The sequence below is a fragment of the Kitasatospora sp. NPDC022856 genome, from assembly GCF_055561235.1.
Genome location: NZ_JBVHHE010000044.1, coordinates 1 through 44751, shown reverse-complemented (window position 1 = coordinate 44751; position 44751 = coordinate 1). Strand labels below are relative to the sequence as shown.

Below are 44751 nucleotides of genomic sequence, written 5' to 3'. Positions count from 1 at the left end.
CCAGTACCGCCCCGATATCCTCGACGGCTTCCTCACCGGGGCCGGCCTCTCCCTCGACCTCCCACCGCCATCACCCTGAAGCGCCGAAGTCAGTATCTCCTCGTCCTGCGTACCGTGCCGGGCCTGCTCCCTGGCGCCGCGCAGGTCTACGCGAACCTCCTCCCACACGGAGCGGACGCTGGCATAGTCGCGCAGATCGGCGCGGGCGGCCAAGGCCAGGTTGATGCACTCGTCGATGCCGGCCTTCATGGCTCGCCCCCGGGCACAGCCGGCACACAGTGCGGCCTTGGCCTCGTTCGCGCGGCCGCAGTCCCCGCACGCAACAGTTGGCTGCACGGCAGAGGCGTCCGCCGTCCTGGTCCCACGCCCACCCTGGGTCCTGGCTCGGGGTCCGGCTGCCGTACCGCCAGCAGCCGGGCCCGGCAGCTCCCCGACCGGGCTACGTTGGCTACGTTGCTGCGACCTGCTGATCGCGCCCTCGACGAGGTACTGGCAGGGGACACACTCGCGACCCGTCACCACATCGACCGCGCTCTCGCATTCGACGCGCCCGCATTCGCTGGATCGGCGAAGCCCGATTCGGACCAGCCAGCCGTACGGGCTCTCCACCGAGCCCGCGGAGGCGAGCCGGAACCTCAGGCGCCGAACGACCCGGGCGACATCACCGGCGACGTCCCGGATGGCGGCGCCGGCGGCCCGGGCGGCTTCGCGTTGCTCCCAGGTGGTCATCAGCGGGAGCAGGGCTGCCGCCTCCGCGAGCACCTGGTAGGCCGCCCTCGACATGTTGAGCTGAGGCAGCGTTGCCCTGCTCTGCCGTGCTGCCGAAGGCACGGAATCGGGCGTGGAGCGGGTCGGGAAGGTGCCGGGATTCCTCGCGTGCGCACGCGTTCCACCGGCGACGGTGGGTACCCCGGTCTCGGCTTCGCCGGAAAGACCCAACGAGACATCAGCTGGACCAGTGGTGCGGAGGTGACTGGCGTGAGAGGCGTGAAGGGAATCAGCAGTGGCGTTCTCTGCGAACTCGGCGTTGGATGCCTCAGCCGGCCCTGCGACCTGTGTCGCCGTCCCGGCGGCGCGTGGGCGTGGCCGTCCTGCAGCAACTGCGGTGTCGCGCCGGGACGAAGCGGAGCGCCGGCGGGCGGCCTTCAGCGACTCCCAATCCTCTGCGACCGCGGGCACGAGGATGCCGCCGTCCTGGCGCAGCCGGCTTCCGGTCTCCTTCCTGACCAACTGGATCACCCCGGCGGCCTGGAGCCGCTGAAGAATCCCTGCCGCGCCCGCCGGCGTGCAGCCGTTGCCCAGGAGGCGGGCGAGTGTCGCGGCCGCCCGCCCGCGCCTGCCCACGCGGCCGGAGCACAGCCGCACCCTCCCGTCGGGGCGGGCCTCCAGCACGAGGAGGAGCAGGGCGAGCCTGTCGGTGGGCGCCCCGCGTCCCGTGCGGGGTGCGAGCAGCCCCATCGGGGTCATGCTGCCGTCCCGGTGGCGCCAGCCGGGAGCGAAGAGCCTTTCCACCAAGCGCAGGAGTGTGGCGAGCGCGGGCTTGTCGAGCGCGAGCGGGTGCCGGCTGTCGCCTGCCCGCAGCGCCTCGATTTGCTCCGGTATTCCGACGAACAGTCCTTGCACGGTCCCTGACTTCCGGATCCGCTGACGTGTGACGAGCGTGGAGGCTGTTCGCTGGCGACCGAGGGACTGGTGGATGGCGGAGGCGGACACACCGAGCCAGCGGCCGAGCTCCGGTGCGGCGGAGGTGGTCGCGTAAGTCCGTGCTCGCTCGGCCTTGGCGAGGGTGACGATCCGCAGCAGATGGTCGGTGTCGTTCAGATGTGCCGCGGTTGGCGCGTGGAGCGTGGTGTGCACGGCCGCTCTCAGGCGAAGCCTCATCGGCTCGTCCAGCCGCAGCGGCTCCAGACCCACACCGGAATCAAGAGGCTCGGTTCCTTCAGGGGCGGTACCGCGTGTTGACGAGGCATCACAACCGGTAGGTTTGGTAATGGGCGTGGTCGCGCCTGCGTGACAAACGGGAACGTAGTCAGGCATCATCGAGGTGTCTCTGCTGGAGGTGGAGGCAGCACGAACCCCTGGGGCCGGCTATCGCTCCAGGGCTGGCATCGCCTGTTGGACCCGCCCGTGGCCGGGCGGTACGCCGGGCGGCGAGTCCTCACGGAGGGCGGCCGCCCGGGTCGTCGCCGGAGATGACTGAGCGCGAACTCGGTCATGTGCCGGCGGTGATGGGATGGGCGTGCCGCCGACCCCGGTGCTGGTAACACCGGTATTCAGGCGGCAGCCCAGCGGCCCGTACTCCTCTGGAGCGGGCCGTACGGTGCGTCATCTCATGATCGACCTCTCATCTCGGTCCAACTCCTGGCGCGGGCCGTCCGGCCGACGTGTTCGGCAGGACGGGAGGTCAGTGCCCCATGGATACGCCGCCGCCGGCGGCGAGGAGCTGCCCCGTGATGGAGTCCGCCTCGGGTGAGGTGAGGAACGGAGCAGCCCGCGCGATCTCCTCCAGGCGGCCCAGCCGACCCGGCGGTACCTGCGCGGCCGACGTCTCGACCTTCTCGGCACTCAGCGCGCCGACCATCGCCGTGTCCGGCAGACCAGGGGAGAGGACGGCCACCCTGATTCCGCAGGGCGCGAGCTCGCCCGCCAGTGACCGGGCGAAGCCGACCAGGCCCGCCTTGGTCGCGGCATAGTTGGACTGCCCCGCCTGCCCGTAGAGCGCGGACGCGGAGGAGACGAACAGGATCCAGCCCTCACAACGCCGGATCATCCTGCACGCCGCCAAACTGGCGACCCGGCAGGCACCGGCAAGATCGGTGTCCGGCCCCGAGGCGAAGTCGGCCTCGGTCATCGCGACAAGCCGCCAGTCGCGGGTGGCTCCGGCGTTCGACACCAGCGCCTCTACCGGGCTGCGCTGCTCCTTCATCCTGGCGAACGCCGCACCGATGTTGTCGGGTTGCGCGGGGTCGCAGGGTATCGGGAGGAAGCCGGCGGGCGCCGGCGTCGAGCGGTAGGTGACCGCGACGCGATGGCCAGCGGCTTGGTATGCCTGGTCGATGGCAGGACCAGAGTCCCGGCTGGCGCCGGTGGTCAGTGCTGAGCAGCTCATTGACGTGTTCCCCCGAGGACTCCTGCTCAGCAGGCTTGCAGCAGGACCGGCATGATCTGACGCTGGGTACGGGCGTGCTCCAGGAGCCGGGACAGGGCGGCGGCAGTGTCCATCGTGGTGTCGGCGAGGCGCTCGGCGCGCCGCTGCAGGTACGCGTCGGGGGCGAGGAGGCTGACCGAGCCGACCAGGACCGAGCCGCGCCACAGCGGCACGGAGAGCATTCCCCCGACACGGGACTCCACTTTGTAGAGGATTCCCCTGCCGCCCACACGGACCGGCCCCTGGAAGGCGTATACCTGTGGGAACCCGAGCAAGTCCTCCACACCGACCGGACACGCCACCAACTCGTCATCATCGAGGCCGACGACCCGCGCCTGTCGGACTCTCAGCAGCTCACCGACCTCATGGCCCACCTCGCCGTCCGGCAAGCAACCGGGCTGGCCATCGCGGTCCGGGCCGCGAGCGAGATCACCACCGACGTGCGCAGCGCGGCCCACCGCCACGCAGTGCCGCTGCTCACCGTCTCCCCGCAGCCCGCCGCCTGGATGCGCCTGCACCGCGCGGTCACCGAGGACGTCCACCGCAGGATTCTGCGTACCGCTCGCCTGCACTCCCAGCTCATCGAGCAGGTACGCCACCTCGGCCGACCCGACGGCGCCCAGCGACTCATCTCCTGGCTCGCCTCCACCATGGACGCCGAGGCCACCCTGACAACGCCCCAGGGCGCTGTGCTGGCGGCCGCCCCCGAGAGCGCCCCGACCACGATGGCCCCGGCCGGCGCCCAAATCGCCGAACTGGCCGCCGCCGGCCGAGGCCGATCCGCCGCCATCGACCTACCCGACGGCCGCCGCCAGATACGCCTGTTCACCGTCGGCGCCACCCGCCCCGCCCCCGTCCTGGCAGTGGCCTGCGAGGCCTTCTGCCCGGAGAACAGCGCCGCCATGGCGCGCGTCCTGTACCTCCTCGCTGCCCGGCTGGCCATCGAAGAGGCCGACCGGGGACGGAGCCGACTGCAGTGCGGCGAGGAGGTGGTGCGCGGCGCGATCCTCAACCTCCTGATGACCGGCCAGGTCAGCGCCGCCAGGAGCGCCGCGATCACCCTGGACCCCGGAACGCTGGACGACGGAGTCGCCCGGACCCTCATCCTCAAGGTCCCCCGGGCACAACGGCTGGCGATCATCCAGCAGTGCCACCAGGCCATCGGAAACCGAGCGATCGTCAGCGGCTGCCCCACGTACGGCGACCGCATCGTCGTCCTGATCCCGAGCACGGCCGGCGACCTCGAGAGCAAGATGATCAAGGGCCTCGTCACCTTCACCCAGGCGGCGCCAGAGCGCTACCTCGGCGGCAGCTACCTCCACACCCTCGACGAGACCGCCAGCGCCTACCGGGACGCCGCCCGCGCCCTGGCAGTCGCCGAACACGCGACCAGCCGAGTCCACCTCTACGTCTCCGAGGTCCAACTTGCCCACGTCCTCGACCAGCGGCACGCCGGCGCCTGGGCCCGACACCAGCTGCGCCCGTTGCTCGACCTCCCCGAGAACCGCCGCGACCAGCTCCTGACCACGCTCGGCTTGGGACTGCTGTTCACTCCAGCCGCCACCGCCAGATCTCTGGGCACCCACCGCAACACCGTCGCGCGCCGCCTGGCCGACGCCGCTGTCCTGCTGGAAATCGACCTTCAGGACGTGTGGCAGCGTGCCCTGGTCGGCCTGGCCCTTGAGGTCTGGGCCGCGACCGCACACCTTCAGCAAGAGCCGGACGCACCCGTGGTCACGGACATCCTGGACACCGCGCCGGTGCGACAGTGGGCCGACCGGTTCCTCGGCCGCCTGGACAGCGACCGACGCCAGCTGCGCGACACTCTGGCGGCCTGGATTCAGGCCAAGGCCCGCATTGAGGATACCGCCCACCTGGTAGGCCTCAACCCGGCCACGGTGAGGACCCACCTGCGCAGTGCCGAGCAACTGCTGCAACGCCGCCTGCTGACCAACACAACCTCCGACGCGCCGGCCGGCTGCATCGTCCCGGGCGCCCACGACCTTGTGCTGGCATTCTTCGTAGTGGGGGGCGGCACCTCCCTAAGGTCAGCTGCCGGCCAGGCGGTTCCGTCCTGCGCCGGCTGAACCAGGATCCACCGCCAACGGGACAGCCAAGCAGGGTGACGGCCCGGAGACTGCCGTTCCGCCCACGCGCTACCCACTCCTGCAGCGCCCGCCGTCACCGAGACGCGCACCTTGCCACGAGGATGCGAGTAGGTGTGTCAGGCGGTGGTTGGACACGCTCCGTGCGGCCAGGAAGCACTCCCGCGCCGCCGCCGGCTGGCCGTGCTGGCGGGGGATGGCGCCGAGCAGGAGCAGCGGCCGGCCACGGTACCCGTAGGCGCAAGGAGGGCGGCGAGCGGCCGAGCGCCGGTCGGGCGGGCCCCTGCGCCCGTAGATGAGGTCGATCCACCCCAGGCCAGCCAGAGCCAACCAGAGTCATCGCATCACCGCGATCGGCGGTTAGCAGAGCCTTGGGTGAGGAGGGCGGCGAGGTTGCGGCGGAGCGACGAGCGTTGGACATGCAGGGCCCAGCATCTGGCCGCGTCCACGGTCTCCTGCTGTGACGCGGATCCCGGGAGCTGTGGCTGACGGTGGTAGCGGTTAGGGTCCGCTCGTCTGTCTCCTACTCCGTTGAAGGACGGTCTCAATGGCCCGCACTACCCCGGCGCGCCGCGTGGACATCGCTGCGGTCTTCCGGGAACTGGCGCTGCTGGCCCGGCAAACAGTCCGCCTGCACCCTCGGCTGGGCGTGCCGGCCGTTCACGACAGTTCGGTCGGCGGCCCGCTCCTGTGGCCCGCCGACGAGCCGTGGCCGGTCTGTGAGGGCCCGCACCCTGAGGTCGACCTGCCGCTGTCACTGACGGACGTCCGGCGTCGCCGCGAGCTTCACAGGACGGGCTGGGCCGGCGGGAGTCCCACCGCGCAGGAGCGGGCGGCGCTCGATGCGACGTACGTGGGTCATCCGTGGAGCCAGGAGCCGAATGCCCTGCTGCCGGTGGCCCAGCTCTACGCAAGAGACATCCCCGGGCTGCCGTGCCCTGCGGATTCGGACCTGCTGCAGGTGCTGTGGTGTCCGCTGGAGCACCACCCGAACTGGATGCCGGCTGCCCGGGTGGTGTGGCGCGCCTCCGCTGCGGCGGGCGCACTGCTGGTAGAACCGCCGCAGCCCGCGGACGTGTCGGGGCACGGCGACTACCTGCCCGAGCCGTGTGTGCTGCACCCCGAGGTGGTGACCGAGTACCCGGCTCTGCTGGAGCTGGAACCGGACCTCGCGGAGCGTATCGGGGATTGGTGCGAGGAGCAGTTCACCGGCACTGACCTGAGGTACCTGTACGAAGAGGAGTTCCGGGCCTACTACCAGTACGAGCTGTCCGTCGCCCCGGGGTGGAAGGTGGGCGGCTGGGGCCCGTTGAGTTTCAGCGATCCGTCGGTCATGCGGTGCACGACCTACAGGTGCGTTATGAGACCGCTGCTGACGATCAGTTCAGGTGCCCTGGACGGCAGCGGCTGGGATCCGGTCGAGGACCGGTATCCGGCGAGGACATCGGCATCATGATCGGACGGAGCTACGACATGCAGCTCTACTACTGCCCCGACTCCTTCGATCACCCGCACCTGGAGGTCATGCAGTAGACGGCTGACGCGTTCCACGCGGGGTTGTGGCGTTCGTTCGGGTCGGGCAACCCCCCCATGGGGAATCAAGGTGAGCAGGTCTAGCCAGCCCCGTAGCACGGGTGGCCGTTTTCGGGGAGCGTCATCACCCCGGGGATCGCCGCCGGCGGCATGCCGGACCTCGGCCTGGCCGCGGCCGCCGCCTACGGCATCGACCTGCGCCGCCTCCTGGTCGCCGACCACCCCGAAGAACACTTCGCCGAAGTCGTCACCGCGCTCGCCGCCGCCTGCCCCGTCGTCCTCGCCGCCGCCCCCACCGGTCTGCCAGCGCGCGCTGGACCGGCTCGCCGCGCACCTGCGCCGCACCGGCACCATCCTCCTCACCCCCGGCCCATGGCCCGGCGCCCAGCTGCGCCTGCAGATGACCGCAGGCCGCTGGTCCGGGCTCGGGGACAGCTGGGGGCAGCTGACGGGCCGGCGGGCGACGGTGTCGGTCACGGGCTGGGGGTCGGCGGTGCGGGCGCGGTCCGCCGAGCTGTGGCTGCCGGATGCGACCGGCGCCGTGGCACCGGCCGTCGCCGGGGCGGGGAGCGTGGTGAGAGAGGGGCAAGCCGAGGCTGTCGCCGCCATGGCGTAGCCGGGGGTGCGGGCGGGGCTGTGCGCCCGCACGCTGAAGGCGGTCGGTCCCGCGGCCCGAACCCCCGAGCGGGCCGCGGGACGGCCCTGGGACTTCGCGGCGAAGCCGGGCAGGCGGAGCCGCAGGGGCGTGCCCGCCGGGTCCGGTGCGTAGACGCTGCACCCGCCCGGGTGCCGGAAGCCGGCCCCCGAGACGATGGCCACCCAGGGGTAGGGGTCGCTGCTGTCGACCTGGGTCCGCATGTCGTCACCCCCTCTTCTGGGGGGCAACATGCTCAAGGCAGAGATCGCGGACGGCACCGACGACCGCTACGCCATCGGTCACGTCGGCTCGCCGCCTGCTTCCCTACCTCGCGGCCGGTGGCACCCTGGACGGCCCGTCGAAGCGCACCGGCGGCGACGCGGGTCCGGCGTTTCGGTACGTGGCTGCGCGAGCGGGACAAGGCTCGCACCGACGGCATGCTGACCGGTCAGCCAGAACTCCCGGACGCCGGTACGCCGAGGCCTTGGTTGGTGTCCATGGCTGGCCGGGCGTCAAAGGGCTGGGTGACGTCGGTGCAGGTGGTGTCGGGGTCGGGGGCGGTGGTGGTGAGGAGGTAGGTGGTGATGTGCCCGGCGGTGCAGGTGCTCTCGGCCGGGGAGATGGATCCGTGTCCGAAGGCGTCGACGGTGAGCAGCCGGGTGGCGGGGCCGAGTTCACGGGCTGCGTTCTGGGCGTAGGAGTACGGGGTGGCGGGGTCGTGGAGGGCGTTCACCAGGAGGATCGGTGTGGGGCCGGTGTAGGTGTTCCAGGGGCCGTGGTAGACGTCGTCGTCTGGGGCTGGTGTGTAGGGCCAGGTCGAGCACTGGCTGAGGCCGTTGAAGACCTGCGGGCGGCCGAAGGTGGGGGCGTCCTTCTCCCAGCTTTCGGCCAGGCCGGCGAGGCCGTTCACGTCGCGGGGGTAGGGCATGTCGCTGCAGTTGACCGCCGGGTTGGCGTTGTTCCCGGTGAACGGGGTGTCGGCGGTGCGCGGGCGGGCGGATGCTGCGCCGCTTGCCGGGGGCAGGGCGTCGTAGAGAGTCTGCCAGCGTTTGGCCAGTGCGTCGTAGGTGGCGGGGTCGGGGAGGTTGTTGTAGAGGTCGTTGACGAAGGAGTTGAGCGTGACGCTCGTGCCGTCGGCGGTCGTGATGGCGGTGTCGGCGTGGGCGCGCAGGTGGTCACGGATCGCGTCGAACTTGGCCCGCGGGTCCTTGTCCCCGAACGGGCAGGCCGGGGCGCCGGCCTTCTTGCAGCGCTGGAGCACCGCGCCGAGCACGGCCTCGTAGTTGAGCGCGCGGTCGTGCTCGTAGCGGGTCCCGTCGGAGGAACGCAGGGCCGGGTCGGTGTTGCCGGTGTTGACGATCGCGCGGACCTTGTGCGGGAACATGTTCGCGTAGGTGTCGCCGAGGAACGTCCCGTAGGAGACGCCGAAGTAGGTCAGCTCGTCGTCGCCGACCGCCTGCCTCAGTAGGTCCAGGTCCCGGGCCACGACGGCCGTGGACATGTGGGTGAGCAGCGGGCCGGCGTTGTCGCGGCACAGGTCGCCCTGGACGCGCAGGGCGTCGGCCTCGTCGGTGAGCTGCTGTTCGGTGACCGGGTCGCGCATGAGTTTGGCGTCGACCGCGTCGAACTGCTGCTGGGAGGTGTAGCAGCGCAGTGGCATGCTGCGGCCGACCCCGCGCGGGTCGAACGCGACCACGTCGAAGCGTTCCAGGACCGCGGGGGAGAAGAAGAACTCGGAGAAGACGGGCGCGCCCCAGCCCGCGGCGCCGGGGCCGCCGAAGTTCGTCAGGATCGATCCGATCCGCTTGCCCGGGTCCTTGGCGCTGCGCTTCATCAGGGCCAGCGGCACCGTGTCGCCTTCGGGATGTGCGTGATCCAGCGGGACGGCGTAGGTCGCGCAGCGCATCAGGGTCGGGTCGACGTCCTTCGGCAGGCCCGTGAGTGCGCCCTGCGGGCAGTCCTCCCACGCCACCGGCGGGATTTGCCGCCCCTGTGCCGGTGCGGCCGCCGCGCTGCCCGGGCACCCGGCCCACACCACCAGGGCGGTGAGCGCCACGGCGGTGCGCCGTGCCGGATGCCGTACAGCGACGTTGGTGCCCATGTGTATGCCCTCCGACTGGTCTGTCCCGCGTTTCTCGCGCTTGAGCCCTACCCACACTCGGCGGTCGCGCGACGTGCCCGCTGACGGTTCCACTGGACGGAGGTATGCGGACGACCGGCTGGTGGGGGCGGGAGCAGCGGTGGGTGGGCCGTCTCTCCGGTGGGCCGTACGCGGCTCCTACTCGCTGGCGCGCGTTCGAAGCAGTGTGCCCGCCGATGGATCAGCCGGTTCGCAGGAGTAGTCGAGCAGGTGGATGCTGTGGCAAGAGGACCACGATGGGCCCTGCCGGTGGTTGCGCGATCGGGCCCGGGCACACAGTTGGCGGGCGTTCTCGAGGTGCCTGCGGGTCGGCCCGGTCGGTCGGTGCTCGGGATTGATGGCCGAGAAGGCCGGCTGCTGAGCTGGACGGAATCGAGTGAGGATCTTCATGCGAAAGCGCGTCGTCGCTTCTTTCGGAGCGCTCGCCTTGGTCGGCGGTGTCGCGACTGCCCACGCCGCAGGGGTGCATGTGGCGCCCGATGGTGGCACGGTCACGTGCTATGTCAGTCCTGAGCAGTGGAAGGCTCTTGACGACCGGGGGGTGGGCTTTCGCGCCATGGCACCCGGCGTTCAACTCGCTGACCGGGAGCAGCCGGGGACGACCTTGACGGACCCGGGTGGGCGTTTGGATGTCCTCGGTCGTGGTCAGGTCACCTTCCGGGGCGGGTTCCGGCTGGAGAGCGAAGCGACCGGCGACTTCGTCGAGGTGACCGAGCCACGTACCGCGCTGCCCGCGGGCAACCCTGAGTTTCAGGTGCGAAGCAGCGTTGATCCGGTGGGTACGCGCACGGAGATCCTCGAGTACGCCGTCGATCCGACCGCTCTCCATCTGTCCTTGCTCGGTCTGACTCTGGGAATCGACGCTACCGATGTCGCGGTGAATCCCATGTTCGCCGCGGTTCTGACCCGCGCTTTCGGAGACGGCGCGAGTGAGACGGGCATGACGTTCGCGGCCTGCTCCGCTGATCTGACGGTCAGGCTCACCGCATAGGCCGGCCTGCCGCAGCCCTGCCGGCCTGCTCCGCGGATCGCTTCTGGAGCGTGCTGTGTGACGGCCCCTCCACGGACTCACACGTCGTGGCTGAGGCCTGGTCCCCTCCCGAGCACGGGAACGGAGTCGCGGCCGGTGGTTGCCGGCGTGAGCTTGTCCGGGTCGTAGAGGTTGGGCAGGCCGAGGCCGAACCGCTCGCGATCGGCCTCTTTGAGGCGCTCGAACTCCGCAGGCCGGTGGAGGCCCCCGAGGGCGCAGCGTGCCAGGGGGGAGCCGTCGGCGTCCAGGAGGGCGTTGACGGCCTGCCGTGCCGCGGCGTTGGCGCCCTCCATGGTGCTGACGTTGATGTCGGTACGGATCCAGTCACCGGCCAGGAACAGGTTGCGCAGTGCGGTCCTGGATCCGGGGCGGTCTCGCCAGGATCCCGGGTGCTGGACGAACAGCGGGCTGGTGTTGGCCACGGCGGAGGTGCCCGGCGCGGTGATGGACGGGTCGAGGAACCACGAATGGAGCATGGCGTCGGTCAGCACCTCCTTGCCATGGCTGTTGAGGTGGGCCTTGATCTGTTCCCAGGCCTCGCGGGCGATCTCCGCGGGCGTGCACTCGCGTGCGGTCTTCCGATCGAGCATGCCGGGTGCCGACCAGTCGGAGATGATCGTCGACAGGCAGTCCCGGACGGTGCCGTCGTGGTACTCGGTGAACGGGCGCTGCCAGAACTGGGCCTGACTGACCGAGGTGATCGCCCACGGGGAGTCCACGTAGTTGACGTGGCCGTGGATGACGGGCAGCTCTTTCCGGAGGTAGAACATCAGGCCGTTCATCCACTCGGTGCGCAGGCGCGTACAGCCGGCCAGGCCGGGGTCGGCGGCGAGCAGCTGGGGGTTCAGGAGGGCGGCGAATCGCTCGACCGGCAGAGCGGAGAGGACGTGGTCCGCGTCGAACCGGTGGAAGGCACCGGACCGGTCGGACACAACGATCGCGGTGACCGTGTTGTTCTCGACGGCCAGCTCCGTGACGGTCCAGCCCACTCTCAGGTCGACACCCAGCGCGCTCAGACGGGCGGTCCACGGGTCGATGAGCTTCTCACCGGTGCTTCCGTTCAGGACGCGGTCCACGGTCCCCCCTGGCTCGTTTCCCCGACCGAGTGAGCTCCAGATCGTGGATTCGAGGATCAGGCCGACGGAGTGGGCGCTGGCGTCCTTGGACTTCATGGCGGCCAGGTTGCGGACCATACCGTCGGCGAACCAACTCCTGAACGCGGGGGACATCCGTTCGGCCTGCAGGAAGTCGTTCCAGGAGAGCAGGTCCCACTGGCCCAGGCGGCGCTCGTCACAACTGGACCAGTAGGTGAAGTACTTGCGCGCGCCGTAGAAGGCCTCGCGGAACGGCACGTGGGCCAGGGTGCTGGAGGCGAGGGTGATGAGGGCGATCACTTCCGCCGGCCCGAACGCGTGACTGTCCGCCGGCAGCAGAGAGCCGGCCCGGAACGTCACCACCGTGTCGGCCTGCCCGTTCGCACGGGCCCCCCGATACGCACTGGCCCGCACCAGGTTGTCCCACGTTCCGTTCGAATTCCCGGCAAAGGGAATCCGGCGCATAGTGTCCGTCAGATTGCGATAGAACCCGGGAAAGAACCGGAACCCGTGCTCGCCCGGCAACCCACTGCCGGGTACAGGAATGCTCCGAGCCTTCCCGCCCAGCTCATGACACTCGAACACGGTCACGCTGTAGCCCCGCTCTGCGAGCTCCAGCGCCGCCGACAACCCGGCCACACCACCGCCGAGCACCGCGACCCGCCCGCCGAACGACACACCACGCCGCAGCTCCACGACTCGTTCCCTCCGTTCGCTGACCACACGAGACTGTCTCCGGCGGTCCACGCTCTGGTCCAGCAGGCACGGCCGGTGGCGAACAAGATCCGGCCCGCACTCGCGACGGCTGGCCGCCGCCCGGATACGTGTGGGCCGGAGCGGAACCCAGGTGCCCGGGCTTGACTCGTCGCCTACCTTCCCCATGCGCCGAGACGGGCAGCTCTGCCACGCGGCGCCCGGACCAGCTGGCCGGCCCGGGCGTCGGCACCTCCTCGATGCCGGCGTCGGCTAGATGATCGATTCCAAGGGGTCAGTCGGGCGCCGCCGATGCTAGCAATGGCGGGCTGAGCCGCGCTCCGTTGCGCAAGGCCGGGGGATGCCGACACGCCGCCGGTTCAGCGCGGCCGCAGCCCGTCGAAGACCACCTCGAAGATCCGTTCTCGGGCCGACACGTCGGTCCCGAGGTGCTCCATCGTCGTGCTGGTGCCGACCAGCAAGGCGATCAGCTCCGGCAGGCCCAGCTCCGAGCGGACCGCCCCGGCTTGTTGCGCCCCGGCCAGTAGCTCGGACAGTTGCGCCTGGATCACCTTGCTGGACTCCTGCAGGGCCGCGTGCGCGTCCACGCCGGCTGCGGCGAGTGCCTGGGCGAACTCGTTCTTGCCCGCGGACTGGTCGATCACCAGGCGGAAGCAGCCGAAGAAGGCGGCGGCGGGTTCGGCCTCGGCGGCCAGCTGCGCGGTCTGGGCCGCGATCGTCTCCAGCCTGCGCACCATCACCGCTTCCAGTAGGGCCTCCTTGGTCGGGAAGTGCCGGAAGAGCGTGCCGACCCCGACCCCGGCGGCCCGGGCGATCTCCTCGGTCGGCACGCCGACGCCGCGGGTGGTGAACACCTCCGTGGCGACGTCCAGCAGCCTGGCCCGGTTGCGGGCCGCGTCCGCCCGCAGCGGGCGTTCCTGAGCGTCGCTCATCCCTCCCACCCCACCCTTCCCCGCCGACGGCAGAGCCCTGGACAACCGGAGTCGCCAGTCCGTATCGTATGAAACCTGAGTCGCTAGTCCGATTCTAGCGACGGATCCGGCAGGGGGTTGATCATGTCTGAAACGCTGTCACCGCGCGAGGTCTTCCAGAAGCTCCTCGAGGGCATCACCGCGGGGCGGCTCCCGGAGCTGGCCGAGCTCTACGCCGAGGACACCGTGGTGGAGACCGCCTTCGAGCCGGTCGGGCCGCGCCGGTTCGAGGGGCGGGCCGCGCTCAAGGAGCGGTTCGCGGAGGTCTCCGAGCATTCGCCCGTGGAGCTGACCGCGACGAACGTGGTGATCCGGGAGACCGACGACCCGGAGGTGATCGTCGCCGAATGGAACTACCAGGTGCACCACCGGGTGACCGGGCGGAACTTCGAGGTCGCCAACATCCAGGTGCTGCGGGTCCGCGACGGCCTGATCGTCAGCAGCCGGGACTTCCACGACCACCTGGCCCTCATCGTGGCCGGCGGCGACCTGCCGCAGCTGGTCGCGGCGCTGGACGGCAAGTAGCGCGATCGCAGGGCCGCCCCCCAGGGGTCTCGGCCCGCGACGCGTTCCGCCGACAGCGGTCTCGGACGGACTCGCCGTGAGGAAGCCGCTCCGGCTTCCCGTCGTACCGACAAGCTGCTTCCGGGTCAGTGATCATAGGCGGTCAGTGACCGCATGACCGGCTGGCCGGTGTGCTGGTTGTGCCAAATCGCCGCGGTCAGCGCGAGGATCCGTTGGAGCACGCGGACGATCACACCGCCGGGAGTGCGACCGCGGTGGCGCTCCAGGTCGAGCTGTCCCTTGAAGGTCTCGTTGATCGACTCGATGACCTGCCGCAACGGTTTGAACAGCTGTGACGCGGCCCGCTCGGCCTCGCCCTTGCGTGCCGGACACAGTAGGTGGACGCCCAGCTCGGCGAGCTGTGTTTCGAACTCGCGGCCGAAGTAGTTCTTGTCGCCGATCAGCGTCTGCCCGCGACGGTCGTCGAGGAGTGCCGGCTCGGTGGCCAAGATGTCGAGCAGGGTCTCGCGCTCGTCGGCCTTCGCCCCGGTCAGCGCGAAGGCGATCGGCAGTCCGCCGAGGGGGCACACCAGGTGCAGCCGCAGTCCCCTGAAGTAGCGCGAGTGGCTGGCGCAGTAGCCGTACTGGGCCCAGCCGGCCAGGTCGGACCGCTCAACCGTTTCCCGGGAGCGGCCGCACTCGATCGGCGTGGAGTCCACCACCCACACGTCGTCGGTCCACAGCGTGGTGTCCGTGGCCAGTACGCGGCTGGTATGCCGGATGAGTCCGACCGCCTTGCGCAGGCGCTTGTTATAGCCAGGCTGCTTCGGCAGGTACGGGAACAGATGTCGCAGGTGCGTGTGCGCGTGACGCAGCCACTTGGCCTCGGAGGTGAAACCGAGCATCGCCTGCATCATGGCCAACGTCACGAGCTCGGCATCGCTGAGCTGCGGCGATATACCTACTGCCGGACGCCACGGAGCAAGCTGCGGCGAATCCTTCAACAGGTCGTCGGTCTTCACATAGAGTGCGGTCGCGAGGGAGTCCAAGTCTGGCGTCACACCCTGACTTTGGTCTCCCTCGTCTCATGTCCGCAGCCACCCCTTGGAATCGATCATCTAGCTGCCGCCAGTTCCCCCGGCGCAGGTCAGCGGCGGTGGGCCAGCAGCACCTCGGCGGTGACAGCGCCCTTCCAGTAGCCCTCGATCGCCTTCTTCAACTCCCGGCCCCGGCCCTGGCGGGGGTAGCCGTGGGCGGTGGCGAGGCCTGCCGCGGCTGCGGACTTCGTGGTCAAGGGACTCTCCTTCGCGAGTCTGATTCCTCAAGTGCCCGGCGACGGGACGAGGACGCGAAGGGACGACGGACCGGGCAGCGGCCGCCACGAACGTGCTGGCCCGGTCTGCCGGGTATGATCGCCGACCCGCCCTCGAGGTCACCGGATTGCCGCCCGCGAACGGTCGCGTACGGGCAGTGGCAGGTCTTCGGACTCGCGGGCACGCCCTCCCTCGTCGAGGGCGGACACCTACTGGCCGTCGCTTCCCAGACCCGACCCGGGCCCAGTGCGTATGACGGCGGTCGTTCCCACTCACCGCTGCGGGGCAGTCCCGGACTGGCCCGTTGAAAGGCGTCACCGGGTTCCCTCTTGCGACGCCCTGCCTGGCGGACGGCGCGAACCAGCTGCACGGCCGGCTTAGGGGCAGGACGGTGGGAGCTGAACAGTGAATCACTCAAGTTGTCCGAATGATGAGACGGAGTCGACGTCAGGACCGGTCGGAGGGCTCCGTGACACGCTGTAGCGCCTCTCGGATATCGGCGAGCAGTTCGGGCAGGCCTCGCCCGGGGCCAAGCTGTTTCTCCACCCGCTCGACCTGGTCGGCGGGGAGGCTCGCCAGCACCCGTTCGGCTTCGCTCAGCAGCTCTCGGATCCGGCCGAGGTCCAGCTTCATCCGGGAAACCTGGGCCCGTTGTCCGCCCAGCTGGCGGCGGGCGGACTCCAGGCCCGCGTGCTGTTGCGGTGTCAGGACGACGATCTCCGCACCGTCCATCGCCACCGTCCTGGGTTTGTCGGCCTTGGGCACGGTGGTGGACCTTTCGGAATCAGGAGGGCGCCGCTCCGGCCGGCCGTGCGGCATGTTCCTGAGCGGGTGGGGCGTCGGAGTAGTCCGCAGCCTCGAAACGCACCGTGGGCTCGAAGTTGGCGCGCCGGGCCGCGCGGCGGAAAACGGTCAGCACGGCCGGTCCGACGACGAGCACGGCGGTGAAGGTGGTGACGGCGCGGCCAGTGTCCCAGCCGAGCGAGGTGGCGAGGTCGAAGAGCAGGTAGCGGTGCCACTGTTCGGTGAAGGGCAGGCCGGGGAGGTAGGCGATGGAGCTGTTCGGGTCGGTCGAGAACGGCCAGAAGGAGAGGTTGAGCAGGAAGCCGAACAGGAAGCCGGAGAAAGCCCCGTAGGCGGCCAGCATCGGCACCTCCCAGCGGCGCCGGGCCGGTGGGAGCAGCCCGGCGAGCATGCCGATGAAGGCGCAGCCGAACATCTGGTAGGGCATCCAGGGGCCGACGCCTCCGGTGAGCAGGGCGGAGGCGAAGAGCGAGGCGCAGCCGAGGGTGAAGCCGAAGCCGGGGCCGAAGACGCGGCCGGCGAGGACGAGGATGAAGAAGACGGTCTCCACCCCGGCGGTGCCGGCGCCGAGGGGTCGGAGTCCGGCGTTGACGGCCGAGAGGACGCCGAGCATGGCGAGGGCCTTGGCGTCGATGCCGCCGGCCGAGATCTCGGCGATGACGACGGCGAGGACCAGGACGAGCAGGGCGCCGAAGATCAGGGGTGGGGCGTAGTTGGAGCCGAACGTCCCGGGTGCGACGACGAACGGCCAGGTGAAGGCGGTCAGGCCGATGAAGGCGGCCAGGGCGACGACGATGCGGGCCCGGCCGGGGATGCGGACGGCGGTCATCGGACGGCCTCCGCCACCGCGAGGGCCTCGGTCACCTGCCGGGTGGTCAGGTAGTCCAGCGGGGCGAGGATCTTGGCGGTCTGCGGGGCGAAGGTGGGTGAGGCGACGATGACCTCGGCGGTGGGGCCGTCGGCGACGATCTCGCCCTCGGCCATCACGACCACGCGGTCGGCAGCGGAGGCGACGAACTCGACGTCGTGGGTGGAGACGACGACCGTACGGCCTTCGGCGGCGAGGGCGTCCACGATGCCGGTGAGTGCTTCCTTCGCGTGGTAGTCGAGCCCCCGGGTGGGTTCGTCCAGCAGCACGACCCTTGGTGCGGCAGCCAGTTGGATCGCCAGGACGAGCGCCAGCTTCTGCCCCTCGGAGAGGTCCCGGGGGTGGGTGTCGTCGGGGATCCCGGGGGCGAGGCGGTCGAGGATCTGCCGTGCGGTCGGCCCGGCGGCCTGGCGGGCCTCCAGGTCGCTCTGGGTGAGCTCCTGGGCGACCGTCTCCAGGTACAGGAGGTCGGTGGGGGTCTGCGGGACGAGTCCGACCAGGTGCCGGGCCTGAGCCGCGGGGAGGCGCTTGGGGTCCTTGGCCGGACCGCTCTCGACGCCGGTGACCTTCACGCTGCCGCCCTGGCGGGGTCCGGAGCCCTGGAGGGCCCACAGCAGCGAGGACTTGCCGGAGCCGTTACGGCCCATCAGCGCGGTGACCTCGCCCGCCCGCAGTTCCAGCCCGACCTCCCGGACGGCGGCCACCGGCCCGTAGCGCACCACGACCCGCTCGGCGGACAGTACGGTCTCCCCTGCCGCCGGTGCGCGACGCGGTGCCGGTGCCGGGCGTGCGGCCAGACGTTCCCGCAGCGGTGCGGCGGCTCGGCGGGCGTCGCGGACGGACAGCGGCAGGGGCTCCCAGCCGGCCAGGCGGCCAAGGTCGACGACGGGCGGCGCGATCGCGGTGGTTCGGAAGACCTCGGCGGGCGGCCCGTGCACGACGGTGCCGTCGCCGGGCAGGTAGGCGACCCGGTCGGCGTACTGGACGACGCGTTCCAGGCGGTGTTCGGCCAGCAGGACGGTGACGCCGAGGTCGTGGACGAGCCGGGTGATCGCGGCGAGTACCTCCTCGGCGGCGGTCGGGTCGAGTGCGGAGGTCGGTTCGTCCAGGACCAGGACGCGGGGGTGCGCGGTGAGCACCGAGCCGATGGCGACGCGCTGCTGCTGGCCGCCGGAGAGCTCGTACAGGGCGCGGTGGCGCAGGTGGGCCAGGCCGAGCAGGTCGAGGGTCTCCTCGACGCGCTTGCGCATGACCTCCGGTGGGATCGCCAACTGCTCCATGACGTAGGCCAGTTCCTCCTCCACCGTGTCGGTGGTGAAGCCGGCCAGCGGGTCCTGGCCCACCACGCCGACCACGTCGGCGAGTTCGCGCGGCGGGTGGTGGGCGGTGTCGCGGCCGTCCACGGTGACCCGGCCGCGCAGGGTGCCGCCGGTGAAGTGCGGCACGAGGCCGTTCACGGCGCCGAGCAGGGTGGACTTGCCGGCCCCGGTGCGGCCGACCACGAGGCAGAGCTCGCCCTCCGGGATGTGCAGGTCGACGTCGCGCAGGACGGGCGTGGTCTCGCCGTCGTACACCACGCTGACCCGGTCGAATCGGATCACGTGCTCACCTCGGAGGTCGTGCGGTCGGTGCTGACGCCGACGCTGACGCTGACGTCGTTGCTGCTTCGGCGGGCACCGGTGGCGGTGTCGGTGGCCCGTTCGGGGGTACGGCCGGGCGGCGGGGAGACGATCCCGGCGGCGCCCGCCAGCAGCAGGGCGAGCACCGGGACGAGCGGCAGCGCCGGCCAGGTCAGCGGGTAGAGGGAGGGGTTGAGTTCGGTGGCGTCGTAGCCGACCGTGGCGCACAGCAGGACGGCGGCGGTCACCCCGCAGCCGGCGACCGCCCATTCGGCGGCCCGCCAGCGGTCCGGCCGGTAGGTGGTGCGCCGCACCCGCCGCCCGCCGAGGACGAGGCCCGCCACGCAGAGGACGGCACCCGCGAGGAAGGCGGGCAGGCCGAGCGCGGCGGGGGCCGTGCCGTCCAGCAAGCCGTACACCCCGGCGCACAGGCCGCACATGCCGAGCAGCATCAGGGTTCCGGTGAGCCGGCGGGAGCGCCGCGAGGCGGTGCCGGAACGCCCGTAGCCGCGCGAGTCCATCGCGGCGGCCAGGCTGAGCGAGCGTTCCAGCGCGTCCTCCAGGACCGGCACCACGATGCCGCGCAACGCGCGTACGCCCTTGCGCTGTCCGGCGCGCAACCGCCGGGCCCGGGCCACGCGTTGGACGCTCTGCACCAGCTGCGGCGCGACGCTCAGCGACACCGTGACGGCCACGCCGAGCTCGTACAGAGCCCCCGGCAGCACCCGCAGGGCACGCTTGGGGTTGGCCAGGGTGTTCGCCGCGCCGATGCAGCAGATCAGGCACGCCAGCCGCAGCCCGTCGAATGCCGCGGAGAGCGTGGCCTCCAGCGAGACCGGTCCGCCGATCCGGATGCCCGCGTACCAGGCCGGGGTGGGGATGTGCGGCAGGGAGAAGAGCAGGTGGTCGTGCGGGGTGATGCCGGTGGCGAAGACGCACCGGAAGACCACCCGGATCGCCACCACGGTCAGGGCCACCCACAGGTAGTAGGTGAACCCGCGCGCCCACGGGGCTTCGCTGCGGCGGGCGGTGACCACGTAGCCGAGCACGGCGAGGACGAGCAGGAGCAGCAGCGGGTTGGTGGTGCGGCTGGCCGCCGTCGCCAGGGCCAATGCCCACGTCCACCAGGCCAGCGGGTGCAGGTTCCGCGGGGCGCGTCGGCCCGCAGCGCCCAGGCCGGGGACGCGCTGCGGGGAGGCCGTGCCGCGCGTGTCGAGCATGGTCACCGGATCACTCCGCCCGGCGCCGTCGGCGGCGCGCGGCGACCAGGGTGGCCACCCCGAGCACCACGACGAGGATGGTTCCGAGTACGGCGGGGAGCATCGAGCCGGAGTCGTGCGGTGCGTCCGCCACCGGGTCGGCGTTCACCACTGCTCCCGGTACGGCGGGGGTGGCCGTCGGCGCGGCCGAGGCCTCCGCCGTCTGTGGGGTCGGCTGATCGGTCGGGGTGTCCGTCGGCGGCGCGGTGGGCGGGTCGACCGGCACCGGTGTGGCGGGCACCGGTGTGGGCTCGGGCGCCCCCCAAGGGGTGACGCCGTCCTCGGGGGTGCCGGCGGTGCCGGCCCCCGGCGGTGTGCCGGGCGTCGGCGGCCGGGCACCGCCCGCCGGGGGTTTGGCGGGCACCGGGGCCCGGCCGGTTCCGGCGCCACCGGTCGTGCCGGTGGCACCTGTCGAACTGCCGCTGGAGCTGCCAGAGCCTCCCGAGGCACTGCCGGAGCCGCCCGTGGTGCCCGTGGTGCCCTGGCCGCCGGGGTCGGTCGACTCCCCGCCGGGGCTGGAGTTGAGCGCCCGGACGCTGTCCGGCGAGAAGGCCGGGCGCCCCTCGGTGCCCTCGATGTTCGTACCGCCGAAGATCCACAGGTCCACGCTGCCGGGCTTCGGCTGGTACAGCATCGCGCCGAGCTGGCTGTACGACCACGTGTTCTGGCCCGGATCGGCGTGCCAGTACGACCAGTAGGCCGTGGCCGGGGGTGTCAGGACGCATTTCTCCTGGTCCGGCGTGGGGTACTGCTTGCCGCCCTGGAAGCCGCTGTAGCCGATCCGGCAGATGAACGCCGGACCGTCGTGCCCGGTGCCGGTGGTCTTCCAGCCGCCCTGGTTGAGCAGGGCGTAGCCGGTGGTCGGGGTGGTCCCGCAGGAGCGCAGCAGCGGGCCGCCCCACTTCCCGAAGTCCACCGCGAGTACGACCCCGGAGGTCGTGGTGCACTGATCCGTCGGCAACGGCGCCGCAGCAGCCGGGGCCGCGCCCACGGCGATGCCGCCGAAGGCGAGCGCGAAGGCCGGCGCCGCCGCCCCGAGCAGCCGGGCGAGCCGCTCACCGAGTCCGCGGCTCACCGGTGACGCCCCGGGGCGGCCGCGTTGCGGCGACGGGCGAGGATGACGGCCGCGGCGCCGAGGGCGGTCAGCAGACCGGCACCCGTGGTCAGGGCCAGCGCCGGGGTGCCGGTGCTGGCCAGGTTGCCGGAACCGGTCCGCGCCGCCACGTCCGCGGCGGGGGCACCGCCGTCTCCGGCCGGGGCACCGATGCCGTCGGCCGGCCAGGTGGTCGGGCCGCCGCTGGTCGCGGGAGCGGAGGTGGGCGAAGTGGACCCGGTGGGGGTGGGCGTGGCGGTCGGGCTCGGCGTGCCGGTCGGCGTGCCAGTGGGCGTGCCGGTCGGAGTCCCCGTCGGCGTGCCGGTGGGGGTGCCCGTCGGAGTCCCCGTCGGCGTGCCGGTCGGAGTGGGCGTCGGAGTGGGCGTGCCTCCGAGGTTCCTGGACAGCGTGCCGAAGGAGATCCCGGTGGCACCGCCGATCGCCTGGGTGGACGCGCGGACGTCCGAGCCCCGCTGCCCGGCGGACGCGACGTTGAACCCGCCGTCGCCGTTCTGCTGGCCGGCGAGGAAGTCGAGCGCCTTCGCGATCTGCCCGCCGTAGGCGGCCTTGCGCAGCGTCATGCCCTGGACGGCGAGGGCAGCCGAGTTGGTGGAGTCGCCGGCCGCGCCGGGGAAGCCGCCGTCGGGCAGCTGCTGGGCGGCGAGCCAGGTGAGCCCCGTGTCGACGGCTTGGGCCGCCTCGTCGCCGGGGACGAGGGCGAGGGCCATGACGGCCATCGTGGTGCTGTCCACGTCGGAGTCGCCGGTGGCGGGGATCAGGCTCGGCCAGGAGCCGTCCGGGTGCTGGAGGCTCCTGAGGTAGGCGATCGCGGGAGCGGCATTGGTGGAGTCCCCGGCACGGAGCTGGGCGGTGATGCCCAGCGACTGGGAGAATACCGAGGTCGCGTAGGTGTAGTTGCCGGGTGCCGCGCAACCGGTGTTCTGGTCGGCCCTGGCGCAGACGGCCTGGTCCAGGGCGGCGATCAGGTCGTGGCCGCCGAAGGCACGCGGGTCGCGGCCGACGATCTCGGCGAGCAGCGCCTCCTTGCCGATCGAGCCGCCACCCGCGTACTCGGTGCCGACGGCGGTCCAGTCGTTGACGGTCCGCTCGTTGGGGTCCTTGCCCTGCTGGTCCAGGAAGTCGACGATCTTGCGCAGCGCGGCGTCATCGGTACCGGTCGCCGCGAGGGCGTAGGCCCCGTCGATGGTGAGGCCGAAGTCGGCGAAGGCCGGGAAGGCCTCGTAGTAGTGACCGTCGATCAGCCGGGCCGGATCGGTCAGGTAGGTGCTGCCCTTGCCCGGGTCGGGGGTGCGCCCGGCGGGCGGGGTCGGTGTCGTGGTGGCGCCGTCGGGGTTGTGTCGGACGGTGGTGAGGTCGGTCCCGGTCAGGGCCAGGATCGCCTGTTCGGTGGCGGCCGCGTCCGGGTCGGGGGTGGACGCGTCGGGCCCGAAGCCGCCGTCCTTGCCCTGACGGGTGGCGAGCCAGGCCTTGGCGGTGGCCTGCCGGGCGCCCTGGCCGGTGGCCCGGAACGCCTGGGCGGCACTCGCGGTGCTGACCGTGTCGCCGGGGGCACCGAGGTACGGGACGAAGGAGCCGTCGGCCTGCTGGCTCGCCGCGAGCTGGTCCGCGGCCTTCTTCGCCGTCGTCTCGTACCCGGGGGCCGTACGCAGGGCGAGGACGGTGACGGCGGTGTTGAGCGGATCGGATTCGCAGGTGCCGCCGGCCACGATCATCGACCCGGCGATTCCACCGTCGGCGCACTGGAGGGCCGTGAAGCGGGCGAGGGCCGACGTGGGCGGCGCGGCACCGGCACGCTGCAGGGCGATGACACCCAGCGCCTGGACCCAGGGCGAGGCCGCGCCGAAGAAGTCCCCGGCAGCAGTGCAGTTCCCGTTCTCCCCGGCCGCCGTGCAGACGTGGTCGGTCAGCGTGGCGATCAGGTCACGGCCGCCGAAGGAGCGGGGATCGCCACCGGTGCTCTCGGCGACGAGCGCCAGTAGCGCGGCGGCCCGCGCATCGGGCTTGCCGGTCGGGCCGTCGGGCAGGAGGAAGACGTCGGTGCGGGTGGAGAGGAAGCCGACCACCTTACGCAGCGCCGGATCCTGGGTGCCGGCGGCGGCGAGCGCGATGGCGGTGAGGGTGGTCCGCGGGTAGTCCGGTCCCGGGGCGGCCCAGTTCTCCATGTGGTCGCCGCCGACGAGCTGCCCGACGAGCCAGGCGGCGGCAGTCGCCGGGTCGCCGGTGGCGGGCGGCGGGCCGGTCGGCGACGGGGTCGGGGTCGGGGTGACTGTGGGCGAGGGCGAGGGCGAGCTGGAAGACGAGGGCGAGTTCGAAGGCGAGGGCGAGGAACTGCCGTTCTTGGCCCGGACCGAGTCCGGGGTGAAGGTCGGTGCTCCGCTCGTGCCGCCGATGTCGGTGCCGCCGTACACCCAGGCCTCGACCTCGCCGGGCTTGGGCTTCTGCGTGCCGGCGCCGAACTGGCTGTAGGACCAGCTCTCTTGGCCGGGTGCGGCGATCCAGTACGACCAGTACGCGGTGGCCTGCGGGGTGTTGACGCACGGCTCCTCGGCCGGCGTCGGGTACTGGACGCCGCCGTTGAAGGTTCCGGTGCCCAGCCGACAGATGAAGGCCGGGCCGTCGTGCTCGGTTCCGGTGGTGGTGAACCCCGCGGTGTGCAGCAGGTTCATCCCCGTCGTGGGGTGGGCGTCGCAGCCCCGGACGACACCGCCGCCCCAGTGGCCGAAGTCGACCGCGACGATCGCGCCCGTCGTCGCGGTGCACTGCTCGATCGGGTCGGCGGCAGCGGTACCGGGGTGTCCGAGCAGGACCGTTCCGCAGGCGGCGGCCGCGACGGTTCCGGCGACCATCAGGGACGCGAGGTCCCGGTTTCTGTGACGTGTGCGACTGCTGCTGACCCTCACGACGACTCCCTCGTCGGTCGACGCAGGAGACCACGGCGCAGCCGACGGCCCTCCGGAGTCGCGGGGCCGTCAAGAGCTGCGTCGTAGTCCGCGACGACGCAAGTGCTGTGTGAACTGACCCCCGGTCCAGGCATTCCGGCTCACCCACCGAGGTGGGTCTACGGTTGCGGGTCAGCGCCGGAGTCGGACCGGCTTCCCCTGAATGCCGAGGGTGAAAAACCGGTTCATCAGACCACGCCGGTCAATGGGGAGTCAACGGTTCGTCAGGTAGGTCACACCACCTCGTCGACCGGTCCGCCGTGCGGTAGCGTCCGCGGTGGCCGAGTGGGGGAACCCGGTGCGAACCCGGGGCTGACGCGCAGCGGTGTGGGGTGGCGGTCGAGCCGTCCCGAGCCCGAATGCCCGCCCGACCGTGCACCACGGCGAAAGCCGGCCCACGCGATCCGGGCGGCGGCCGCTCCGGCAGGCGCGCTTCCGAACGGACGCCCGGACTCCGGGGCAGGGTCGACGCCCGCCACCCCAAGGAGCCCGTCCCGTGTCCTTCCCGGCCCCCTCGCGGACCACCGCGACCCGCACCGCCACCGCCGTCACCGTCGCGCTGACGGCCGGAGCCCTGCTGCTCTCAGCCGTTCCCGCCCACGCGACGGCCAGTCCCACCCAGATAGCCACCTCCAAGAGCACCGGCGTCACCTACCTGAGGTCCCTTCAGGCCGCCGACGGCAGCTACGTCACCGGCGGCGGACTCTCGAACGAGTGGGCCTTCAGCGCACTGGCGGCCGCCGGCACGGCCGCCGCGGACGTCACCCCCGGCGGCGACCCCACCAAGAACGCCCGCCTGGTCTACCGCAACCAGCTCGCCGCCCCCGGCTGGCCGAGCGCCTCGCCGGTCGTCACCGACTACGAGCGCGGCATCCTCAACGCCTACGCCGCCGGCATCGACCCCGCCCGGGTCGGCCCGGGCCGCAACCTCCTCGCCGACCTTGCCGCCTACTGGCAGGCCGCCGAACCCGGCTACTACGGCCCGTCCGCCAACTTCAACGGCACCGTCTTCGGTCTGCTCGCCCTGGCGGGCGCCAAGACCCAGGCGGGCACCCGGCGCGCCCCGCGGGCACTGCTGAACGCCTCCGGCGCCGTGGTGCGCGCCAACCAGCACAACGACGGCGGCTGGAACTACAGCAAGGCCGCCGGCGACCCGACCGCGCTCGCGCAGGGCAGCGACATCGACATGACCGGCGCCGCCATGGCCTCGCTGTGCACCGCCGGCGTGCCTAACACCGATCCCGCGATCGTCGCCGCCAAGAACTTCCTCAAGGGCAAGCTCGCCTCCTCCGGCGCCTTCAACGCCATGTTCGGTGTGAACACCGACTCCAACGGCTGGGCCGTGTCCGGCCTCAACGCCTGCGGCATCAACCCCCAGGGAACCGATTTCACCAGCGGCACCGGCAAGACCCCGGTCGACTTCCTCATCGCCCAGCAGTTCAAGCCCGGCGGCGGCTTCAAGTACCTGCCCACCGACACCACTCCGTCCCCGTACGCCTCCGTCGACGGTCTGCGCGCCGTCGCCGGCGCCGGGTTCACCGCCGCCCCGCCCGCCCCGACCGCCGCCGGCGAGCCGACGTGGGCCGCCGCCACCGGCTTCACCGCCGGCACCGCGGCGAAGCTCACCCTGGTCGTCGACGACGGTACCGGCGCCCTCAAGGTCTGTGCCGTCACCCTCGCTCCGACCGCGACCACCGCGACCCTCGGTGACGTCCTCGACGCGGCGGCCACCGCTGTCCCCAGCGGCTGCGTCACCGCCGTCACCCCGTCCTCCGGCGGCGGAACCGTCACCGCGCTCAACGGCACCGCCAACAGCGGCTCCTCCACCTGGAAGGTCAGCCTGGACGGCACCACCGCCACCGCCGCGACCCGGGCCACCACCGTCCACCTCGGCGACGCCGTGTCGCTGAGCTACGGCAGCTGAGCTACGGCAGCTGACCGCACGGGCCCGGCCGACCGCCGGTCGTTCCGCTTCGGTACCGGACGAATCACTGCGGCCCGGGGCTCCGCGCCCGGGCCGCACAACAGGGGCTGCTGAACGGGATCGGTGGGCTGTTCGCCCGTCACCTCCTCCGACGACGGCAAGCGTCCCACGACGGATGAGCCCTGGGCGCCGGCGCCCAGGGCTCATCCGTCGCGGAGGACGGGCGCCGGCCTGCTCACGTTCAGGGCGCCGTGATGCCCGGCTGGGTGCCGGCGCCGAAGGACCAGCCCTCGACGTCGCCAGGGGCCGGGTTGTAGTTGCCGGCGCCCAGGCTGCTGTAGGACCAGGGGCCGCCGTGCTGGGCGTGCCAGTACGACCAGTAGGCGCTGCCGGTCGGGTTGGTGCAGGTGGCGGGCAGTGCGTTGATCTTGCAGACGAAGCCCGGGAAGCGGGGGTGGAAGGCGTACGAGAACCCGGCGCCGGTGAGCGCGGCGAGCCCGCTGGCGGGGTCGCCGGGGGCGCAGCCGGTCTCGATGCCGCCGCCGACGGCGGTGAAGTCGACCACGACGGTGACGCCGGTGGTTCCGTTGCAGGCCGCCGCCTGGGCCTGCGGGGCCTGGGCGGCGGAGACGCCGAGCAGGCCGGCGGTGAGGGCCGCCGCGGCGGCGATCGACCCGAGCATCCGGCGGACGGGGCGGGACGGGGTGAGGGTATCGGTCATCGGAACTCTCCTCGTGGGATCAGGGTTCGGCGTCTCAGCGGGTGGCCGGGGCCGGGCAGGCGAGGGTGGGGGCGCCGGGGCGGGACCCGGCGGCGGAGAGGGTGGCCAGCGGGGTGCCCGCCAGGCCGAGGACGGCCTGCGCGGTGGCCCGGGCGCCGTTGCCCGCGGTGAAGCCCGACGCGTCGTAGGCGACCGCGCCGCGCACCGCCGGGTCGGCGGAGCAGCCCTGCTGGAACTTCACCAGCCGGCTCCAGCCCTTGAGGCCGGCACCGAGGCGCCCACCGGAGAGCAGTGCCTGGGTGGCCAGGCCGGTGGTGTTGGCGTTGGAGGCGGTCGCCCCGGCGGCCGCGAAGCCGCCGTCGGCGTTCTGGTGCGTGGTCAGCCAGCCGAGGCCCGCGTTCGCCTCGGCGTTGCGGCCGTTGACGGCGAGCGCCTGGACGGCGAGGGCGGTGGCGTCGGCGTCACTGGTGCAGGTGGGCTGGCCGAAGGCGGACGGGTAACCGCCGTCCGCGCACTGGCTGTTCGCCAGGAAGTCGACGGCCGCGGCGGGAGCGTCGCCGGGGGTGCGGTGCAGGGCGATCAGGGCGAGGGACTGGCCGAAGGCGTTGCTGTAGTCGCCCCACTGCGACCGGTCGGAGAACCGTCCTTCGGCGGTCTGCAGCGAGCGCAGCCGGGCTGGCAGGTCGACGCCCCCGAAGGATGCCGGGTTCCCACCGCGCACCTCGACGGCGAGCAGCAGCTTCGCGGTGGCGCCCGCGTAGGCCTCGGTGGCGCCGTCGCCGAGGTAGCCGGAGATGATCTCGGGCTTCGCCAGCCAGGCGGTGGCCTTCGCGGCGGCCTCGTCGGAGCTGTGCGAGGCGGCGAAGGCCAGCACGGCATCGACGGTCAGACCCTGGTCGGGGTAGGCGGTGCCGTTGAAGACGGACTCGAAGTGGTCGCCGTCCACGAGCTGGCGGGCCAGCCAGCCGCCAGCGGCGGCGTCGGGACGAACGGTCCGGGAGGACGTCGTTTCGGCGTGGGCGGCGGTGGCCACCGGGAGCGCGGTGGCGAGCGCCAGGGCGGGTATCGCGAGCAGACCGAGGGTGCGGCGGAGCGTGGGCATGAGTGCCTTTCCGGGCCTGGACGCAGGGGCCCGGAGGACGCCGGGCAGCACGCCGGGCAGCCCTCGGAGCTCCGGCCCGCAGACCACGACGGGAGGAGGGGACGACACATCCCCGCCGACGGGTACTCGGGCTCGCCGCCGACATGCCGTCGGCGGCCTACCGTTGCGGGTCAGCGCCGGATTCGGACCGGACTTCCCCCGTCGACGGAGTCACAACGTGACGGCTCATCATGGCGAAACGGAAAAGATCGGGTCAAGGGATCGTGCGTCACATCACGCAGGCACCAGCGGGTTCCGCCGGCACACTACGCCTGGCCGACGGGACCGCAGCGGACCGGGCCCGCGAGCGCGAGGGCTGGATCACGGACACCTACCTGCTCCGGCGGTCCGAGAGCTGACGGGCGGTGCGCCGCCCCGGACGAGGGGCGGCGCACCGCGGGCGCCGTCAGCGGTTGCGGAACTCCGGCGGGCGCTTCTCCGAGAAAGCCGCCATGCCCTCCTTCTGATCAGCCGTCGCGAAGACGGCGTGGAAGAGGCGGCGTTCGAAGCGGACGCCCTCGGCGAGGGTCGTCTCGTACGACCGGTTGACGTCCTCCTTGAGCATGATCGCCGCCGGGGTGGACATCGCCGCGGCGGTCTCGGCGGTGGCCAGGGCCTCGGCCGGCAGCCGGTCGGCGGGGACGATGCGGGAGACCAGTCCGGCCCGCTCCGCCTCCTCGGCGCCCATCATCCGGCCGGTCAGACAGAGGCCGCGAAGGCCTTCTCCGAGTCGGTGACCACCAGGCAGCCGATGTCCGGGTCCCGGTCGAACTCCGTCGCCGCGGAGACGACTTCGCTCATCAGGAGCGTGTTGAGCGCGTTGAGCGCCTTCGGCCGGTCGAGCGTGATCAGCCCACCCGGCCCCTGCGCTCGACCAGGATCGTCTCGTAGGTCTCGGTCATTTGCCGCCCTCCCTCAAAGTGGTGATGATCGCCGAGAAGTCCAGGCCCGCACCCTCGTCCGCCGCGAAGTCCGCGTACAACTGCGCCGCTCTGCGACCGAGCTCGGTCGGCAGGCCCGCTGCGTCGGCGGCCCCGGCGGCCAGTCCGAGGTCCTTGGCCATCAGCGCGGCGGCGAACCCGGCCGCGTACTCGCGGTTCGCCGGACTGGCCGGCACCGGCCCGGGGACCGGACAGTTACTGGTGAGCGCCCAGCACTGGCCGGAGGCCGTCGAGGCGACGTCGAACAGCGCCTGGTGGCTGAGCCCCAGACTCTCCCCGAGCACGAACGCCTCGCTGACCGCGATCATCGAGATGCCGAGGATCATGTTGTTGCAGATCTTCGCCGCCTGCCCCGCACCGGGCGCGCCGCAGTGCACCACCTTGCGGCCCATCGCCTCCAGAACCGGGCGGGCGCTCTCGAAGTGCTCCTTCTCCGCGCCGACCATGAAGGTGAGGCTCGCGGCCGTCGCGCCGACCACCCCGCCGGAGACCGGCGAGTCCACCGCGCGGTGCCCGGCGTCCACCGCGAGATCGTGCACCGCCCTGGCATCCGCGACGTCGATCGTCGAGCAGTCGACGAAGAGCGTTCCCGGGCCGGCGGCGGGCAGCAGCTCCGCGTAGGCGGCCAGGACGTGGCGGCCGGCCGGCAGCATGCTGATGACGACGTCGGCCTCGCGTACGGCCTCGGCCGCGGACCGCGCAGGGCGGATGCCCACCTCCTCGGCGTGCCGCAAGGCCTCCGGCACCAGGTCGTAGCCGGTCACCCGGTGCCCGGCCTTGACCAGGTTGGCGGCCATCGGGCCGCCCATGTTGCCCAGTCCGATGAATCCGATGCTGTGGCTCACCAGCGCTCCAGGGGTGTGGTGGCGGCGAGGCCGAGCTCGTGCTCGCCGAGCGGGGCGAAGTAGCGGGCCACGGCAGCGGGTTCGACGGCGCTCAGCGTGTCCGGGCTCCACTGCGGCGAACGGTCCTTGTCGATCACCTGGGCCCGGATGCCCTCCGCGAGGTCCCGCGTGGCGAGCGCCGCGCAGGAGCTGCGGTACTCCTGGTCCAGCACCGCTTCCAGCGGGCCCAGCGCCCGGGCCCGGCGCAGCGCCGCCAGCGTGGCCTTCACGGCGGTGGGCGAGTTGGCGGTGATCCGGTCCACGGCCTTCTTCGCCTCGGGTTCGCCGCTGTCCCGCAGCCGGTCGAGGATCTCCTCGACGGTCCCGGCCGCGTAGCAGCCGTCGATCCACGCACGCTGCCCCTCCAGCCGGCCCGGCGGTGCGGGTTCGACGTGCCGTTCGAGGGCGTCGTGCACGGGCAGCTCGGCCAGGTCGTCGAGTAGGGACGGGAGGCGCTCGGCCGGCACGAAGTGGTCGGCGAGCCCGCAGAGCAGCACGTCCGCGGCGCCGACGGAACCCGCGGTCAGGGCGAGGTGGGTACCCAGCTCGCCCGGGGCGAGGGCGAGCAGGTAGGTGCCGCCCACATCGGGCACGAAGCCGATCCCCGCCTCCGGCATCGCCACCCGGGTGGTCTCGGTGACGATCCGGACACTGCCGTGAGCGGAAACCCCGACCCCGCCGCCCATCACGATGCCACTCATGACGGCGACGTAGGGCTTGGAGTACCGGGCGATCCGGGCGTTGAGGCGGTACTCGTCGCGCCAGAACTCCTCGACGGCGCCCGGGTCCCCGCCGGTGGCGGCACGGTGGATGGCGACGATGTCGCCACCGGCGCAGAAGGCACGGTCGCCGGCGCCGGTGACGACGACGGTGTCGACCCGCTCGTCCTGCTCCCACGCGTCCAGGGCCTCCGAGATCGTCCGCACCATGCCGTGGGTGAGGGCGTTCAGGGCGGCGGGCCGGTTGAGGACGATCAGCCCGGCGCGGCCATCCCACTGGACGAGGACCTCCTCGGTGTCGTTCCCGGTCATCAGGCGGCTCCGGTCAGGCCGCGGGCGACGATGACGCGCATGATCTCGTTGGTCCCTTCCAGGATCTGGTGCACCCGCAGGTCGCGGACGATCTTCTCGATGCCGTACTCGGCGAGGTAGCCGTAGCCACCGTGCAGTTGGAGCGCCTGGTTGGCGACGTCGAAGCCGGTGTCGGTGGCGTGCCGCTTGGCCATCGCGCACAGCTGAGGTGCCCGCCGGTCGCCCCGGTCCAGGGCGGCCGCCGCGCGCCACACGAGCGCTCTCGCCGCCTCCAACTCCGTCGCCATGTCGGCGAGTCGGAACTGCAGTGCCTGGGCGTGCAGCAGTCGGGCCCCGAACGCCTCACGGTCGGCGAGATAGGCCACCGCACGTTCCAACGCACTCTGGGCGCCGCCCAGTGAACAGGCCGCAATGCCGAGCCGCCCGCCGTTGAGGCCGCCCATGGCGATGCGGAAACCCTCGTCCTCCGCCCCGAGCAGGCGGTCGGCGGGCAGCCGGACGCCGTCCAGCAGCACCTGCCGGGTCGGCTGGGCGTTCCAGCCCATCTTGTGCTCGTTCGGACCGAAGGACAGCCCACGGTCGTCGCGGTCCAGGAGGAACGCGGAGACGCCGTCCGGCCCCGGGCCGCCGGTCCGCGCCATCACCACGTATACCTGGGATGTGCCCGCGCCGGAGATGAACTGCTTGACGCCGTCCAGCACCCACTGGTCGCCGTCGCGCACGGCCCGGGTGGTGAGCGCGGCGGCGTCGGAGCCGGCGCCGGGCTCGGTGAGGCAGTAACTGCCCAACTGTTCGGCCGTGCAGAGTGCCGGAAGCCAGCGGGCACGCTGCGCCTCGGTCCCGTAGCGGTCCACCATCCAGCCGACCATGTTGTGAATGGACAGGTAGCCGGCGATCGACGGGCAGCCGGTCGCGAGTGCTTCGAAGGCGACCACCCCGTCCAGTCGGGAGAGCTCCGATCCGCCGACGTCCTCGCGCACGTACACACCGGCCAGGCCCACGTCCGCCGCCTTGCGCAGCACCTCGACCGGGAAGTGCTTGTCCCGGTCCCATGCCACCGCGTGCGGGGCGAGGTACTCGTCGGCGAAGGCCCGGGTCGCCTTCGCGATGGCGCGCTGGTCGTCCGTCAGGTCACTTGCGTGCACGGTACTCATCCCATCGTCGGCATGGTGAAGCTCGCGCCCTCCTTGACCCCGGAGGGCCAGCGCGAGGTGACGGTGCGGGTGCGGGTGTAGAAGCGGATCGAGTCGGGGCCGTGCTGGTTGAGGTCGCCGAAGCCGGATCGCTTCCAGCCGCCGAAGGTGTGGTAAGCGATCGGCACCGGGATCGGCACGTTGACCCCGACCATGCCGGTGTTCACCCGGCGGGCGAAGTCCCGGGCGGTGTCGCCGTCCCGGGTGTAGATGGCCACGCCGTTGCCGAACTCGTGCTCACTCGGCAGCCGCAGCGCCTCCTCGTAGTCAGCGGCGCGGACCACGGCCAGGACCGGGCCGAAGATCTCCTCCCGGTAGATCCGCATGCCGGGAGTGACCCAGTCGAACAGCGAGGCACCGAGGAAGTAGCCGTCCTCGTGACCGGGCAGGCGGAAGTCCCTTCCGTCCACGACGAGTTCGGCTCCCTCCTGGACCCCGAGGTCCAGGTAGTCGCGGACGCGCTCCAGGGCGTCGCGGCCGACCAGCGGACCGAAGTCGGCCGCCGGGTCGTCCGAGCGGCCGACCTTCAACGCGGCGATCCGCTCGACCAGCTTCGCCACCAGGGCGTCCGCCGTCTCGTCCCCGACCGGGACGGCGACCGAGATCGCCATGCAGCGTTCGCCGGCCGAGCCGTAGCCGGCGCCGACGAGGGCGTCGGCGGCCTGGTCGAGATCGGCATCCGGCATCACGATCATGTGGTTCTTCGCTCCGCCGAAGCACTGGGCGCGCTTGCCGTGCGCTGCCGCGGTCGCGTAGACGTGCTGGGCGATCGGGGTCGAGCCGACGAAGCCGAGCGCCTCGACCCGGGGGTCCTCCAGCAGCGTGTCCACGGCCTCCTTGTCGCCGTTGACGACGTTGAGCACGCCCGGGGGAAGCCCCGCTTCGAGGAAGAGCTCGGCCAGGCGCAGCGGCACCGAGGGGTCGCGCTCGGAGGGCTTGAGGACGAAGGCGTTGCCGCAGGCCAGCGCGGGCGCGGCCTTCCAGAGCGGGATCATCGCCGGAAAGTTGAACGGCGTGATGCCCGCGACCACGCCGAGCGGCTGGCGCATCGAGTAGACGTCGATTCCGGTGCCGGCGTTGTCGCTGAACTCGCCCTTCAGCAGGTGCGGGATCCCGGCGGCGAACTCCACGACCTCCAGGCCGCGCTGGATGTCGCCGTGGGCGTCGGCCACGGTCTTGCCGTGCTCGGCGGACAGCAGCCGGGCCAGCTCCTCCTTCTCCTGCTCGACCAGCTGCAGGAAGCGCAGCAGCACCCGCGCCCGCCGCTGCGGGTTCCAGGCGGCCCACTCGGGCTGGGCCTGCGCGGCGTCGGCGATCACCGCCTCGACCTCGGCCCGGTCGGCCAGCGGCACCCGGGCCTGAACCCGGCCGGTGTTGGGGTCGTACACGTCGCCGAAGCGCCCGGACGTCCCGGCGATGCGCTTGCCGCCGACGAAATGGGTCAGTTCACGAACCATCGTTTCCTTCTCTCATCGTGGATGGGGAGAGGAGGAATGGAGAGACCACCGCCGCCGTCCGGGCACACGGTCGTGCGCGCCTACGGCGGTCCGGCGGTTGACGTCAGCGTCGGGGGCGGAGTTGTGCCCCGACGGTCAGCACGGCAGGGCAAGGGGCAGCGAAACGGGAAAGGCGGCCCGGAGTCATGCGTGTCGTCTCCATCCTCGTGGAAAGCACGGACCACCCGCGGCCGGTATCCTGACTCCCGGATCCACGCCCGCCCCCAGGCCTTCCCGGCTGGCTGCCAGCGGCCGTCATCCACGAGGACGAACTCCCCGGTCACAGTGGCGGGACCGTGCCGGACTCACACCGGCTTCCCTGACACCGCGGACCTGGCATCGACCATATAGTTGGACGTCCTAGTAAGTCCAGAGGCCCGGGCGCCGCGGCGCGCCCTGGGAATCCCCGCCACTGCGACCGAGGGCGACCGCCGACCCGGGCCGCCTCAGGTGCGCCCGTAGCGGACCGCCTGGCCGGCGAACTCCCGGGCCATCTCCTCGGTCACGGTCGGCCGGGTGCGCCGGATGGCGTCCAGGTAGTCCTCGGTGCCGGGTTCGGTGCGTTCCCCCGTGTCGAGGGTGTGCTCGAAGACGGCCTGGGCGACCGCCATGGCGACCTGCCGGATGTCGGCGGGGGTGAAGCCGCTGCTGGCGCCGGCCAGCACAGCCGTGTCGGCCGCCGTGCCCGTCCTGGCGGTGTAGCCGGCCCAGAGGGCGTTGCGGGCCTCGTGGTCCGGCGGCCCCACCGGCAGGACGTAGTCGAACCGGCCGTGGCGCAGGAACGCCGGGTCCAGGGCGGCCACCGAGTTGGTGGCGCAGACGAGCAGCCGGCCCTCCCGGTCGCGGAACCGCACGATCGACTTGAGGAGCTCGTTGACCACGCCTACCGACGCGGGATCGGCGAGGCTGCGGGTGCCGGCGACCTCCTCGACTTCGTCGATGAAGACCAGCACGTGGTCCAGCTGCGCCATCTCCTCGAAGCGGCGGCCGAGCCCCGTGGCGAGCCCGTCCTCCGAAGCGATCCGCGAGGGGAAGAACTCTACGAACGGCCAGCCGAGCCGGCCGGCCACGGCCTTGGCGAAGGTGCTCTTGCCCGTGCCCGGCGGGCCGAACAGCACGACCGCGCGCGGCGGTTCCACCCCGTGGGCGTCCGCGAGTTCGGGATTGGCCAGCGGCAGCACCAGCCGCCGTTCGATGAGCCGCTTCTCGTCGGCCATCCCCGTGAGCTGCCCCCAGAGGCTGGCCTCGGGCACCACCGCGCCCAGCGAGGCCAGCACCGTCGTGCCCTGGCCAGTCACCGCCTGCGGTTTCTCGAAGTAGGTGAGCCCCCGGTGAGGACGGAACCCGGAGTTGCCCAGCGCCGCGGCGCCGGTCTCCTCCTCGGGCAGCAGGGCCGCGACGACTCGCGCCCCGGCATCCTGCAGTCGGTGCTCCAGCGCGGACAGCAGCGCCGTCCCCAGCCCGAGGTTCCGCCAGGCGGGGTGCAGCGCGATCCGCAGCACCCAGGCCCGGTCCCCGTCCACCCGGCCCACCGCCGTGCCCACCAGACGCCCGTCGGCCACCGCGACGACGCTCGGATTCTGCGCCTGCAGCGCGGCGACGAGCTCGGAGAGCCGGAAGACGGCGGGTCGGTCCGTGGTGGCGCTCTCACCGTCGAGCCGCACCACCGCTTCGAGATCGTCGGGAGTGAATTCCCGAACGTGCCACACCGCCATACCGAGCCTCGAACGCCACGATTCCGGGGCTTCCATCATCGTCCCTCCACCGCCCACCCGCTCGCCCGGAGGGCGGCACCGCGGGTGCGATCCGTCGGCCAAGGGGCCCTGGCGCCCCTCGGTCGCCTCGGTCGTTCCAGGCCGCTCAGGATCACGTCCAGCGCGAACTCGAACTTTCCGGGAGTCGGGGGCGCTTGCGGCCGCTCGACCGCTACCAGGCTCTGGAACGTCACCGACGGCAAAGGCACCGTGTACACGTTCGACTCGCCCACCACGGCGGGTCTCGCCGCCAGTACCGACTTGGGCACCCTCAAAGCGTCGAAATTCCTTTCACCTGCCCGGGCGGCAACTCCACCGGAAGCGGACGGGTCACGTGGTCTGATCCCGGCACCACCCCCTCCGACTTCCCCATCACCGGCGGGGGCGGTACGCCCCGACGGCGTGACCGTCCTGCCCCTGTCCGGCAGTGTGGCGGCCGGCCGTCAGGCGCCCGGCGCACAGATCGGCGCCTGGCGCACCACCGAGCCCCACGCCGTGCGTCACCACCGTTTCACGCCCGATTCACTCGGTGCCCGGCTCGTGTTAGCGTCCGATGATCCTGATCCGAGCTGCGTCCAGGCCCGTCGGCCGGAGCGCAGCTCCATGGGGCGATCGGCGAGGGGGCACCACCATGGCAGCACCGGAGACGAATCGGCGGACGGCGGAGCAGCGGACCGGGTGGGCTGCCGGGCGGACGATCACCGCACCACCCCGAGCAGGACGTTCGGCGAGGGTCCTGGTCACCGATCTGGACGGCACGCTGCTCGGCGGCGACCGGGCCGACCGCCGCCGGCTGCACGATGCCCTGGCCCGGCACCCGGAGGTGACCGTGGTCTTCGCGACCGGCCGCGGGCTCTCCTCAGTACGCGAGGTGCTGCGGGAGCCGCTGGTGCCCAGACCGCGCTGGATCATCGCCGATGTCGGGGCGAGCGTCATCGACGGCACCGACCAGAGCCCGGTCGCGGACCTGCAGCACCGACTGCGCAGCGGCTGGCCCGGGGCCGAACGCGTAAGGGCCGCGCTGCGGCGCTTCCCGGCGCTGGTCTACCAGCACGGCGTGGCTCAGGACGGCCGCTGCTCGTTCCACCTGCGCCCGGACCAGCTGACCCCGGAACTCACCGAGACCGTCCGAGCGCTGGGCTGCGGCTGGCTCTACTCGGCGGACCGCTACTTCGACGTGCTCCCGCGCGGTGCGAGCAAGGGCGGCGCGCTGGCGGCGCTGGCCGCCCAGCAGAACTGGCCGATGAGTTCCGTCCTGGTCGCCGGTGACTCCCTCAACGACCTGTCGCTGTACGGGCTCGGCGCGCACGGTGTGATCGTCGGCAATGCCGAACCCGCCCTGCGCGCCGCCGTCCCCGACGACCGAGCCGTCCACCGGCCCGACCGGCCCGGCGCCGCCGGCATCCTGGCTGCCCTGCAAGAGCTCGGCTGGATCGAGCGCGACTACCCACTCGTGGTCGGCTACCACCGCCCGCCCGTCCGCCTGACACCCGGCGGATGGCGCCCGCCGGCGAGCCCGAACGGCATCCTGCCCACCCTGCGCAGCCTGTTCGCCGCCAACCCCCAGGCGATCTGGGCCACCGCCGCCGTTCTCGGACCGCACGCCCGTGCCGGCCGCCTGGACGGGCACGACACCGGTCTGCCGCTCTCCTTCGTCCCGCTGACTCCCGCCGAGTGGGCCGCCTACTTCCACCGAGCGTGCAAGGAGACGCTCTGGCCGGTGCTGATGTCGCAGCCCCGGCGGCTGCGCTTCGACCCGGAGACCTGGACCGGTTACCGCGAGGTGAACGCCCGCTTCGCCGACCACATCGCCGCCCGCGCGGCACCGGGCGCCACCGTATGGCTGCACGACTACAACCTGTGGCTCGTCCCCGGGCTGCTCCGCCCGGTCCGCCCCGACCTGCGGATCGGCCTGTTCCACCACACCCCGTTTCCCGCGCCCGAGGTCTTCGCGGTCCTGCCCACCGCCGCCGAGATCCGCGCCTCGCTGAGTCACCTGGACTGGGCCGGCTTCCACACCGAGACCTTCGCCGAACACTTCCGCCGGACCCTCGTCGCAAGCCCGGGCGCGGCCCGCGTCGACGTTCCGCGCATCGGCGTCCACCCGCTCGGCATCGACCGCGAGGCCATCGCCTCGGCGGCCCGGGCCAGCGTCCGTACCCGTTCCCCGGCCCGAACGAAGGCCCCTACCGACCCTCCCCGTGCCGGCTCGGCCGACGGGCCGCTCGTGCTCTCCGTCGAACGGCTCGACTACGCCAAGGCCCCCGTGCAGAAGGTCGATGCCGTCGCGGCCCTGCTCGCCCGGCGTCCCGAGCTGCGGGGACGACTGCGGTTCCGGCTGGTCTGCCCGCCTCCCGAGCCCGGCATCACCTCGTACGACGTGACCCGGCAAGTGCTGGAGAGCCGCATTGCTGAGGTCAACCAAGCCTGGAGCAAGAGGAGTTGGAAGCCCATCGAGTATCTTCCGCGCAGCCTGCCCTTCACCGAGGTGATCGACCACTACCTCGACGCCGACGTGCTCTGGGTGACCTCCCTGCAGGACGGGATGAACCTGACCGCGAAGGAGTTCATCGCGTCCCAGCGGGCTGTCGGCCGCTCCGGGGTGCTGGTGCTCTCCCGCCACGCGGGAGCAGCCGCCCAACTCGGAGCCGCCGCGCTGCTCACCGACCCCCACTCACCCGAGGACCTGGCGGACACCCTGCACCGGGCGCTGACCCTCGGGTCCGACGAGCGCCGTCGGCGATTGGAACGCCTCGCCGACCTGCTCGGCGACGACCATCCCGCCGTCTGGGCCGCTGGTATCACCGCTGCCATCCGCGGCGACGACTCCCCGGATGCCTCCCGTGATGCCTCCCGGGAGGGCTCCGACGCCATGTCGGTCGCCGAGCGGTGACGGCGCGCGGAGCCCGCCGTCGGCGCTCGTGCGCCGGAACCGGCGGCGCAGGCTGGTGGAAGGGCCCCACCGGTGTGACGTCGCCACGTCCCACCCGCATGCGTGTGCGGTGTTCACGACCTGCGACGGGCCGCCCGGGCTGGCCCCGCCCACCGGTCGGCCGTCTACCGCATCGTGCAGGAGACGTTCGGCCGGCGGTACTACGCGAAGGACGGCCGCCGGCCGAAGGGGCGGCGCCGCAGGCGGGTGGCGGTCGTGGCGTCGTCACGCTTCGCCATCCCGGCCAGCCGGTCCGCCTGGTGACCGGTCAGCCGGGGCGGTGGGCCCGAGCCGTTGTCGGCGGTGTGGAGCGGGATCAGGGCGGTGACGAGTGCCAAGTAGTCGCTCATTCCAGGGTTCCCTTCGGTCTTCATCCTCTGACCTCAAGGGTGACGTACCGTCATGACGATAGTTTTGCAGGCGTGTCTCGTCCTGGTGGCCGTGGGGTGGACGTCGGGCCCTGGATGTTGCCGGGGGCCGCGCGAGTGTTACGGCGCGACGGAGGAGGCTGGAACGTCGACGAAGCAGGCAGGCGGCACGGCCGTGCGGATCCGCACTGACGTGACCCGGCGGGACGACCTGCGGGCTTTGGTCGGGCCGACCGGTGAGTGGAACGCGACGACGCGGCTGTCGACGAGCAGGTCCGACATGCCGCCCTGCTCCACCAACCTCGCCGGAGGGCAGCGGTCACCTTCCCCGGTCGTAGCCGGACACCACCCCTGCCCCGTCCGGCGCCGCATCACCGACGTCACCGCCGGCCAGGTGGCACCGTCGGTTCTGTCGGGTCAGTGGCCTGCGGCACGATGCGGGGCATGTGACGGCCCATGGTGGCCGGGCATCGTCTCTGCCTTGAGCGGATGACGCTGCGTGCGACGACGTCGCGGCGCCGCTGGAGCCAGCGGCCGGATGTCGGTGCCGACGGCCGTCGCTTCCGCGCCGCAGCCGGTTGGCGATCCGGTCCGCCCGCTCGGAGCGGACACCCTCTCAGGCACCCGGGGTGATGAGGGGGTTGTGGCGCAAAGAGGCCGCCCCCGCATCTCTGCGGAAACGGCCCACGCCCTGCATAGAAGCTGAGCTGAACAACAGGATTTGTACCTGCACCCCCGACGCCCAAGCGATCCCGCTATCCCCCGACCGAGAGGCCGGGGCGAGATTTCGCGATCACGAGCCGCAGAATCAGGGCTCCTGTTTCTCTGATCTGCATCTGCACCTCCTCGTGATCGTCCTGCCGGTAAGTCCTCCGGCGCTGTCCAGGTTACTCCGGGAAGGCGCGAATTGGGGCAATTCGGATGCACGAAGGCCCCGAATACCGTCGCGCCAGTTCACCAGCGCGGCTGTCGGCCGATCGAGCCGCCAGGGCAGGCACCGGCCGTGCGGCCGAACGGCCCACGGGCATCCGGACGAGCCGTTCCCTGGAGCGAGCCCGTTGCTCTGCGCGGTGCTCTGCCGGTGGTGGGCCGCAACGCGGGCCGGAGCCGCGGCCGATGCTTACAAGTCGGTCTGGCTCGGGTGTCGCGGGGCGCGGGGTGAGAGCCAGGGCGATGCTCAGACGACAGCACGCCAGTGCGGTGTGGAGCTCGCGCGGCCGCGTCGGGCAAGCCGGGAGCGCCGGCCATGAGGGGGCTCGTTGGTGGGATGGAGGTGCCCGGGCGGAATCGGCACAGGAGAACCGCACGGCCGCGGCGGACCGGTCGGAGGCTTCGGCGAGCGGCTGCCGGGCCAGCTGTCGACCGTGTTCAACGGCACCCCGCGTCGGCGCACCGGTCCGCAACGGCTGCAGGGTTGGCTCTTTCGGATGGCGCAAGGGTATGTCGGTCGGAACCTCCGATTGGCGTGTTCACACCCGTGCCACTCTGGGATTTCCAGTGAGGATGTCTCCGAACGAGAGGGAATCGGTGCCATGAGGAGAATCGCGCGCGGGCTGGCGGTACTCGGGGTGGTCGCGGCGACGGTTGCGCCTGTGCCAGCGCAGGCGCAGGCGCAGATCCGGCTGTTCCATCCTGCGGAGCTCGGAATCCGGTTCAACCCCGATGGCGTTCCCGGCCAGTGCGGCGGAAGGACGGGTGATCAATGGGTCGAGGAAAGAACCTGGACCGACGCCATCCGTTTCGATACCGACAGTCGTCCGGGCGGCTGCCAGCTGGCGTTCGGCGTTTACGACCCCGACAGCGACCTGGAGGGCGTGTCTCTCGCTTACGACCTCCGCTCCACCCCCGGCGGGGACCCGGCACAGTGCGGCAACCAGGGCACATTCAGGATGCCGATCACCAGGGATGCCCGAACCTTCGGTCCCGCCGTCCGGATCGACACCGACAGTCGTCCGGGCGGCTGCAACCTCACCTTCGCCGTGCCGCAGATCAAGCAGACGTACGTCGCCCTCGACATCCAGTACGACCCGGACGGCGACCCCGCCCAGTGCCACAACACCGGGCGCAGCTGGGCCGAAACCGACCGTGGCCCGGTGACGATCGGCATCGACACCGACGACCGTCCCGGAGGGTGTCGGCTCCAACTCCGGCTCAGGGTAGGAACGGGCTGACCGCAAAGAGGCCGCCCAGGCGGCCGTCACCTACCAGTACGTGTTCTGCGACAACCTCCCGCTTCCCCGCGCGGCAGGAAGGAAGTGCCCGGGTGACGGCGACTGTGAGAACGATCAGAAGGGCAGCCGCAGGGCGAGGGTCTCCATCGAACCTGGTCGGCGTCGCACAGGTGGCCTGCATGGCCTCCTGCGGCAGCGCGTCCCCCGAACGAGAGGAATCACCGATGAGACAGGGCGGCACGTCCTGTCGGCCGTCCGATTGTGAAGCTCCCTGAGCTGCGGCCTAGGTCGGCGAGCGTGAGAGACCTCAACTGCGCATGACCTTGGGGGGCCGCGGCCGCCGGCTACGGCCTCGACCTGACCCGCGTCGTACTCGCCGACCATCCCGGCGAGCACCACGCCGAGGTGATCACCGCGCTCGCCGCCGCCTGCCCCGTCGTCATCGCCACCGCCCCCACCGGCCTCCAGCCTCGCGCCCTCGAACGTCTCGCCGCCCAAGGCGTGGAGCAGGGTGGCGCGTTGGTCGAGTGGCTCCAGGTACTGGCGGGCGAGGGCGATCTCCTCGCCGGCCCGCTGTGGGTCGGCGAACGCGGTGACCAGGGCCAGGCGGCTCTGCGCGATGGCCCGCTCACCGGGCGCGTCGTGCTGCTCGGCCTCGGCCCGTCCGTCCCGCAGGGCCTGGGCGGCCGCGGTGAAGTCGCCCTGCGGCCACAGGATGTCGCCTCGGACGCGGTGGCGGCGGCTCTTCCACGTCAGCGTGGAGGCGGCGGCCAGCGCGGCGGGGAAGTCGCCGTGGACGGGGGCGAGGTTGGCGATGCCGCGCTGTGCCTGCGGGGCGAGGCGTCCGCCTTGGGCGGCGACGTGGTGCATGCCTTCGAGGGCGGCGGTGGTGCGGCCGAGGTCTTTGTCGGCCCTGGCCCGGTAGTAGCGGGCCAGCTGGGCCAGCTCGTCGGTGTGCAGGCCGCTGTCCAGGACGGTGGTCAGGCGGTGGGCGGTGTGGGCGCGGTGTTCGTGCTGGTGGTGGCTGATGGCGGTCAGCAGGTCGGCCAGGGCGTCGGCGGGTGTGTCCGCGGCTCGGCCGTCGCCCTGCGCGGGCGGGGCGATGGGCTCCCACACGGAGTTGTCGACGTAGGCGAACGCGGCGTCCGTCGGCCAGGACAGGTCGTTCAGGTGGTGGTCGCGGGCGAGGCGCAGGCCTTGGCGCAGGCACGCGACGAGCCAGGCCCGGCCGGGCGCGGGGGAGTGGTCCCGCCACTGCTCGCCGAGTGCGGCCAGGGCCCGCTGGGCGGCCTGGTGCCAGTCGGTGGGGGTCCACCGGTCGGCCGCCTGGGTTTCGTCGGTGCGCAACGCGGTGCGGATGGCACCGTGCAGGTGATAGGGCCACGCCGCGTAGGGGTCTTCGCTGATCATGGGGCGTTCGACGAGGCGGCGGGCGGTGGCCTGGTGGGTGAGGCCGGCGGCCTGGGTGGCCCGGTCGAGGTCGAAGGCGGTCGCTGCCGGTGGAGGCGGACCAGGAGAGGTCGATGCGGATGGGCGGCAGCCGCTCGCCCACGCAGACGTTTGTGCCCCACTGCTGTGGCCGCTGACCGCCGGCGGCGAGGGAGGCTTCGAGCTTGCGCAGCAGGGTGGACTTCCCGACGCCGCCGACGCCGTGGAAGGTGATCACGTTGGTGCGGGGCGTCTCCAGATCCTCGACATCGAAGGTGGGCGAAGCGATGGTGCGCAGGTGTTCCTCGACGGCGGTGGCCACCAGGGACCACTTCGCTCTCGGTTGGTGAACGCCTCGTCCGCGTCGACGGGTCGTTGGAGCTGAACGACGCGCGAAGGTCGGCCACGAAAGTCCCCCAGAACATGTCATCTGAGGCCGATTTAGGTGATGGGCCAGGTCAAGGAGCAGGATCGAACGGAAATGGGCCGCGAACGGGCCACTGGCCGGCCTGTCCGGGCGGTCGGCGGTGACGTCCCGGCCGAGACCGTTCGAAGCCCTCGAGGTGGTTCGCCGTGCACACTCCCCCGTCCCCAGGTCGATCGGGGTCGCGCCGACGGCGGTGTGACTTTCCGTGGGAGGTGCGCGGAGCCGGCTGGACTCGTCGCTCGGTGAGCTACGCCGCCGGGATTTCGGTAGTCGGCTACGTGGATCCCTCGATGTGGCCGGCCCGTCGCGGGGGGAGCGTGGGAGGGCAAGCCTGCGTTGCCCCCGGATCCCATTGGCAGGTGAACGACATGCTGATGCGCCGACCACGCGACATCCGTCCCCCGCGGACCGCGCTTTACCTCCGGTGCTACCCGTTCGACGTCACCGGGATGGAGTGCCAGCGCCGTGCGCTGGAGTGCCTCGCTCAGCGGCATGGCCTGCCCGAGCCGTTCGCCTACCTGGACAACGGACGCCGGTCCGGGGGCCGGCTGCCTCGGCTGGAGTGTCTCGTGCGGGCCATCGAGCAGGGCTGGATCGACCAGGTGCTGATTCCCGGCCCGTTCGTGTTCGCGCTGGACGACCGCGAGGCCGAGGCTGTGGCACTGCGGCTGCGGCGGCTCGGTTGCCGCTTGGTCGAGCTGCCCGTTGGCGGGGGCGCGCCCCCGGTGGCGTAGGTGCGCCGGGCCGGTCCGCGGCCGGGACACGGTCCGATCCCGGAAGACGGGCCGGTTGTGCCCGCCGTGGCCCGGTGCTACGCGTGCGGCGGGTGGTCCGGCCGTGTGGGGCGTGCGGGGCGGGGGGTGTCGGCGGCGAGGTTCTGTTCGGTGATCAGGAGGGCGGCCTGGGTGCGGGAGGTGCAGCCGAGTTTGGTGAGGATGTTGGAGACGTGGGTTTCGGCGGTGCGCTGGGCGATCACCAGGCGGTCGGCGATCTCCTTGTTGGACAGTCCCTCGGCCAGCAGGCCCGCGACCTGTGCCTCCCGGCGGGTGAGCTGTGAGGCGGGCCGGTCCGGTTCGGCGGTGGTCGGCGGCGGGGTCTGGGGCTCGCCGAGGGCGTAGGCGACGGCCTCGTCCGGGGTGAGTTCGAGCCCGCTCTGGTAGGCGTGAGTGAAGGCCGGCTGGCCCAGGGCTTGCTTCGCGGCCCGGAGCAGGTCGCCCCGGTCGTGGCCGCCGGCCGACTGGTTGCTCTTGACGATGTCCTCGTAGTCGATGAAGCTGTCGATGTTGAGCCCGAGCGGCTTCAGGAACGCGTTGCTGGCGCCGAACAGGCGCGCGCCGCGTTCGTGGTCACCGGATGTCACCGCGCACCAGGCGAGGGCGTCCGTTGTGGCGCAGAGGCCCAGCAGGTCGCGGAACGGATGTTTGAGCCGGACGGCCTCCTTGAGCTGTCCTTCCGCGTCCCCGTCCGGCCCCTGGTGCGCGGCGGCGAACATCCCCATGGCGTAGAGCGTCCATGACTGGATCCACTGGTCCCCGTGCTCGCGGCAGGCGGCGAGGCAGTCCCCGCCGACGGTGCGGACCACGTCACCGAGGTTCCCCATCGCCGCCGCGATGGTGAGCTGCATCTGGGCGTGGCGCAGGTGCGGGTTGGCGTCGCCGAGGGCGCGTTCCAGCTCGATGCCCTCGTGGAGGAGGAGAAACCCACGGGCCGGATCGTCTCCGAGGAGTTGCGTGAATCCCGACAGGCAGGTGGCGTGGGCGAGGCGGGCCGGATCGTCCAGGTCGGCGGCCAGCCGGCGGGACTCGTCCAGCATGGCGATGGACTGGCGGACGGCGGGCCCGCCCGGATCTCCGGCGGAGATCTTGATCATGCTGGCGGCCCAGAGGGCGTCGGCCCGCTGTGGGCCGGGTTCCGGGCAGGCGGCCAGGGCCCGGTCGAGCCAGAGCATGCCTTCCCGGTGTGGGCCGGCCATGGTCCAGTAGGGCCACAGGGCGGCGGCCATGTGGAGGGCGGCCGGTGCCTGGTCGGGTTGGGTGAGGCTGTACTCCAGGGCGGTGCGCAGGTTGGCGTGCTCGGCGCGGGTGGCGGTGAACAGGTCGACCTGGCCGGGGCCGAACCAGTGCTCCTCGACGTGTTCGGCCAGGTGCAGGTAGTGGTCGCGGTGGCGGCGGCGCAGCGTGTCCTCCTCGCCGGCGGAGCGCAGGTGTTCGTGGCCGTACTGGCGCAGGGTTTCGAGCATGCGGTAGCGGGTGTGTCCGTGGTCGTCCTCTCGGGTGAGGACGGATTTGTCGACCAGGGCGGTGACGGTGTCGAGGACGTCCTCGCGGGTGAGGTCGTGGTCGGTGCAGACGCTCTGGGCGGCGGTGAGGTCGCAGCCGCCGGCGAAGACGGACAGGCGGGCCCACAGGAGGCGCTCCTGGGTGGAGCAGAGTTCGAAGCTCCAGTCGACGGTGGCGCGCAGCGAGTGGTGGCGGGCGGTGGTGTGGCGTTGTCGGCGGGTGAGGAGGTGGTAGTGCTCGTTCTGGCGTGTGAGGAGTTCTTCGACGGA

31 protein-coding genes, 2 pseudogenes and 5 riboswitches are annotated in these 44751 nt (G+C 72.0%); of the genes and pseudogenes, 8 read left to right on the top strand and 25 right to left on the bottom strand.

The window, feature by feature from the left end:
- From ACZ34W_RS33170 to ACZ34W_RS33160, 3 genes are all read right to left on the bottom strand, one after another.
- On the bottom strand, positions 1 to 1914 hold a 1914-nt coding region (locus tag ACZ34W_RS33170; RefSeq protein ID WP_465609466.1), incomplete at its 3' end, for a hypothetical protein.
- A 490-nt stretch (positions 1915 to 2404) separates the two neighbouring features.
- The gene (locus tag ACZ34W_RS33165) at positions 2405 to 3109 is read right to left on the bottom strand and encodes an SDR family oxidoreductase (protein ID WP_465609464.1); all 705 of its coding nucleotides are present in this window, start codon (positions 3107 to 3109) and stop codon (positions 2405 to 2407) included.
- A 26-nt stretch (positions 3110 to 3135) separates the two neighbouring features.
- Complete coding sequence (locus ACZ34W_RS33160; protein ID WP_465609462.1) at positions 3136 to 3351, bottom strand: hypothetical protein; 216 nt, start codon at positions 3349 to 3351, stop codon at positions 3136 to 3138.
- A 162-nt stretch (positions 3352 to 3513) separates the two neighbouring features.
- On the opposite strand from ACZ34W_RS33160, the gene ACZ34W_RS33155 reads away from it, so the two are divergent.
- Both ACZ34W_RS33155 and ACZ34W_RS33150 read left to right on the top strand, forming a co-directional pair.
- A complete protein-coding gene (locus ACZ34W_RS33155) occupies positions 3514 to 5235 on the top strand; it encodes a helix-turn-helix domain-containing protein (RefSeq protein ID WP_465609460.1) in 1722 nt (573 codons plus the stop codon).
- 565 nt (positions 5236 to 5800) lie between these two features.
- The gene (locus ACZ34W_RS33150) at positions 5801 to 6709 is read left to right on the top strand and encodes a hypothetical protein (protein WP_465609458.1); all 909 of its coding nucleotides are present in this window, start codon (positions 5801 to 5803) and stop codon (positions 6707 to 6709) included.
- Positions 6710 to 7871: 1162 nt separating this feature from the next.
- Here ACZ34W_RS33150 and ACZ34W_RS33145 read toward each other — a convergent pair.
- A complete protein-coding gene (locus ACZ34W_RS33145) occupies positions 7872 to 9524 on the bottom strand; it encodes an alpha/beta hydrolase (protein WP_465609456.1) in 1653 nt (550 codons plus the stop codon).
- A gap of 427 nt (positions 9525 to 9951) precedes the next feature.
- On the opposite strand from ACZ34W_RS33145, the gene ACZ34W_RS33140 reads away from it, so the two are divergent.
- Positions 9952 to 10554: a hypothetical protein gene (locus tag ACZ34W_RS33140; protein WP_465609454.1), complete on the top strand. Its 603-nt coding sequence runs from the start codon at positions 9952 to 9954 to the stop codon at positions 10552 to 10554.
- A gap of 77 nt (positions 10555 to 10631) precedes the next feature.
- On the opposite strand, the gene ACZ34W_RS33135 is transcribed toward ACZ34W_RS33140, so the two are convergent.
- Together ACZ34W_RS33135 and ACZ34W_RS33130 are read right to left on the bottom strand one after the other, a co-directional pair.
- Positions 10632 to 12383 (bottom strand): hydroxysqualene dehydroxylase, encoded by a 1752-nt coding sequence (locus ACZ34W_RS33135; protein WP_465609452.1) that lies wholly within the window; start codon positions 12381 to 12383, stop codon positions 10632 to 10634.
- 377 nt (positions 12384 to 12760) lie between these two features.
- Positions 12761 to 13333, bottom strand: a complete 573-nt coding sequence (locus tag ACZ34W_RS33130; RefSeq protein ID WP_465609450.1) for a TetR/AcrR family transcriptional regulator — start codon at positions 13331 to 13333, stop codon at positions 12761 to 12763.
- Positions 13334 to 13456: 123 nt separating this feature from the next.
- On the opposite strand from ACZ34W_RS33130, the gene ACZ34W_RS33125 reads away from it, so the two are divergent.
- Positions 13457 to 13897: a nuclear transport factor 2 family protein gene (locus ACZ34W_RS33125; RefSeq protein ID WP_465609448.1), complete on the top strand. Its 441-nt coding sequence runs from the start codon at positions 13457 to 13459 to the stop codon at positions 13895 to 13897.
- 125 nt (positions 13898 to 14022) lie between these two features.
- Here the strand turns inward: ACZ34W_RS33125 and ACZ34W_RS33120 are convergent, their stop codons facing one another.
- The 8 genes and pseudogenes from ACZ34W_RS33120 to ACZ34W_RS33085 all read right to left on the bottom strand — a co-directional run bounded on the left by ACZ34W_RS33120 (position 14023) and on the right by ACZ34W_RS33085 (position 23699).
- On the bottom strand, positions 14023 to 14937 hold the full coding sequence (locus ACZ34W_RS33120; protein ID WP_465609446.1) for an IS982 family transposase: 915 nt from the start codon (positions 14935 to 14937) through the stop codon (positions 14023 to 14025).
- A 58-nt stretch (positions 14938 to 14995) separates the two neighbouring features.
- A pseudogene (locus ACZ34W_RS33115) lies at positions 14996 to 15170 on the bottom strand (hypothetical protein); the annotation flags it as partial.
- Positions 15171 to 15331: 161 nt separating this feature from the next.
- A riboswitch (cobalamin riboswitch) is annotated at positions 15332 to 15570 on the bottom strand.
- Positions 15571 to 15636: 66 nt separating this feature from the next.
- A complete protein-coding gene (locus tag ACZ34W_RS33110) occupies positions 15637 to 15954 on the bottom strand; it encodes a hypothetical protein (RefSeq protein WP_465609444.1) in 318 nt (105 codons plus the stop codon).
- Positions 15955 to 15973: 19 nt separating this feature from the next.
- Entirely contained in the window at positions 15974 to 16822 is an 849-nt protein-coding gene (locus ACZ34W_RS33105; RefSeq protein WP_465609442.1) for an ECF transporter S component family protein, read from the bottom strand.
- A complete protein-coding gene (locus tag ACZ34W_RS33100; protein ID WP_465609440.1) occupies positions 16819 to 18462 on the bottom strand; it encodes an ABC transporter ATP-binding protein in 1644 nt (547 codons plus the stop codon). Before ACZ34W_RS33100 ends, ACZ34W_RS33105 begins: the two co-directional genes overlap by 4 nt.
- Positions 18459 to 19700, bottom strand: coding sequence for a CbiQ family ECF transporter T component (locus ACZ34W_RS33095; protein ID WP_465609468.1), 1242 nt, complete (start codon positions 19698 to 19700; stop codon positions 18459 to 18461). The genes ACZ34W_RS33100 and ACZ34W_RS33095 overlap by 4 nt, the downstream gene beginning before the upstream one ends.
- Positions 19701 to 19710: 10 nt before the next feature.
- Entirely contained in the window at positions 19711 to 20814 is a 1104-nt protein-coding gene (locus ACZ34W_RS33090; protein WP_465609438.1) for a hypothetical protein, read from the bottom strand.
- Complete coding sequence (locus ACZ34W_RS33085; RefSeq protein ID WP_465609436.1) at positions 20811 to 23699, bottom strand: prenyltransferase/squalene oxidase repeat-containing protein; 2889 nt, start codon at positions 23697 to 23699, stop codon at positions 20811 to 20813. Before ACZ34W_RS33085 ends, ACZ34W_RS33090 begins: the two co-directional genes overlap by 4 nt.
- Positions 23700 to 23887: 188 nt before the next feature.
- Positions 23888 to 24005, bottom strand: a riboswitch (cobalamin riboswitch).
- Between the two features lie 75 nt (positions 24006 to 24080).
- Positions 24081 to 24157: riboswitch (cobalamin riboswitch) on the top strand.
- Positions 24158 to 24288: 131 nt separating this feature from the next.
- Here ACZ34W_RS33085 and ACZ34W_RS33080 point away from each other — a divergent pair.
- A complete protein-coding gene (locus ACZ34W_RS33080) occupies positions 24289 to 25716 on the top strand; it encodes a prenyltransferase/squalene oxidase repeat-containing protein (protein WP_465609434.1) in 1428 nt (475 codons plus the stop codon).
- Positions 25717 to 25957: 241 nt separating this feature from the next.
- On the opposite strand, the gene ACZ34W_RS33075 is transcribed toward ACZ34W_RS33080, so the two are convergent.
- The 8 genes and pseudogenes from ACZ34W_RS33075 to ACZ34W_RS33040 all read right to left on the bottom strand — a co-directional run bounded on the left by ACZ34W_RS33075 (position 25958) and on the right by ACZ34W_RS33040 (position 34838).
- Positions 25958 to 26437: a flagellar hook-length control protein FliK gene (locus tag ACZ34W_RS33075; RefSeq protein WP_465609432.1), complete on the bottom strand. Its 480-nt coding sequence runs from the start codon at positions 26435 to 26437 to the stop codon at positions 25958 to 25960.
- Between the two features lie 34 nt (positions 26438 to 26471).
- On the bottom strand, positions 26472 to 27539 hold the full coding sequence (locus ACZ34W_RS33070; protein WP_465609430.1) for a peptidase: 1068 nt from the start codon (positions 27537 to 27539) through the stop codon (positions 26472 to 26474).
- 100 nt (positions 27540 to 27639) lie between these two features.
- Positions 27640 to 27789, bottom strand: a riboswitch (cobalamin riboswitch).
- Positions 27790 to 27984: 195 nt separating this feature from the next.
- A pseudogene (locus ACZ34W_RS33065) lies at positions 27985 to 28480 on the bottom strand (enoyl-CoA hydratase-related protein).
- A complete protein-coding gene (gene mmsB / locus ACZ34W_RS33060; protein ID WP_465609428.1) occupies positions 28477 to 29364 on the bottom strand; it encodes a 3-hydroxyisobutyrate dehydrogenase in 888 nt (295 codons plus the stop codon). The pseudogene ACZ34W_RS33065 and the gene mmsB overlap by 4 nt, the downstream one beginning before the upstream one ends.
- Positions 29361 to 30434, bottom strand: a complete 1074-nt coding sequence (locus ACZ34W_RS33055; protein ID WP_465609426.1) for an enoyl-CoA hydratase/isomerase family protein — start codon at positions 30432 to 30434, stop codon at positions 29361 to 29363. Before ACZ34W_RS33055 ends, mmsB begins: the two co-directional genes overlap by 4 nt.
- On the bottom strand, positions 30434 to 31588 hold the full coding sequence (locus ACZ34W_RS33050; protein WP_465609424.1) for an acyl-CoA dehydrogenase family protein: 1155 nt from the start codon (positions 31586 to 31588) through the stop codon (positions 30434 to 30436). The genes ACZ34W_RS33055 and ACZ34W_RS33050 overlap by 1 nt, the downstream gene beginning before the upstream one ends.
- The gene (locus tag ACZ34W_RS33045) at positions 31585 to 33084 is read right to left on the bottom strand and encodes a CoA-acylating methylmalonate-semialdehyde dehydrogenase (RefSeq protein WP_465609422.1); all 1500 of its coding nucleotides are present in this window, start codon (positions 33082 to 33084) and stop codon (positions 31585 to 31587) included. Before ACZ34W_RS33045 ends, ACZ34W_RS33050 begins: the two co-directional genes overlap by 4 nt.
- 211 nt (positions 33085 to 33295) lie before the next feature.
- Positions 33296 to 33488: riboswitch (cobalamin riboswitch) on the bottom strand.
- Positions 33489 to 33569: 81 nt separating this feature from the next.
- Positions 33570 to 34838, bottom strand: coding sequence for an ATP-binding protein (locus ACZ34W_RS33040; RefSeq protein WP_465609420.1), 1269 nt, complete (start codon positions 34836 to 34838; stop codon positions 33570 to 33572).
- A gap of 670 nt (positions 34839 to 35508) precedes the next feature.
- Here ACZ34W_RS33040 and ACZ34W_RS33035 point away from each other — a divergent pair.
- Entirely contained in the window at positions 35509 to 37770 is a 2262-nt protein-coding gene (locus ACZ34W_RS33035; RefSeq protein WP_465609418.1) for an HAD-IIB family hydrolase, read from the top strand.
- 200 nt (positions 37771 to 37970) lie between these two features.
- Here ACZ34W_RS33035 and ACZ34W_RS33030 read toward each other — a convergent pair whose 3' ends face one another.
- Positions 37971 to 38159 (bottom strand): hypothetical protein, encoded by a 189-nt coding sequence (locus tag ACZ34W_RS33030; RefSeq protein ID WP_465609416.1) that lies wholly within the window; start codon positions 38157 to 38159, stop codon positions 37971 to 37973.
- Positions 38160 to 39709: 1550 nt separating this feature from the next.
- On the opposite strand from ACZ34W_RS33030, the gene ACZ34W_RS33025 reads away from it, so the two are divergent.
- Positions 39710 to 40348 (top strand): hypothetical protein, encoded by a 639-nt coding sequence (locus ACZ34W_RS33025; protein WP_465609414.1) that lies wholly within the window; start codon positions 39710 to 39712, stop codon positions 40346 to 40348.
- Positions 40349 to 40462: 114 nt separating this feature from the next.
- On the opposite strand, the gene ACZ34W_RS33020 is transcribed toward ACZ34W_RS33025, so the two are convergent.
- The gene (locus ACZ34W_RS33020; RefSeq protein WP_465609412.1) at positions 40463 to 41758 is read right to left on the bottom strand and encodes a hypothetical protein; all 1296 of its coding nucleotides are present in this window, start codon (positions 41756 to 41758) and stop codon (positions 40463 to 40465) included.
- An 804-nt stretch (positions 41759 to 42562) separates the two neighbouring features.
- Between ACZ34W_RS33020 and ACZ34W_RS33015 the strand changes: the two genes are divergently transcribed.
- Positions 42563 to 42937, top strand: a complete 375-nt coding sequence (locus ACZ34W_RS33015) for a hypothetical protein (protein WP_465609410.1) — start codon at positions 42563 to 42565, stop codon at positions 42935 to 42937.
- A gap of 77 nt (positions 42938 to 43014) precedes the next feature.
- On the opposite strand, the gene ACZ34W_RS33010 is transcribed toward ACZ34W_RS33015, so the two are convergent.
- Positions 43015 to 44751, bottom strand: a 1737-nt coding sequence (locus ACZ34W_RS33010; protein WP_465609408.1) for an ATP-binding protein, incomplete at its 5' end; no start/stop codon positions are given.

Excerpts from the sequence above, each read along its gene's own strand:
- ACZ34W_RS33165 (WP_465609464.1), bottom strand. The coding sequence starts at position 3,109 with ATGAGCTGCTCAGCACTGACCACCGGCGCCAGCCGGGACTCTGGTCCT.
- ACZ34W_RS33155 (WP_465609460.1), top strand. The coding sequence starts at position 3,514 with ATGGCCCACCTCGCCGTCCGGCAAGCAACCGGGCTGGCCATCGCGGTC.
- ACZ34W_RS33150 (WP_465609458.1), top strand. The coding sequence starts at position 5,801 with ATGGCCCGCACTACCCCGGCGCGCCGCGTGGACATCGCTGCGGTCTTC.
- ACZ34W_RS33145 (WP_465609456.1), bottom strand. The coding sequence starts at position 9,524 with ATGGGCACCAACGTCGCTGTACGGCATCCGGCACGGCGCACCGCCGTG.
- ACZ34W_RS33140 (WP_465609454.1), top strand. The coding sequence starts at position 9,952 with ATGCGAAAGCGCGTCGTCGCTTCTTTCGGAGCGCTCGCCTTGGTCGGC.
- ACZ34W_RS33130 (WP_465609450.1), bottom strand. The coding sequence starts at position 13,333 with ATGAGCGACGCTCAGGAACGCCCGCTGCGGGCGGACGCGGCCCGCAAC.
- ACZ34W_RS33125 (WP_465609448.1), top strand. The coding sequence starts at position 13,457 with ATGTCTGAAACGCTGTCACCGCGCGAGGTCTTCCAGAAGCTCCTCGAG.
- ACZ34W_RS33105 (WP_465609442.1), bottom strand. The coding sequence starts at position 16,822 with ATGACCGCCGTCCGCATCCCCGGCCGGGCCCGCATCGTCGTCGCCCTG.
- ACZ34W_RS33095 (WP_465609468.1), bottom strand. The coding sequence starts at position 19,700 with ATGCTCGACACGCGCGGCACGGCCTCCCCGCAGCGCGTCCCCGGCCTG.
- ACZ34W_RS33085 (WP_465609436.1), bottom strand. The coding sequence starts at position 23,699 with ATGGTCGCCGGAACCGTCGCGGCCGCCGCCTGCGGAACGGTCCTGCTC.
- ACZ34W_RS33075 (WP_465609432.1), bottom strand. The coding sequence starts at position 26,437 with ATGACCGATACCCTCACCCCGTCCCGCCCCGTCCGCCGGATGCTCGGG.
- ACZ34W_RS33070 (WP_465609430.1), bottom strand. The coding sequence starts at position 27,539 with ATGCCCACGCTCCGCCGCACCCTCGGTCTGCTCGCGATACCCGCCCTG.
- ACZ34W_RS33055 (WP_465609426.1), bottom strand. The coding sequence starts at position 30,434 with ATGACCGGGAACGACACCGAGGAGGTCCTCGTCCAGTGGGATGGCCGC.
- ACZ34W_RS33050 (WP_465609424.1), bottom strand. The coding sequence starts at position 31,588 with ATGAGTACCGTGCACGCAAGTGACCTGACGGACGACCAGCGCGCCATC.
- ACZ34W_RS33045 (WP_465609422.1), bottom strand. The coding sequence starts at position 33,084 with ATGGTTCGTGAACTGACCCATTTCGTCGGCGGCAAGCGCATCGCCGGG.
- ACZ34W_RS33040 (WP_465609420.1), bottom strand. The coding sequence starts at position 34,838 with ATGGCGGTGTGGCACGTTCGGGAATTCACTCCCGACGATCTCGAAGCG.
- ACZ34W_RS33035 (WP_465609418.1), top strand. The coding sequence starts at position 35,509 with ATGGCAGCACCGGAGACGAATCGGCGGACGGCGGAGCAGCGGACCGGG.
- ACZ34W_RS33030 (WP_465609416.1), bottom strand. The coding sequence starts at position 38,159 with ATGAGCGACTACTTGGCACTCGTCACCGCCCTGATCCCGCTCCACACC.
- ACZ34W_RS33025 (WP_465609414.1), top strand. The coding sequence starts at position 39,710 with ATGAGGAGAATCGCGCGCGGGCTGGCGGTACTCGGGGTGGTCGCGGCG.
- ACZ34W_RS33020 (WP_465609412.1), bottom strand. The coding sequence starts at position 41,758 with ATGATCAGCGAAGACCCCTACGCGGCGTGGCCCTATCACCTGCACGGT.